This window comes from Massilia sp. Root133, from assembly GCF_001426525.1.
GTDB classification, from domain to species: domain Bacteria; phylum Pseudomonadota; class Gammaproteobacteria; order Burkholderiales; family Burkholderiaceae_D; genus Telluria; species Telluria orientalis.
Genome location: NZ_LMEW01000031.1, coordinates 55,274 through 111,944 on the forward strand (window position 1 = coordinate 55,274; position 56,671 = coordinate 111,944).

Here is a 56,671-nt window from a genome sequence, read left to right on the forward strand (position 1 = left end):
GTCATCGCTTCGTCTTTCAGTGATTGCCGGTGCACGCTAGCCGCCGCCCAGGAGATTATAAATCTGCTGTTGCAACTCGGCCGCCATGTCGACCTCTTTCTGCATCATCTCCTGCCGGAATGCCGGGTCCACGGCGATGCCGCCTTTCTTGTATTCTGTCCAGTCGGCGAACGATTTCGCCCCCTTCGACGTATTCGCCGTTTCGCTCAGGCCGATGAAGTTGCGGGGATTGTTCAGCACCGCGAGCTGATCTTCCTGCGACAGCCGGGCGAATCCCTCCATTTCCGTGATCTGCTTCATCGACACGATATGGTCCGCGTGCAGCGGCTTCGTCACCGTCAGGCCCGGTAGTGCCCGGTCGGGCATCGGCAAGGTCACGCCTTCGTTGACCTGCTTTTGAATCGCGGAACTCGGCGTCTTGGCGCGCAGCCGCGCATACGTCGATGCCGAGACGCGTGCCGGCGGCTCCACCGGCGGCGTGGCCGGCGGCTCGGCGGCCGTCGCAGGCGGGCGCAGCGAGACGCGGACGTTCCCGCCGTTCATGCCCAAGGTGCCCGGTTCGACCGACACCTGGACCCGCTGCGCGAACTCCCACGCCCCCGGCGCCGCCTTCGCCCCCAGATACCCACCCAGGAAACTGCCCGCGATCGCCGACCATTTCTGCCCGTCGCTGCCTTCGCCGAACATCTTGCCGCCGACCCAGCCGCCGCCGATCCCGCCCGCGAACGCGCCGACCAGGCCGCCCACCGCGATCACGGGCCCGGCGAGGACGATCGCCGAGCCGACGCCGACGACCAGCAGCGACGCATGCACCCAGCCCGGCACGAGGTTTTCCGGATTGATCGTGTCGGTCTGCGCCGTGCCGCCGCCGATGTAGACATTGCCCGACCCCTTCGTGATGACGGCGCTGCAGCCCGTCTTGTCGTCCACCCGCGCGGCCGGCATACCGTTGATGTAGACCTGGCCGCTGCCCGTCGCGATCGGTATCGGTCCCGGATGCTTGGAGCACGCGACCATGTCGACGTGGGCGCGGGCCGCAGCCAGGTTGTTGACGAAGACATTGGACGATCCGCTCATCGCGATGGCGCCGGTGACTTCCTTGGCCGCGAAGCTCATCGTGCTCATCGCTTCGCCCAGGCCCGCACCCATGGCCGCGCCGGCGCCGACGACAGCGACCGCCGCGAGGCCGCCCGTGCCCACGATCGCCACCCCGGCCACCGCGATGGCCGCGCCGATGAGCAGGCCTTTCAGGAGCCAGCTCATGGTCGGGCTGTGCCCGATCGGGTCTCCCAGCCGTGCCGCCGCCGGCATCTAGCGCTCCGCCACCTGATCGAGATGCGCGCGCACCTCCGTCAGGCTGTAGAACGGCACGGACGACGAACTGGCCTGGATGTACCGGGCCAGATGCAGCCGTTCCGCCAGCGCCGGTCCCGGTGGTTCCGCCTTGCGTTCCAGCGTGACCGTGCCCGATGGCCGCAGCAGCGACAGGCCGGCGTTCGTACGGGAGACGTTCGCCTGCAGGCGCGTGCCCTCGGCGTCATAGAATTCCCAGTGGTCCTGGTTGACGTCCCGCGCCGACAGTTTGCTGCCCGCCTCGTGCCTGTCCGCGAACACGTGCAAGGTCTTGCGCGGTTCGGACAATGCGAAGATCGTCGGCAGGGCAGGGGACGGCGCCGCGGGCGGCCCGTCCTGGGCCTTCGGCAGCGGGCGGCGCAGCCTGATGCTGTCCACGATGGCGTCGAACGCGGCATTCCACTCGTCGCTGAACTCGCGCAGGCACGTCGCCGCCATCAGCATGGCCTCGATCGTGCCCGGCTTGCTGCCCTGGACCAGCGTGATGACCTGGCGCTGGTGCATGAAGCCCGCCTCGTTGCGCCAGCTGTAGGCCAGTTCCAGCGCCGGCGCGCCGTCCACAAGGCGTTCCGTCATCGCCTTCAGCTGGAAGCGTGGCAAGGCGCGCGTCAGTTCCTTCGTCAGGCGCTCGCCGAACTTGTCCAGTTGTTCCTCGGGTTTGACGTCCGCGTGCGAGACGACGACGTTGAACTCGCTCGGACCATCGTCGCGCAAGGTGAACATGTGCATCGTCTTGTCCTTCAACTGCGCGGGCAGTTCGAAGGTGGCGTGGTTGGCGTGGTACATGGCGCGCTCGCTCATTGGCTCATTCATTTATTCAGGTCGATCCGGCTGCCCATCACCGCGACGTTCACGCCCTGGATCAGGATCGTGCCGTCGGCCTGCAGCACGATCTTGCTGCTGCCGACTTCCAGCGTGATGTCGGTGTTGGCCTTCAGGTGGATGTGCTCCGTCTGCGACGTCAGCTCGATGTTCTGCTTCGCGGTCTGGTGCAGGTGGGCCGTTTGCGCCACGAGTTCGATATTGGTCTTGGCCGTCGCGTGGATGTAGTCGTCTTCGGCGGTGAGCTCGATGTTCGTCTTGGCCGTGTCATGGATGTGGCCCGTCTGCGCCGTCGTCACGATGTACTGCTTGACCGTGTTGGTCTGGTAGCCCGTGCTGACCGTGTTGGTCTGGTGCGGCCCGTTGACGACCGTCGCCTGCGTGTGCTGCACGGTCGTGACCATATCCTTCTGCGAATGGATGTTGATCAGTTCCTTGCCCTTGCTGTCATGGATCACCATCTCGCAGAAGCCGCCGCCGCCCGGCGTGGAGCGGCTCTTGAAACCCATCATGTGGGCGCCATCCGGCAGGCCGTACGGGACCGGCTGGTCCGCATTGAACAGCCGTCCCGTGCAGACGGGGCGGTCGGGGTCGCCCTCGAGGTAGTCGATGATGACTTCCTGCCCGATGCGCGGCACGGAAATCGTGCCCCAGCCGCGCCCGGCCCACGGCTGCGAGACGCGGATCCAGCACGAGCTGCGTTCGTCGCGGCGGCCGTAGCGGTCCCAGTGGAACTGCACCTTGATGCGGCCGTACTGGTCCGTGTGGATCTCCGCGCCCTTGGGGCCGACGACTGTCGCCGTCTGCGGCCCGGGCATGCGCGGCGGCGGGTGCGCGCGGCGCGGGCGGTAGGGGATCTTGCGGCGGATCGCGGTGAACGTGTTGCGGTAGACGTCGCTCTGGCCCCGTTCGAAATAATTGTTGCGGGCGCTGACCTGCACCGACAGCGCGAGGAAATCGTTGTCGCCCTCGGTGGCCGGATCGAACCAGTGGTGGCCCTGCAGCTTGAACGTGCGTCCGGCGACGAGGCCGCGGCAGTCGGACGCACCCGTGAAGACCTTGGCCTGCCACTCCAGTACTTCCAGGCGCTGGCGCGCTTCGCGCTGGCCGTCGTCCTTGTCCTTGTACGAGAAGGCCGGGTTGCCGTCATAGATTTCCATGGCCGGCATGTCGCCCTGCTGCGTCACGGTGGGCAGCTCCACGTACTGCATCGCATTGGGCGCCTTGAAGTCGAACGTGTTCAGGGCGACCTTGGTCGGCTGCAGGTTGCGTTCGGCGGCGAACGCCGTCACGCTGTCGCGGTCGTGCCAGCGGTTGCCGCCGTTGAATTCGACGTCGGCGTGATCCGGCTGCGGCGGGCAGAACGCGCCCGAGCGCGAATCGTCGCTGATCACCATCACGTGGCCGTTAGGCTTGTGGTCGAAATAGTAGAACAGCCCGTATTTCTCCATCAGGCGGCAGACGAAGTGCTCGTCCGTCTCGTCGTATTGCACGATGTAGTTTTCGGGCCGGTAGGTCTGGCTGACGCGGAATTCGTATGCGGCGAGGCCGTTGTAGTCGCCCTTGAAGATCGTGTCCAGCACGTCGAGCACGCTCTGGTCCTGGAAAATGCGCGAGTTGACGCGCTGCTTCAGGTAGCTGAGCCAGGGCACGATCTGCGCGTGATAGAACGCGAAGCCGCCGTCCGCATGGCTGAAGCCGAACGAGTGCACGTAGCCGTTGACGAAGTGTTCGCTGCCGTCCGCGAGCTGCACGCCCACGCTGACGTTCTTGCCCATCAGGTCTTTCAGGTCGATGGCGGCGTTTTCCGAAATCAGGCTGAGGTTGAACACGAACTGGTCGGACATGGCCGACGAGCCGCTCAACGACTCGACCAGCAGGGTCTTGTCGCCTTGCAGCGGCGAATAGAAACGCAGCAGGCGCTTGCCGTCGTTGAACTTCGCCAGCAGGGATGCCACGGCCGATGCGGCGTCGTCCTGTCCGGCGGGATCGATATTCGGCGGCACGTAGTGCGGCTCGTTGCCGGCGAAATCGTTCACGGCCTGGCCCGCCAGGGGGTGTTCTTCGAGCGCGAGGTTTTCCGCCACCGCAGCGCCTTGCGCCAGCGCCGCGGGCTGGTCCGCGCCTGGGCCCGCATGGTCGGCCAGCGCGCCGGCATGCTGCGCCAGCGAGTGCGCCTGCGATGCGACCTGGAGCGCCTGGGCCAGTTGGGGACTCGCGTGCCCGGCCAGACCGGCGGCGCCCGACGCCAGGGCCGCGCCGCCCGAGCCGGCTTTCAGCAGCGTAGCGGTGTCGAGGGCGGTGCCGGCCACGCCGAGCGCCTTGATCCGGTTATCGAGCGAATCTGATGACATATCGCAGCTCCTGCATCGAATGTGTCCTCCGGACGGGGGATTGTTAGATTTATGTTAAATCATGTATATACTATCAGAAATTTCCTGTTCGTTAAATCGGCCATTGGCGCCGTTCACAATTGTTTTCCTGCGAGCACCATGCCTGACTTTTCGAGCAACTGGACCGATCTGACGCGCACCCTCGACACCATGCAGCGCCACTATGCCCAGGCCGGCGCGCAGGCGCGGCTCGACATCGCGCGGCGCGTGCAGCGCTGGTCGAACGAGGCGAGCGCCACGCTCGGCCGCATCGCCGACGCGGGCGCCGACATGGGCGGCGTGCGCAACGCCTTGGCCGTCAAGCAGGCGCTCGATGCATCCCGGCCGCGCTTCGCGGAACTGCTCAGGCAGCAGTTCGCCGGCCTGAACTTCGCGGTGATCGTCGACGTGTTGTACGAGGTCATGAAGCAGATGGCACTGTACCTGGGCGGCGGCGCCGTGCTCGGCGCGGCGGCGGGCGGGGCGTTGGGATCGCTGGCTTTTGGCGTGGGCGCCATCCCGGGCGCGGCCGTGGGCGCGCAGGCGGGCGTCGCGATCGGCGGCGAGATCCTCGCCTGGATGGGTCTCGGGATGCTGGTCATGGACATGAGCAGTACGGTGCCGGACCTGTGCCGGCACGCCGCCCACGGTTTCGCGACCGCCTGGCACGCCGGCGACCTGCCGACGGACGCGACCGCCCGGCGCACGACGATGCTGCGTGAGGCGACGGAATCGTTCGCGCAAGGGCAGATGCTGCTCGTGAAGGCAATCCTGACGGCGCTGGTGCTGTACCTGTCGCGCGGCCAGGTGCAAAGTTCGCTCCTCGTGCGCAACCTGTCGAACAGCAGGCTGGGTCCGAAGTTCGCGGAATGGGTCGGCCAGAACCGCGACAAGCTGATGACGCATCCGAACCTACAGCCCAGGCTCGCGTCGGCGCAAGGCCAGGCCGAAGCCGGCGCCGGCAAGGGCGTCGCGAGGGAACCGGTGGAGGCGCAGAAACCGGCCGAGAAGCCGTCGGAGGTCAAGCGCGGCGTCGCCACCAGCAAGCCGCCGTGCAACCTCGTCGGCCAGCCCGTCAACCCGATCACGGGCGACAAGATCCTCCTCGGCGACCTGGACCTCGACTTCGCGTTACCCGCGCCGCTGCCGCTGGTCTGGCAGCGCACGTACAGCTCGGCGCTGCACCGCGTCGGCTGGCTGGGCCAGGGCTGGGCGCTGCCCGTCAGCGACAGCCTGCAACTCAGCGCCGACGAGGTCGTCGTGCTGGACGCGTTCGACCGCGGCATCACGTTCTCGCTGCCGCGGGTCGGTGACGCGATCTATTCGCCGTCCGAACAGATCACGCTGGCGCGCACGGGAGATACGACGTTCGAGCTGGTCGACAACAATGGCCTGCGCACGCAATTCGCCGTCCTGTACGGCGACGGCGTTGCCCGGCTGACGGGCTGGCAGGACGCCAACGACAACCACATCCGCGTCACCTACGACGCCCGCCGGCTGCCCGCGCGCGTGGACGACAGCGCGGGGCACAGCCTGGCCCTCGAGTTCGGCCGGGTCGCGGGCGGCATGCGCCTGCTGGGCGTGACCTTGATGCCCGCGGAACCGGAAGGCAGCGCGCATACGCTGGTGTCCTACGAGTACGACGGCGCGGGCGACCTGCGGCGCGTGCGCAACCGCGCGGGCGACGTCGTGCGCGAGTTCGGCTACCGTAACCACGTCATGGTGGAGCACGGCCAGCCGGACGGCCTCGTGTCGCGCTATGAATACGACGTCGAGGGGCCGGATGGGAAGGTGCTGCGCAACTGGACCAACACGGGCCAGTGGTGGGCGTTCCGCTATCTCGACAAGGAAACGATCGTCACCGACCAACTGGGCCGCGCGCAGCACTACCGGTTCGACGCGCACGGGCGCCTGGTCGCGCAGGTGGATGCGGCGGGCGGCGTCACGACGCATCGTCTGGACGAGAACGACAACCTGCTCGAACTGACCGACCCGGCCGGCCGCACGGTGCGCTACCGCTACGACGAGCGCAGCCGCATCGTCCGTGTCGAGCGGGGCGGGCGGGGTACGGGCATCGTCTACGACGCGCGCTTCGACAAGCCGGCCCTCATCACCGACGCCCTCGGCGCCACGACGGTACTGCGCTACGATGCGCAGGGCAACCTGACCAGCGTGACGAACGCGCTGGGCCAGCGGACCGCGTACCAGTACGACGACCGCGGCCTGCCGGTGAAAGTCACCGACGCGCGCGGCGGCGTCAAGTCACTTGCCTACAACCGCGCCGGGCAGCTGATCCGCTACACGGACTGCTCGGGCAGCACGAGCAGTTTCGATTACGACGACCAGGGGCGCCTCGTGCGCGCGCTCGACCCGAACGGCGATGCGAGCACCTACGCCTACGACGCGCTCGGCCGCCTGCACGCCGTGACGCATGCCGACCGGACCACGGAGCGCTACGAATACGACCGGCTGGGCCGGCTCGTCGCCCACGTCGACGCCGCGGGCCACCGCACCGCCTACGAACTCGATCGCGACGGCAAGCCGCTGAAACGCATCGACGCGCGCGGCGGCGTGCTGGAATACCGCTACGACACGGCCCGCCGGATCGCGGAGCTGATCAATGAAAACGGCGACGTGCACCGGTTTGTTTACGACACGCTGGACCGCCTCGCCGAAGAAACGAGCTTCGATGCGCGCGTGACGCGTTACCGCTACGACGACAGCGGGCTCATCGTCGGCAAGGAGGAATTGGGCTGCGCACCGCGCACGGAGACCACGCCTATTGCGACGACGTATGTGCGGGATAGCCTGGGCCAGCTGACGGAAAAGGTGATTTCGCGCGTGACGGGTGCGGCGCAGGCGCAGCAAATGCGGTTGCGCTTCGCCTACGACGCGCTGGGGCGCATGACGCAGGCGATCAATGCGGATGCCGTTGTCAGCATGGCGTATGACGCTATCGGTCAGCTGGTGATGGAGCAGACGGATGCCTCGGGTACGTCGACCGTGCTGCGTCATGAATACGACGAGCTGGGCAACCGGGTGCGGACGACGCTACCGGATGGCCGCATCCTGAACAACCTGTACTACGGCTCGGGTCACCTGCACCAGGTCAACCTGGACGGCGAGGTCATTACCGATATCGAGCGCGACCGGGCGCATCGTATGATCGCCCGCACGCAGGGGGCGCTCGTCAGCCAGTTCCGGTACGACCCGGTGGGGCGGCTGTTGTCGCAGACCGCGGGCGAGGGCGCGTCGACCGTCATCGCGCGGCAGTACGAGTACGACGAGGTGGGCAATCTCGTGTCGATCGACGACCAGCGCAATGGTGTGACACGCTACCGCTACGATCCGATCGGACGCATTTTGTCGGCCGTGCAGCCGCAGCTGAGCGAACGGTTTGCATTCGATCCGGCGCATAATCTGCTCGATACGACGGTGGCGCCGGTCGGCCGCGTGGAAGGCAATCGCATTCGCGTGTACGAAGACAAGCGTTACGACTACGATGCGCACGGCAACGTGGTCGAGAAGCTGGTCGGCAAGCATACGCGGATGCGGTTCGAGTGGAATCCGGCGCATCAGCTGGTGCGCAGCGTCGTTTCACGCGGGCCTTCGGATGTGGCGCAGACGGTCAGCTATGCCTATGATCCGTTCGGGCGGCGGATTGCAAAGCGGGATGCGTTTGGCGTCACGCGGTTCGTGTGGGATGGGAACCGGTTGCTGTGCGAGAACCGGGGGAGTCATGCGCGGACGTACGTGTATGGCGAGGATGCGTTCGTGCCGCTGGCGCGGGTGGATACCGTCGCTGATGCGGATGGCGCGGCGCGGGCCGAGGTGCGGCATCTGCATACGGATCATCTCGGGACGCCGCGGGAGATGACCGATGCGGGTGGGCGGGTCGTGTGGGCTGCGCGGTATCGGGCGTGGGGGAATGTACTTGAGGTTGCGCAGCAGGATTCGCCGGAGGTGGTGTCGCCCGATGAGATCGGGGAAGTGCAGCCTGTTCGGTTTCAGGGGCAGTATTTCGACAGCGAAACGGGCTTGCATTACAACCGGTCCCGTTATTATGATCCGGACATTGGGCGATTTGTTTCGATTGATCCCATCGGATTGTCTGGCGGGGCAAACACTTTCGCATACTCTGCCAATCCAACAGCCTCGGTCGATCCGCTCGGTCTAAGTCCATGCAAGACCAGTAACGCGAATGATGCGAATAAAATCGTCTCCGAATTTGCGGGCGGAGCAGATCGACTGCCGAGCGCCGCTTATACTGGTGGCAGGCAAACCCTGTTTCATTACACTGATGAGGCAGGAATGCGGGGAATTATCAGTTCACAAGAACTGCGGGTTTCGACAGGAGTAACACATGCTCGTTACGGCGATGGGCAATACCTCACTGATTTGGCGCCAGAAATGGTTGGGGCACGCACGGTGGGGCAGCTGTCGGCAGAGCAGCTAGGTAATGGAGTCATCTCAGGCGGACAGGCTTCACGATTCCTGTTTAATGATCCTAGAAAGTTGGGGAAACTTACGAATTTTGTTGAGATCGACATTACCGGTCTTCCGGTTAGGCAAGGTCTTAATTCATCCGGCACAGAATTCCGCGAACATGTTCAATTTATACTGAACAAAAACGACATGGATTTGACGGGTCGAATCGTACGGACAGGAAGGACATTTTGATGCGGTACTATTGTTTCTACTCTGAATCGCTTAAGGGTGAAGTGGGGAAGTTCTATTGCGAGGTGTCGCCCGAGAACTTAATCACTCGGCAAATCGATGTGTTTGGTTCCGAAATTTATTGGGCTGAACCTGGATCTCAGTATAGTGAAGATTATCCTTTTACTGATCAGCCAGAATTTGATGAATCGGATCAAGAGGCGGAAGAATTGGATCGAGAAACATTTGAGAGAATTTGGGCTGAAGGAAAAAAGCAGTGACCGTCATATTTTGCAAAGGCGATATATTTGCAGTGAGCTCGCCTCAAGCATTTGCGCACGGTTGTAACTGTGCTGGCGCAATGGGGAAAGGCATTGCCGTTACATTTCGTGAAAAATGGCCATTGATGTACGCACGGTATCGAGAATTATGCAAGACTGGTGCCTTCGTTCTAGGCGATGTCTTTGAGTGGACTGACGGTGCGACCAGAATATACAACTTGGGAACGCAAAGGACCTGGAGGTCAAAGGCTGACGTTTCAGCCATAAAAATTTCGATGGCTCGATTAAAGAAACTTCTAACCGATGCCGAAATTTCTGAAATTTATATGCCGCGCATTGGTGCTGGATTGGGAGGGGGTGACTGGAATGAAATCAAGTCGATCATTGAATGGAGTTTTGGCGAAAGCCCCATCCATGTATATGTGTGCGAAGAATTTGTGCCCGGAGCAGCATTGCAGGTTATGTCATAATCATGCAAGCCGCCGAGCATGCAGCAGGATTTATTGACTAATGAGTGGGCTATTGGAGTTTGTTTTCGAAGACGTTGCGTCCAATAATCTCGCAAAAATGGTTGTCGAATGCGTGCGTGAAAAAAGCAATATCAGCGAAGTTCTGCAGGACGGCGCACGTCTGCGACTGGACTCCATTCTTGCGCATCGTTGCTGAGGCCGTAACAGAAAGACGCCAAGTGTCGAGTCCCGTTTGATCGTAGATGCGTTTGACGAATAGTTCCGGCCGCTTCGTCTGCTATTGCTTGAGTGCCAGGATGGGCGTTTTGACGACGGTCTAATTTTATCGTTCAGGTACTTTTACACATCTAACGAGCCGCTCGCTGCAGAAATAGTTCTTTACGCTCGAAATCATAAGCTGGACGGCAACGTTTGGCGCAAGGTTAAAGTGGTGGTTGGAGACGTCGAGGAGCTCGTTGCAAAAGTTAAGGGAAATCAATTTAATTCCATACCCTCCGGAGTGAAACTGCTTAACTTTGGAGATTTGTGGTGTATTGATATTGACGGCGATTACAGTCTGGCTGGCGATCCGAGCTCCCTGGATGAAGTGCGCGAGGACGGACAGTGCTACGTCATTGGGCGCCAAGTCGAAGCTTGCGAACTCGACGAAGTTGCATGACGACGATAATGGTCTCTTTGGCAGCGGCAGAGGTGGAACAATTAGTTGTTGCCCATCAATCGGTAATTAATTTTGGGTTACCCTCTGATGCGGTCAACGATGAATGGCTTATGAAGGCGGAAGAAAAGCTAAATCGTGAGTTGCCACGATTGTACAAATGGTTTCTCAAACTATGTGCAGAGCGGGGAGATCCGAGGGGTATGGGGCACAACAGATTGTGAGTACACCTTTAACAGCAACGGGAGTTGAGGAATTGATCGCGGTCCATCAGTCGATCATTAATTTTGGATTATCGTCCGATGCGGTTGAGGATGAATGGCTGACAAATGCAGAAAATGCACTAAACCGCAAATTGCCGGAATCATATAAATGGTTTCTCAAACGATATGCAGGCGGTGAAGTCGGAGGGGAAGAGATTTATAGCATTTACGGAATTCCTTTCGAGTCGGCTAATGGGGGAGACATAGTTTTTCACCACTTAATGAATCGTAAGGCTGGCTTGCTTGATGATTCAAAACTTGTCATTAGCGAAACTGATCTTGGCGAAGTTTTCTTCTTTGACTATATGAATTTCAAAGACGGCGAATGTTCGATATATCTCAGGCTTCCGTCGGGAGAGCACATTCTGTATGCAGAGAATTTTTATGAGTTTCTTGGGAAACGAATTGTGGCTCATGATTCATGATGGCTTGATTCAGCGAGCAGTGCGGGACTCATTCGCGGACGTGCGTGTATGGCGAGGATGCGTTTGTGCCGCTGGCGCGGATGGATGCTGTCGCTGGTCGGGAGGGCGCGGCGCGGGCCGAGCTGCGGCATTTGCATACGGACCGTCTGGGGACGCCGCGGGAGATGACCGATGCGGGTGGGCGGGTCGAGTGGGCTGCGCATTATCGGCTTCCGGTAATGTGCTCGAGGTTGTGCAGGAAGAGGACTCGCCGTGGCACCTTCGGGCAAGGGCAGCACAATCACGTGGAAGAGCCGGTTCAAGCGCGACCCGGCGGCCAAGGATGTGGATGACGCCAAGGCAAAGGAAATCGTCGCCGGGATGTACAAGTCGGGATTTGATGGACTGCGCACGGCACTTGGTGAAACCGCCCACTGACCTTCGGCAGTGTTGGCCGCGTTGCGGTCGGCCAACCAGCGGGCGCCGGCGTCGAGAGGCGCTGATCGGCTTCAGTGCGCCACGCCCGCAGCCTCTCGCAACCTGCCCGCATCCCTGCCCGGCGGCACCCCAAACAACCGCGCATAATCCCGGCTGAACTGCGACGGACTCTCATACCCGACGCGGTATCCCGCACTGGCCGCATCCATCCCTTCGGCCACCATCAGCCGCCTCGCCTCCTGCATGCGCAACTGCGTGCGGAATTCGAGAGGACTCATCGCCGTCACCGCCTTGAAATGCGCGTGAAAGGTCGACCGGCTCATGCGCGCCACGTCGGCCATCTCGTCGATGCGGCAGTCGCGCGCGTAGTGCGCGCGCAGCCAGACGATGGCGCGCGCAATCTGGTTCTGGCGGCTGTCGCCCCGCGCCATGCGGCGCACGATGCGGTTGCCGGCGCCCGTCAATAACCGGTACAGGATCTCGCGCGTGACGAGCGGCGCCAGCGCGTCGATGTCGGCCGGCGTGTCGAGCAAGCGCGTCAGGCGCAGCGCCGCGTCGAGCAGGCCGGGCGTCGTCCGGTTCAGCGCCATGCCCATGTCCTCTCCACCATCCTCATCGGCGGGCGGATGCCGCAACGCCAGGTCACCCAGCACCACCATGTCCAGGTCGAGACTCAGGCACAGATACGGCCGCTCCGGCGACGCCTCGATCACGGCGCCCGTCACGGGCAGTTCGACGGAGGCGACGAGGTAGTACGCGGGGTCGTACACGAACGCCGTCGTGCCGAGCACCGCGCGCTTGCGGCCCTGCGCGACGAGGCACAGTGTCCGTTCGTACAGCACGGGCATGGGCATCGTCGGGCTGGACGATCGGATAAGGCGCACGCCCGGGAGAAGCGTGTCGTGAATGCCGTCCACGGGGGCGTGGCGGGCGATGGCGGCGGCAAAGAGGGCGAGCGTATCCATGCCGGCAAGGATAGCAGGGACGATGACGTGCGTGCGCGCCCCCGGACGATCGTGCAAGCATGTGCGACGTTTGCGCTACCGCCGATCGGCTGTGCGGCCCGACACTGTGCCCACTTTCAACCGCACAGGAGATCACCATGACCGCACTCGATCAATACCGCCTGCTGGGCCGCTCCGGCCTGCGCGTCTCGCCGCTGGCGCTCGGCACGATGACCTTCGGCCAGGACTGGGGCTGGGGCGCCGACGAATCCGAGGCCCGGCACATCTTCGATGCCTACGTCGACCGCGGCGGCAACTTCGTCGACACGGCCGTCAACTACACGAACGGCGCGTCCGAGCGCATCCTCGGCAAGCTGATGGAAGGGCGGCGCGACCGGATCGTCCTGTCGACCAAGTTCACGATGGCGCGCGATCCGGGCGATCCGAATTCGGGCGGCAACCACCGCATGAATCTCGTGCGCTCCGTCGAGCAGAGCCTGCGCCAGCTCGGCACCGACCGCATCGAACTGCTGCACCTGCATGCATGGGACGACACGACGCCGCCGGACGAAGTCCTGCGCGCCCTCGACGACCTGGTGCGGGCCGGGAAGGTGCTGTACCTGGGCATCTGCAACACGCCCGCATGGCGCGCGGCGCAGCTGCAGACGATCGCCGACCTGCGCGGCTGGTCGCGGTTCGTCGCGCTGCAGATCGAATACAGCCTCGTCGAGCGCAGCGTCGAACACGAATTGATGCCGATGGCGCGCGCGCTGGGGCTCGGCGTGATGCCGTGGTCGCCGCTGGGCGGCGGTCTCCTGAGCGGCAAGTACGGGACGTCCGACCTCGCCACCAACGACGCGCCCGGCGTGGCGGACACGCGCAAGGGCGTGATCGCATCGACGGGCTTGCTGAACGCGGCATCGCTGCGCATCGCGGAGGAAGTGAAGGCCGTGGCGCGCGAGACCGGCGCCAGCGCGGCGCAAGTGGCGCTCGCGTGGACTCTGCTGAATCCCGCAGTGACGGCACCCGTCATCGGCGCGCGCACGCTCGCGCAGGCCCAGGACAACCTGGGCGCGCTGGACGTGAAACTGGATCCGGACCACGTGGCGCGCCTGGATGCGGCCAGCCGGCCGGCGCCCATCTTCCCGCAACGCTTTACCGAACGGCCCCTCGTGCGGCAGCTCGTGTTCGGCGGCGCGGCGGTGGAACGGCGCGGCCGGTGACGGGCGTCAGGCCTCCGGTTCGGCCGGTTGCATGGCGCCGCGCACGGCCGTGAGGATGGCGTCCGACGCGCTGCGGTCCGAGACGGCGCGCGCGAGCGTCAGCGCGCCGACCATTGCGGCGAGGGCGACGATGCCCTCGTCGCCGGCGGCGGGCGCCAGGCGGCAGTCGGCCAGCAGCGCCGTCATGCGCGCCACCATGGCGTCGGCCGTCGCGCTGGGCTGGCCGCGCAGGCCCAGTTCCGCGGCCAGCGTGGGGAGCGGGCAGCCTTCGCCCGGCTCGTCGCGGTGGTCCGCCGACAGGTAGTGGTCGATGACGGCGCGCGGCGCGGCGTCCGCCGACGGTAGCCAGCGTTCCAGCGTCTGCTGTGCGGCAGCGTCCAGCGATGCCTGCACGAGGGCGTCCTTCGATTCGAAATGGGCGTAGAAACCGCCGTGGGTCAGGCCGAGCGCCTTCATCAGCGGCACGAGGCCCGTGCCTTCGATGCCGTCCTTGCGGAAGCGGCGCGACGCTTCGCCGATGATGCGCTGGCGCGTTTCGGCCTTATGGTTACTCGAGTAACGCATGCTTGTGGGGTTGGTCTGCAATGATCGGATGCGGTCCGTGCGGCCGAGAGCGACGGACCCGTTGAGCGACGGATGCGTCTCATGAATTTAGGCAACGCTCCGTGTCACCATTGTAAGCGTTCGCGTTGGATCCCGCAATTCCGGCCATGGAATTGTGCATCAATGTTGCGCACCGACGTCTATACGATCGGTGTCCGCGGATTTACCGATACAAGAATAATAACGTATTGGTTATTTTGCAAGCGCGGTGTCCGTCGCTGCCGGAACGTGCGGCGCGGCCCCGTGCTTGCGCAGGTACTCGGCGCAGGCGCCGGCGTCGAGCGGCTTGCTGAAGTAATCGCCCTGGATCTGGTCGCAGCCCGCGCTGCGCAGGGCGGCCAGTTGCCCGTCGTTCTCGACACCTTCCGCGATGACTTCCAGCCGCAGCGTGTGTGCCATGGCGATGATCGCCTTCACCATCGCCAGCGATTCCGCGCTCTGGTGCACGTCGAGGACGAAGGAGCGGTCGACCTTCAGCTTGTCGACGGGCAGGCGCTTGAGGTAGCTGAGGCTCGAATAGCCGGTGCCGAAATCGTCGATGCTGAGCGTGGTGCCCAGTTCGCGCAGCTGGCGCATCAGGTCCGCGGTGCGGACCGGGTCGTCCATCGAGATGCTTTCCGTGAGTTCCAGCTCCAGCAGGCGCGGAGGCAGGCCCGATTCACGGAGGACGGCGCCGACGAGCGCCACGACGTCCGTGCCCAGGAACTGCTTGCCGGACAGGTTGACGGCCACGGGCACGTCGGGCACGCCCGCGTCGCTCCACGCGCGGCGCTGGGCCACAGCGGTGCGCAGGATCCATTCGCCGATCGGTACGACGAGGCCGGACTCCTCGGCGATCGGGATGAATTCGGCGGGCGAGATGCTGCCGTGCTCGGGATGCTTCCAGCGCACGAGCACTTCCAGGCCGGCGACGCCGCCGCTGCGCAGGTCCGTCTTGGGTTGATAGTTCAGATAGAGCTCGCCGCGCCCGATCGCATGGCGCAACTGGTTTTCCAGCGTGAGCTTGCGCTGCAACGCCTGGTTCAGTTCTTCCGAATAACGCTGGATCTGGCCGCCGCCCAGCGCCTTGGCGCGGCGCACGGCCATCGTCGCGTTGTTCAGCAGGAGGTCGCCGTCGGTGCCGTCCTCCGGGAAGATCGCATAGCCGATGCTGCACGTGAGTGGGATCGCGCCGCCCGGCGTCTTGAACTCGCGCGTGGCGGCCTGCAGCAGCTGGCGCAGGCGGTCGCGCGCGACGCTGTCGTCGCCGAGGCCCGGCAGCAGCACGACGAATTCGTCGCTCCCGGCGCGCGCCAGCATGTCGCCCGGCCGCAGCAGGTTCTGCAAACTCCACGTGATGGCGACGAGCGCCTTGTCGCCTTCATGGTGGCCCAGCAGCTCGTTGAGGCGCTTGAACTTGTCGATGTTGATCGTCGCGACCAGCGTGTGCAGGCCGTCGCTCTTCCATTTGTCGAGGTTCTGGCCGATCGTCCGCACGAGCACCTGGCGGTTCGCGAGGCCCGTCAGCATGTCGTGCGTGAGCAGGAATTCGACTTGGCCCGCGGCCGCCGCGAGGTCGGGATTCGCATTGTCGACATAGACGTGCGAGTGCAGCGATTGCGCCGCGGTCGCCAGCTGGCGGAAGTGGATCAGCTGTTCCGTCATGCGCGCGAGGTCGCGCAGGATGTCCAGTTCTTCCTCGTTCAGCGTGCGCGGCACGCGGTCCAGTACGCACAGGGTCCCCAGGGGCATGCGGTCGATCGAGTACAGCTGCACGCCCGCATAAAAGCGCACGTGCGGCGGATTGACCACCATCGGGTTGTCGGCGAAGCGCGCATCCTGCGTCGCGTCCGGGACGATCAATGGCTCGTGGTCGAGGATCGCGTGGCCGCAGAACGAGATCTCGCGGCGCGTGCCCGTCATGTCGATGCCGCAGCGCGACTTGAACCACTGGTCTTCCTCGGCGACGAGCGAGACCAGCGCGATCGGCATCTTCAGCAGCCGGCTCGCCATGCGCGTGATGCGGTCGAACGCGTCCTCCGGGGCGCTGTGGAGGAGGCGGGTGGCGTGCAGCGCCGTCAACCGGCGCGCTTCGTCGAGCGGTATCGATGGGGTCTGCATGTCGTGTCATGAGGAGCTTCGTTGAGACACATTTTGCCACGAGCGGCAAAGCAGAGGCACGAGCTTGGCATGGCGTTGCAGCCAGGAATTAATCACGCTGGCGGAATGCGCCGAAATGCTGGCGATAATCGAGCGCGCTGACGCCCAGGTGGCGCAGGAATGCCGCGCGCATCCGCGCCGCCGTGCCGAACCCGCAGCGGTGCGCGACCGTCTTGAGGGGCTGGTCGGCGCGTTCGAGCAGGGCCCTGGCCGCGTCCACGCGCGCCCGCTCGACGAATTCCGCCGGCGTGACCCCGGCCGCGCGCGCGAACTGGCGCGCGAAGTGGCGCTCGCTCAGCGCCGCCACCCGCGCGAGGTCGGCCACGGTCAACGGCGCGTCGAGGTGGGCGAGCACGTGGTCCTGGACGGTGCGCAGCACCGAATCGTCGCCCACGTACGGCGTCAGGTAGGGGCTGAACTGCGACTGTCCGCCGCTGCGCTGGGTGAACACGACGAGCCGCTTGGCCACGTTCAGCGACACGTCCGCGCCGTGGTCTTCGTAGACCAGGTGCAGCGCGAGGTCGATGCCCGCCGTGACGCCGGCCGACGTATAGACGGGACCGTCGCGCACGAAGATGCGGTCCGGCTGGACGGCCACCCGCGGAAAGCGCGCGGCCAGCAGCGCGACGTCGTTCCAGTGCGTCGTCGCGCGGCGGCCGTCCAGCAGGCCCGCGTGCGCGAGCAGGAACGCGCCGTTGCAGACGGACGCGATGCGCGGGCAGCGCGCGGCCATCGTGCGCAGCCACGCGGCCAGCGCGGTGTCGGCCGGCTGGCGCGGCAGGTCGGGGCCGCCGGGGACCAGCAGCAGGTCGGGCGCATCGACTTCTTCGTCGTAGCGCGCATGCGGCTGCAGCAGCATCGCGTTCGAGCACGCGACGGGGCCGTCCACCGTGCCGAGCACGCGCATGCGGTAGTGGTCGCGCGGCGCGAGGAAGCGGTTGGCTTCCGCGAACACGTCGAGCGGTCCGGTGACGTCGAGCGACTGCACGCCGGGGAAGGCGAGGATGGCGATGGTGGACAAGCGCGGGCTCCTGCTGTGAATGCGGACGCCGTCACTATAGCCCCGCGCGCGCGGCGCCGGGAGGGCGTGGCGGGAAATGCGCGCACCGTGGCGGGAAACCGGTGCACGCGGCGGGCGCCGGCGCGCGGCGCGGCGCCAGAATGTCGTCATCCCCAACACACGAAAGGACGACCATGGACAACACCGCTGAACGCGTGGGCCCCGCATTCTCCGTCGACGGCATGCTGCGCGCACGTCTCGAGACCCGCAAGGCAATCGGCGCGATCGCGCAGCGCATCCGGCCCGGCATGGTGGAAGAAGACGCCGTCGCCATGGCGCGCGACGTCATCGCCACGCAGGGCCACACCCTCAGCTGGCACCCGGTGCGCGTGCGCTTCGGCGCCAACACGATCCTGCCGATGAAGCGCGCGTCGACACCCGGCATCGTGCTGGGCGAGCACGATATCTTCTTCATCGACATCGCGCCGCGCGTGGAGCACTGGGAAGGCGACGGCGGCGCCACGTTCACGGTGGGCGACGCGCCGGAGTACGCGCGCTGCGCCGCCGACGCCGAGCGCCTGTTCCATGCCGTGCGCCAGGCGTGGAAGACGCAGGACTGGAGCGGCCGGAAGCTGTACGAGTTCGCGCAGCAGCGTGCGCGCGACATGGGCTGGGACCTCGATCCGGACCTGCCGGGCCACCGCGTCTCCGACTTCCCGCACGCGGCGCTGCACACGGGCGCGCTGGCCGATTACGACCACGCGCCATCGAGCATGCGCTGGATCCTCGAGATCCATCTGCTCGACCCGCAGCGCCGCTTCGGCGCGTTTTTCGAGGACATGCTGCTCGACGACGCCGACTACGTTTGACGGAAGCACTGCACGAGGAAATCCGCGAACACGCGCACGCGGGCCGACAGCTGGCGCGCGTGCGGATACATCACGGAGACGGGGATGGTGGGCGGCGGCATGTCCGCCAGCACCTCGACCAGATGGCCGTCCGCGAGCTGCCCGGCGATGCGGTAGCGCGGCACCTGCACGAGGCCGAGGCCCGCGAGGGCGGCCGCCGTATAGGCTTCCGTGCCGGTGACGGAGACGACGCCGGGCGGCGTGGCCAGCTTCAGGCCAGCGTCCGTCATGAATTCCAGCGGATACGGCCGGCCCGTCGCCGTCGACACGTAGTGCACGGCCTGGTGATGCACGAGGTCCGTCAACGCGGCCGGCGTGCCGAAGCGGTCGAGGTAGGCGGGGCTCGCCACCGTCACCTGCTCGATGTCGGCCGCGCGCCGCGCCACCATCGATGAATCGTGCAGCTGGCCCGCGCGCAGCACGCAGTCGACGCCTTCGCGCACGAGGTCCACGAGGCGGTCGTCCTCGCCCACGTGCAGCTGGATGCGCGGGTAGCGCGCGAGGAAGCCGGACAGCGCGGGAAAGACGAAGTAGCGGGCCAGCGTCGGCTGCAGGTTCACGCGCAGCAGGCCCGCGGGCTCGCTGCCGCGGAACGCGTCTTCCGCTTCGTCGAGGTCGGCCAGCAGGCGCACGCACCGTTCGTAGTAGGCGGCGCCATCCTGCGTGGGCGCGACGGCGCGCGTCGTCCGTTCCAGCAGGCGCGTGCCAAGGCGGTTTTCCAGCCGCTTGATCGCGTTGGTGGCGGTGGCGCGCGGGATCAGGAGGTCCTCGGCGGCCTGCGTGAAGCTGCGGCGCTCCACGATGCGCACGAAAATCTGCATTTCCTGAAACCGGTCCATCTGCGTCGACATGCGCCACCTCCCTCCGCGATTATACGGTCGGCGCGGCCGGCACGAGCAGGTCGGCGATGCCGATGCGGCGCGCGAAGTCCACGCGCACGGCCTCGGATACTTCCAGCACCTCGCGCGCGCCGTCGCCGACGAAGTCGACCACCGTGCGGAACGGCCGCCGGCCGCGCGGCAGGCCGACGATGCGCACCAGTTCATCGGCCACGGCCTGCGGATCGGCCTCCGGCGGCGTCAGCGCGTCGAGGCGTTCGCCCACCTGGTCAAGCACCCCGTCGTAGCGGGCATACGCGGCGATCCGTCCGGCGTCCGCCGGCTTGCCGGCGCTGGGGAAGTGCTCCGTGCCGCGCGTGAACGCGCCGGGGACCATGATCGCCGTCTCGATGCCGAAGCGGGAGACTTCGTACGACAGCGACACCGCGAGCGAATCCATCGCCGCCTTCGCCGCGCCGTAGGGGCCGAGGAAAGGCGGGAAGCCGCCCTTCGTCGTCGTGCTGGAGATCCACAGCAGCAGGCCGGACTCCTGGGTGCGCAGCCGGGGCAGGGCGGCGCGCAGCACGCGCTGGGCGCCGAGGAAGTTCGTGTCCAGCACCTTGGCCACTTCCTCGGCCGTGAAGGCTTCGGTCGGGCCGACGACGAGGTGGCCCGCGTTCTGCACGACGACGTCCAGCCGGCCCTGTTCCGCGACGACCGCCGCGACGGCCGCGTCGCACGAGTCTTGCGACAGCACGTCCAGTTCGAGCGGCCGCAGGTCGGCGCCATGCTGCCGCGCCCAGTCGCGCGCCGCGGCGGCGCGGGCCGCGTTGCGTCCGGCGATGTCGCGCATCGTCGCGTAGACCGTGTGGCCGGCGCGGGCCAGCGCCTGCGCGGAGAGTTTGCCGATGCCGCTGCCGGCGCCCGTAATGAGGATGATGGCCTTGTCCATGGTTGCGATCTCCTCAGGCCATGCCGCCGTTGGCGCGCAGGATCTGGCCGTTGACCCAGCCGCCGTCCGGACCGGCCAGGAAGGACACGACGCCGGCGATGTCGTCGGGCTGGCCCAGGCGCTCCAGCGGCGCCGATTTCGCGATCTGCTGGATCAGCTCATCCGATTTCCCGGTCAGGAACAGCTCCGTCGCGACGGGGCCCGGTGCCACGGCGTTGCACGTGATGCCGCGGCCGCGCAGCTCTTTCGCGAACACGCGGGTCAGCGCTTCGACCGCGCCTTTCGTGGCGACGTACACGCCATAGGTCGGCGGCGCCATGTGCAGCACGCTCGTCGAGAAGTTGACGATGCGGCCGCCGTCGTTCAGGCGCGTCGCGGCCTCGCGCATCGTGTTGAAGGTGCCCGTGACGTTGATGGCCATCGTGCGTTCGAACTGCTCGTCGGTCGTCTCGGCGATCGTCACGTACGGCAGGATGCCGGCGTTGTTGACGAGGATGTCCACGCGGCCGAGCTTTTCTTCGATCGCCGCGAACATCGCCTTCACGTCGTCGACCTTGGCGACGTCGGCGCGCACGGCGATGGCACGGCCGCCTGCGGCTTCGATGGCGGCGACGGTCGCGTTGGCGGCCGCTTCGTTGCCGGCATAGTTGACGGCGACGGCGTACCCGTCGGCGGCGAGACGCTTCGCAACGGCGGCGCCGATGCCGCGCGAGGCGCCGGTGACCAGGGCGACGCGGGCGGTGTGCTTGGCTTGGGTGTTCATGTTTGATCTCCTTCGGTGGTTGACAGTGAGATCATGATGATTGATTTCTAGTCGAAGATAATCACCAGAAAAATCGCTTCAGAATTCGCTTTGGAATAACAATATGGTTTGTTTATCGTGCGATATCACCGGACGACGCATGACTGCTATTCCAACAATAAATTTTTCAACGATGCTGCAGCGCAGTAAATTGGATTCGTAGCAGCGATCCTTTCGAACCCAACCTACTGGAGCTCATCATGATCGGTAAACGTCACGTTGTCGCCATTGCTTCCATGCTCTCCCTGGCCGCCCACGCCGAGCCGGCCGCGCGCCTGAAACCCGCCACCTGCGGCGTTCCCGCCTATACCGCGGACCTCAAGGACGACTATCTGCAGGGCACGGTCCGCCTCGCCGTGCTGGTGGGCGCCGACGGTTCGGTGAAGCAATCCAAGGTCGTCGAGTCCAGCGGCCATCGCGCACTGGACAGGGCCTCGCTGCGCGCCAGTTATACGTGCAAGTTCGGCGTGGCCGCAAAAGACGGCGTCGGTGAGCCGGGCTGGTCCACCGTGCAGTACAAATGGATCAACGATTGATCCCGGCCGGGGCTGCCGGCGTCCGCCGCCGGCAGCGCCAACGATGTTCGAAAAAATCGATAAGAGACTGGCAATTTTCTCGTTTTTTTAAACCCGAGCGGCCGAGCATAATGTCTCCATCGCAGCGAACAACGAAGCGCAAAGCTTCGAAATGTTCGATGCAATATCGAACCCCAACCCGATAATATTGGAGAACATCATGAGCAACGCCAAACTCGAAGTCCTGACCCCGCACAACTCGCAACTGATCATCATCGACCACCAGCCGCAGATGGCATTCGGCGTGCAGTCGATCGACCGCCAGACCCTGAAGAACAACGTGGTCGGCCTGGCCAAGGCGGCCAAGGCGTTCGACATCCCGACCGTGATCACCACCGTCGAAAGCGAGTCGTTCTCCGGCAAGACCTACCCGGAAATCCTGGACGTCTTCCCGGGCAAGGCCATCCTCGAACGGACGTCGATGAATTCCTGGGACGACCAGAAGGTGCGCGATGCCCTGGCCGCCAACGGCCGCAAGAAGATCATCGTCGCCGGCCTGTGGACGGAAGTGTGCAACACGACCTTCGCGCTGTCCGCGATGCTCGAAGGCGACTACGAGATCTACATGGTGGCCGATGCGTCGGGTGGCACGTCGAAGGATGCGCACGACTTCGCGATGCAGCGCATGGTGCAGGCCGGCGTCGTGCCCGTGACGTGGCAGCAGGTGCTGCTCGAATGGCAGCGCGACTGGGCGCACCGCGATACCTACGATGCCGTGATGAAGATCGTCACCGAACACTCGGGCGCATACGGCATGGGCGTCGACTACGCCTACACGATGGTGCACAAGGCACCGGCGCGCAACCAGGGCGACAACCCCGTGCTGGCCCCGGTTGCGGCGCCCGTACGCTGAGTCGTCTGCAGGCCGACGGCGACCGCGTCATCGGCGTGGCGAATCCGGTGCGCGGCGTTCGCGCCGTCAGCGGCGCGTCGCCAGCGCGACGATGGCGGCGCCGGCGGCCACCACCAGCGCGTCCTCGACGAGGCCGCTGCGTGTCTGGCCGACCCGGGCCATCGCGCGCTTGCGGGCCGCGAGCGTCAGGTAGGCCAGGGGCACCGCCGTCGCGACCGCGGCCACCGCGCCCTCCCGTTCGCGTCCCCGCGGCGCCAGCGCCGACCCGGCGATTCCCGCACTCATCGTGCGCGCCAGCAGGCCCAGGAATACCGTCCGGTCGGGCGCCGTCTTCATCTTGTCACCCAACAATTCACCGACACCCATCGCGAGGGCACCGAACTTGAACAGCGGACGGTCCAGCAGGGCGAGCTTGCCGGGCGTGCCGCGGTGGGCGAGGCGGGCGGTCGCGAGGGCGGCCATCGGCGTCATCGAGCGCGCGCTGGCCACGGCGCCGATCAGGATGGAAGAGAGCAGGTTGCGAAGTGCCATGGTCGTCTTTCCGGAAACGGTCGGGATGGCCAGTCTAGCGGCAGTCCGGCCGGGCCCGGCGCACGCCAGCGGACCGGAGGTGTGCTTGCCTTGCCGTAACGCGCGTGGCAGACTTGGTGGGCCATTTACCTGCAAGGCTCCCATGCACATTCGTTCGTCGCTGGCCGTCCTGGCCTGCCTTGGCCTGCTCGTCACGCATGTCGCGCGGGCGGCCGCGGACCCGGACATCGCCGAGCAAAAACACGCGCGCTGTGAAGATGCCGGTCCGATGATCGAGATCACCGCCTGCATGCATCGCGAGCTGGAGGAATCGGATGCGCGCGTCGACCTCGTGTACACGCTGCTCCGGAACGCCCTGGCCAGACCGGACGGACTCGTGAGCGCCCAGCGGGCGTGGCAGGCCTATCGCGACGCGCAATGCACGTTCGAGAACGAAGGACTCGAAGGCGGGTCGGCACAGCCGTTCTCGGCGGACCTCTGCCGCACGCGGCTTGCCGAGCGTCGTATCGTCGAACTCGAACAGGTCATTCCCTGCAACGGGTGTGTCGAATTCAAGCCTGAGTATGACAAGGCCAAGGCCGGCAAGGCGTTCACGCTGCCGCCCCGTGCGCCCGGCCGGCCCGCGCGACGCTGACTCAACCGGTTCCCGCGCAGGCCAGCCGCACGCACTCCGCCAGCTGCTCGGCATCGACGGGCTTGGCGAGAAAACACGCCGCGCCGCCGCGCAGCGCGCGCAGCCGCACGTGGTCGTCCGCGAACGCCGTCATCAGGATCACGGGCGGCGCCGCCGCGATGGCCCGCACCCGTTCCAGCAAGGCCAGGCCGTCCATGCCGGGCATCTGCACGTCGCTGACGACGCACTGGATGTCGTCGAGGCCGTGCGCCAGCAATTGCTGCGCGCCGCCGAACAGGCTCACGCGGTAGCCGCAGGCGCGCAAGAGGCCGCGCAGGCTCGTGCCCACGTCGGGGTCGTCGTCGACGAGCGCGACGTGAGGGGCGGGCAACTGGGTATCCATGCCGCGCAGCATACCGCTCTGGCCCATGCGCATGGAATCATACCTAGGTATGAGTGGCATCCTGGCCGTGTGTGCTCTCATTTTCCGCGCCCAGGGCCTCGGCCATGCGCACGAGGTCCGCGAACGTCTTCGCCTCCATCTTGCGCATCGCGTTGCCGCGGTGGATCTTGACGGTGATTTCGCTCGTGCCCGTTTCGCCCGCGATCTGCTTGTTCATCAGGCCGCGCACGGCCAGCGCCATGACCTGTTTTTCGCGCGGCGTGAGCGCCGCGTAGCGGGCCGCCAGCGCCGCGTGCGCCTGGCGCTTCGCGCGCCGTTCGCGGTCGCGCGCGAGGGCCTGGTGGATTGCGTCCAGCAAGTCCTGCTCGCGGAACGGCTTCGCGAGGAAGTCGACGGCGCCGCCTTTCATCGCGCGCACCGTCATCGGGATGTCGCCGAAACCCGTCATGAACACGACCGGCAGCGGCACGCCGTCGCGGTTCAGCTGGTCCTGCAGATCGAGCCCGCTGGCGCCCTGCAGCCGGACGTCGAGCAACAGGCAGCTGCACACGTCCGGCCGGCGCGCGCGCGCGAAGTCGGCCACGCTGCCGTAGGCGGCCACCTCCATGCCGACGGAGCGCAGCAGCCCGGAGAGGCTGTCGCGCACGCCGGCGTCGTCGTCGACGACATACACGAGTTCACGGGAAGGCGTCGGACTGCTGTTCATGGAGGGGGGCTTCCTGATGGATGGGGAGGTCGAAACTGAACGTGGAGCCGGGCGGTGTGCTGCGCGCGGCGATGCGGCCGCCGTGGCGCGCGATGATCGAGCGGCAGATCGGCAGGCCGAGGCCCATGCCGTCGGCTTTGGTCGAAAAGAACGGCTCGAACAGGCGCGCGCCGTCGGCGTCGGCGATGCCCGGGCCGCTGTCGCGCACGCTCACGCGGGCCATGCCGTCGTCCTGGCGCGTGCGCAGGTCCAGGCGGTTGTCAGGCAAGCCGTCCATCGCCTGCAGCGCGTTCATGACGAGGTTGATCAGGACCTGCTGCAGCTCGATGCGGTCGCCCATGACGGGCGCCAGGCCGGGGGCCAGCTCGACACGCAGTGCCAATGGCCGGCGGTCCAGTTCGCGCTGCAGCAGCTCGACCGTGTCCTGCACGAGCGCGTTCAGGTCCAGCGCCACGTGCTCCGGTTCGGTGCGGCGGGCCAGCGCGCGGATGCGGCGGACGACCTGGCCGGCGCGTTCGCTGGCCTGCACAATGCCGTCCAGCGCGGCGAGGGCTTCGGCGATGTCGGGCTGCGCACGCCCCAGCCAGCGCCGCCCGGCCTGGGCGTTGGCGACGATCGCGGTCAGCGGCTGGTTGACTTCGTGCGCGACGGAGGCCGCGAGTTCGCCCAGCATGCTCACCCGGGCCGCGTGCGCCAGCTGGACGTGCGACGCGTGCAGTTCCTGCTCGGCTTCCACGCGCGCCGTGACGTCCGTGACGGCGCCCAGGTATTCGCAGCGGCCGTCGGCGTCGTACGAGGCCTCGGCCAGCACATGCACGTGGCGGATCGTGCCGTCCGGGAGCAGCAGGCGGTGCGCGACGTCGATGTGGCCTTCGCAAGCCAGCGTCCGGCGCAGGGCGGCGCTGACGAGCGCACGGTCGTCCGGCAGCGTGTGCGCGAGCACGCGCTCCATGTCGGGCGCGGCGTCGCCCGCGTAGCCGAAGATGCGCGCGGCTTCCTCGGACCACACCATCGCGCCGTCCGGCACGCGGATGCCGAAGCTGCCCGTGCGGGACAGGCGCTGGGCGCCGGCGAGGAAGGCCTGGCTGCGGCGCAGGGCCTGTTCGCGCTGGCGCAGCCGGTCGGTGGCCTGCTGGCGCTGGAGCACGAGCCAGGTCGTGATGGCGATGGCCGCGATGCTGACCAGTGCGCGCCCGGCGGGCGAGGGCGCCACGTGCAGCCCGTGCGCGACGACGTAGGCGCCCATCGTCAGCAGTCCGCACGCGGCGCCGAGCGCGAACGTGTACCGGCGCGGCCACACGGGCGATGCGAGCAGCAGCACGACGACATACATCACGGCGATGGCCGTGTCGAGCCGGGTGAAGGCGTCGACCACGAAGATCGCGGCGGTGAGCAGCAGCAGGATGGCGGATTGCACGGGGTGGGTGCGGCGTCGCGGCATGTAAGGACTCCAGTTCAGCCGCGAGGATACAACGGCGCGCGTCCGCGGCCAACTGGCAGAATGGATGGTCTTCAGGCTGGCGCGGCTTCTTCCTCGGTCATCCCGGCCAGCTCGGCGAGCGCCATCGGCCGGGCGAACAGATAGCCCTGGAAGCCGCCGCAGCCGAGCGAGCGCAGTGCGTCCCACTGCGCTTCCTCCTCGACGCCCTCGGCCACGACGTGCAGGCCCAGGTTGCCGGCCAGGTGAACGATCGCCTGGACGATGCTCGCGGCGTGCGGCACGCGCAGCATGTCGCGCACGAACGACTGGTCGATCTTGAGCTGGTCCAGCGGCAGCCGCTGCAGATAGCTCAGCGACGAATAGCCGGTGCCGAAATCGTCGAGCGAGAAGCCGATGCCTTGCTCCTTCAGCGCCGTCATGCGCGCGATGGTGTCCTCGACGTCGGCCAGCAGCACGCTTTCCGTCAGTTCGAGCTTGAGACGGCGCGGATCGGCGCCGCTGTGCGCGAGGATCTCGAGCAGGCGCGGCACGAAGTCCTCCTGGCGGAACTGGCGCGCGCTGACGTTGACGGCGATGGTGAAGTGCTCCGTGGCGGCGTCGCCGCCCCAGCGCGCGAGCTGGCGGCACGCTTCCTGCAGCACCCAGTCGCCGATGCCGACGATCAGTCCGGACTTCTCGGCCTGGGCGATGAACGCACCGGGTCCCGTGAGCCCCTGTTTCGGATGGTGCCAGCGGATCAGCGCCTCGACGCCCACCATCAGGCCCATCGCGTTGACGACGGGCTGGTAGTACAGCTCGAACTCGCGCCGCGCCAGCGCGAAGCGCAGATCGGTCTCCAGGCTCGTGCTGGCGTCGACGGCGGCCTGCATGCTGGGGTCGAAGAAGCGGAACGTGGCGCCGCCGGCCGACTTGGCTTCGTACATCGCCATGTCGGCCTGGCGCAGCAGGTCGTGCACGACGTGGTTGGCGTTGCCGAACAGGGAGACGCCGATGCTGGGCGTGCTGCGCAGCTCGTGGCCGTCCAGCGTGTAGGCGAGGGACAGCGTGGCGAGGATCTTGCCGGCCACCAGCTCGGCATGGGCCGTCGCATCGACGGCCGACGTGCCGAGGTCTTCCAGCAGCAGCACGAATTCGTCGCCGCCCAGGCGGGCCACAGTGTCCGCCTCGCGCGTGACCTGCTGCAGCCGGAACGCGACCATTTCCAGCAGCCGGTCGCCCATGTCGTGGCCGCGCGTGTCGTTCAGCGTCTTGAAGTTGTCCAGGTCGACGAACAGCACGGCGCCGAAGCCGCCGTTGCGCTCGCACTTGGCGACCGCGTGGCCCAGGCGATCCATCAGCAGGCGCCGGTTCGGCAGGTTCGTCAGGCCGTCGTAGAACGCGAGGTGGGCGATGTCGGCCTCGGCCTGCTTGCGCGCGCTGATGTCGGTGCGCGTGCCGACCATGCGGACGGGCTGGCCGTCCGCCGCGCGCTCGACGACCTTGCCGCGCGACTGCACCCACACCCAGTGGCCGTTGCGGTGGCGCATGCGGAACTCCGCCTCGAACGCGGGGACGGCGCCCTGCAGGTGCTGGTCGAGCGCGTGGCGCAGCGGCTCGCGGTCGTCCGGGTGGACGGGGGAGAACATGTCGCGTTCGCCGCCCTGGCGGTTCTGCTCGTCGCGGGTGTAGCCGAGGATGGCGCAGGCGCGGCCGTCCACCGTGCGCCGGCCGGACGGGATGTGCCAGTCCCACAGGCCCAGGCTCGCGCCGTTCAGCGCCAGCTCCACGCGCTCGGCGGCGGCGGCACGTTCGGCTTCGGCGTTGCGCGCCAGGCGTTCCAGCGCGGCGCGGCGGCGCTGGGCGAACAGCAGGGCGGCCGCGCAGGCGGACCAGAACAGGGTCCAGGCCGCGGTCGATACGAGCGCGAGGCGGTGCCAGCCGGCGTCGATGCGGCCGGCGTCGCGCGCGAGGGCGACGACGAGGCCGCGGTCCATGCCCAGGTTTTCCATCCGCATGCTGCGCTGGACGACGAGACGGTCGACGCCGTCGGCCCCCACGCCGCGCCGGACCGAGACCCGTTCGCCGCCGGCGCGGTGCGCGGCCAGCATCGCATCCGGATGCAGCGCGCCCGCGCGCATCGTTTCCGGATCGGGCGGGACGTACAGCAGGCGGTGGCCGTCCAGGTCGGTGATCGTGATCGTCATGTCGGGCGCGTACAGCGCGGAGCGCATCACGGCGTCGAAGTATTCCGGATTCAGGATCGCGGCGACGGCGCCGTGGCCGCAGCCGTCGCCCGCGTCGAGCGACATCGCCGCCTTCAGGTTGAACTGGTTCGGCTGCAGCTCGTACGGATCGGACAGGTACAACGTGCGGCCGTCGCACATGTGCGGCAGCTGGGCGAGGAAGCGCTTGTCGTCGAGGCGGCGGTCGCCCAGGTCGTCGTCGGTGATCTCGATGCGGCCGCCGCGGCCGACGGCCAGCAGCGCGCGCACGCCCGGCATGGCGCGCTTCAGGGATTGCAGCAGCGTGCGGCGGCAGGCCAGGTCGCAGCCGCTGTCCGGCGCCAGCGCGGCGCGCGCGCCGTCCAGCGCCCAGCGGATGCCCTCGAGCTGGCGGTGCAGGGTCTGGTCGATGACGACGGCTTGTGCCCGCATGCGGTCGGCGTCCTCGGACAGCGCCCCGGCGCGCTCTGTCCACACCATCCACACCAGCACGAGGCCGGACGAGACGAGACCCGCGCCCAGGATCAGCCATTCGGTGAGGCGGCGGCGCGCGGCGGTCAAACGGAGCAGGCGATGCAGGGGCATGGGGGTCTCCTTGTCGAAATGCCAGCATCGTAGGCCGGCCGCCGCCGGCGCGCCATCAGACCTTGGTATGGGTCCTCATACGTTCGCTCATACGTTCGTATAGGTGCGCACGATTGGCGCTAGGACGTCCTTGGGTTAACATTTGATTCACCCGCCCCAGGAGATTCCCATGAAAGCAATCGTCACCGGCCACACGAGGGGCCTCGGCGCCGCGCTCGCCGCCAATCTGCTGGCGCGCGGCGTACCCGTCCTCGGCCTGGCGCGCACCCGTTCGGCCGACCTGGCGGACGCGTATCCCGACCTGTTCGAGGAAGTTGAACTGGACCTGGCCGACAGCGTCGCGCTGTCGCGCTGGTTCGCGGACGGCATGCTGGGCGATTACCTGGACGGCACCGGCGCCGTCCTGCTGCTGAATAATGCCGGCATGGTGAGCCCCGTCGGCCCGCTCGACGCGCAGGATCCGCAGGCCGTGCTGCGCGCCGTGCAGTTGAACGTGGCCGCACCGATGGCGCTCGCCGCCGCTGTCGTGCGCGCCAGCGGCGGGGCGCAACGGCGCATCCTGCACATTTCCAGCGGCGCCGGCCGCAATGCCTACCCGGGCTGGAGCGTCTATTGCGCCACCAAGGCGGCCCTCGACCACCACGCGCGCGCCGTCGCCCTCGACTGCGAACGCGGGGTGCGCATCTGCAGCCTGGCGCCCGGCGTCATCGATACGGACATGCAGGCCGAGATCCGCGCCACGACGGAAGACCGCTTCCCGCTGCGCAAACGCTTCGTCAACCTGAAGGAGACGGGCGCGCTCGTCGAGCCGGACGAATGCGCCGAACGGCTGGTCGACTACCTGCTCGGCGCCGGTTTCGGCGCCGAGGTGGTCGCCGACCTGCGCACACTCTCTTAAGGGGCCGGGGCGCGCGGGATCTGCAGCCCTTCGACAACGGCGGGGCGCGCGCGGAACGCTTCCAGCACGCGGCCCACTTCCGGAAAGCGGTCGAAGCCGACGATCTCGCCCGCGTCGTAGAAGCCGACCAGGTTGTTCACCCACGGGAAGCAGGCGACGTCGGCGATCGTGTACTCGTCGCCCATGATCCAGTCGCGGCCTTTCAGGTGGCCGTCCAGCACGCCCAGCAGGCGCTTGGCTTCGTGCACATAGCGGTCGCGCGGACGCTTGTCCTCGTACTCGCGGCCGGCGAATTTATGGAAGAAGCCCAGCTGGCCGAACATCGGGCCGATGCCGCCCATCTGGAACATCAGCCACTGGATCGTCTGGTAGCGCAGCGCCGGATCGGCCGGGATCAGCTTGCCCGTCTTCTCGGCCAGGTACAGCAGGATCGCGCCCGATTCCCACAGCGGCAGCGCCTTGCCGCCCGGGCCGTCGGGGTCGATGATCGCGGGGATCTTGTTGTTCGGGTTCAGCGACATGAATTCCGGCGTCGTTTGTTCGTTCTTGTCGAACGCGATGCGGTGCACCTCGTAGGGCAGGCCGATTTCCTCGAGCATGATCGCCACCTTGACGCCGTTCGGCGTGGGCAGCGAATACAGCTGCAGGCGGTCGGGGTGCTGCGCGGGCCATCTCTGCGTGATGAGGAACTGGTTCAGGTCGGTCACGGCGTTCTCCTTCGGGTTGATTGCATTGATTGTACTCAAGATACGGTTTTCCGCCGGATGGGAGCATGCATCTTGGTCTTGGGCAACGATAGGAAGCCATGGACGACCTGCTGCGCTATTACGAGGAAGAGCTGGGATTGTTCGGCCAGTTCGCGCGCGAGTTCCGCGCCCGCTATCCCAAGCCCGCCGGCGACCTGCACGTGGCCGGCGAGACGTGGGACGATCCCGGCGTCGCCCGGCTCATACAATCCGTCGCGCTGCTGTCCGCCCGCATCAACAAGCGTCTCGACGACGACTACCCCAAGTTCACGGAAGCGCTGCTCGACAGCCTGTACCCGCACTACCTGCGGCCGCTGCCGTCGTATTCGATCGTCCAGGTGGGACAGCGCGGGCCGGCCGAAGTACCGGACACCCCGTCCGTGCTGGCGCGCGGGACGATGCTGCGCTCGAGCGCGGGCACCGACACGCCGTGCCTGTTCCGCACCGTCTACGACGTGCTGCTGGCGCCGCTCACGGTGGAGCGCCTCGCGTTCGTGCCGCTGCTCGACGCGCCGCGCACGGCGCGCGCACCGCGCGGGGCCGGTTGCGGCATCAGCCTGACGATCGCGGCGGCGCGCGGCGACGTCGGCCGCCTTCCGCCGGCGTGGCGCCTGTTCGCCGACGGCGAAGCGTCGACTCGCGCCGCGCTGATCGACGCGCTGTTCCTCCGCTGCGCCGCGGCCTGGGTGCAGCCGGAAGGCGACAAGGGCTGGCTGCCGCTGCCGCGCGTCCCGCTGCGCCTGGCCGGCCTGGCGGACGTGGATGCCATGCTGCCATATTCCGCCCGCTCGCATCCGGCGCCGCGCCTGCTGACCGAGTATTTCTGTTATCCGGAAAAATTCAATTTCGTCGACGTCGACCTCGCGGCGCTGGCCGGCCTGCTGCCGCCGCGCTGCCGCCGTTTCACGCTGCACCTGGCGCTGTCCGGCATCGCGCCCGATTCCGATACGGCCCGCCTGCTGGCCGGCCTGGATGCGCGCAGCCTGCTGCCGGGCTGCACGCCGGTCGTCAACCTGTTCCCGAAGGCCGGCGCGCCCGTGCAGCTCGCGTACACGAGCGCCGACTATCCGCTGCTGGCCGACGGCGCGCACGCGGGTGCTTACGAGATCCACAGCGTGGACGCCGTCCGGCTCGTGCGTGAAGGGACGGGCACGGTCACCCGTTTCGATCCCCTCTACGCGCCGGGCGACGAGGGCAGGGCGGGCGGCGGAGCGTCGCACCGCGCGCACTACTGGATCGCGCGGCGCGATGACGCGACGGCGGCCGTCAGCCCCGGCCACGAGATGCGCATCGCCCTCGTCGACGCCGATTTCCACCCGCTCGACGCCGCCGGCGCCACGCTGTCCACGGAACTGACGTGCAGTAACCGCGACGGGCCGTCGCGCCTGCCGTACGGCCAGCCGCAGGGCGACTTGCGCAGCGACGAGCTGTCGACGCTGGCGCCCATCCGCATGCTGAGGAAACCGACACCAGGCCGGCGCTTCGGCGGCACGCGCGGGTCGCACTGGCGCCTGATCGCCCACCTTGCGCTGAACCACGCGGGCCTCACGATGGCGGGCCTGGCCGATTTCCAGAAAATGCTGGCGCTGTACGATTTGCCGCGGTCCCCGGTCGCCCAGCGCCAGATCGCGGGCATCGTGGGGCTCGAACACGGCACGGTGCGCGCGTGGGTGGGCGCGGCGCCGGTCGCAAGCCTGATGCCGGGCATCGGCATCCGCCTCACCGTCGACGAGGACGCGTTCGCGGGCACGGGACTGTATCCGTTCGTGCAGGTGCTCGACCAGTACTTCGCGCTGAACGGCCACCTGAACTGCTTCACGCGGCTGGAAGTCGTGTCGCAACAGACCGGCCGCGAGATCATCGCCTGCTCTCCGCACACCAGTAGCGGCGGATGGACCTGATCGCCCGCCTGCTGGCCCAGCCCCAGCGCTTCGAATTCGTCCAGGCCGTGCGCCTGCTGCTGCTGGCGCTCGGCGAGCGCGGCATCCCCGAACGGCGCGCGCTGGCCCGCCACCTGCGCTTCGCGAACAGCCTCGCGCTGGCGTTTCCTCCCAGCCAGATCGAGGCCGCGGCGCTGGATGCCGACGGCTACCGTCTGACGCCGAGCTTCATGGGCCTGCTGGGCGCGCACGGGGCGCTGCCGCTGCATGTGACCGAGCGCCTGCTCGCGCTGCCCCAGGACGGGCAGGACGCGCAGGCGGCGCGCGCCTTCCTCGACATGTTCAGCACGCGCATGCTCGCGCTGTGGTACCGCGCGTGGCAGAAATACCGGGTCGAACACCTCGTGGCCGCCCCGCGCGACGCCTTCCTCCCGCTGTTGCTGGCGCTCGCCGGCGTGCCCGGCGGCGGCGTGTTCGCACACGACGGCGTGCCGGACACCGCGCTGGCCGCGTTCGCCGGCCTGCTGCGCCGACGGCCCGTGTCGGGGGCCGTGCTGGGCCGGGTGCTGTCCAGCCATTTCGGCGTGGCCGTGCGCGTGCAGGAGGGCATCGGCCACTGGGACCCGCTGGCCCCGGGCGAGCAGGCCGTCGTCGGCACCAACGCGCTGCTCGGCCGGCGCGCGCTGCTGGGGGAACGCAGCTGGCGGCCGGACCTGCGCGTGCGCGTGCGCCTCGGCCCTCTCGACCGCGCCCGCTACGAGCACTTCCTGCCCGGCGCCCCGGGCGCCCGGGCGCTGCGCACCCTGCTGCGCCTGTTCGCCGTGCCGACCCTCGCCTACGACGTCGTGCTCGTCTTGCGCCAGGCGGACCTGGGGCCGGCGCAGCTGGACGCGTCCGGGCGCCGGCTCGGCCTGGACAGCTACCTGTTGTCGGCACCCGCCGCGGCCGACCGGGCCGACCTCTGCTACGAACTCCGCCCGCTGGATCCGCTGCCCGCTATACAATCCGCTTGACCTTACCATTGTGGGAAGGCATATCCTGTACTGGAAATCACAGGAGGATACCCATGGCGATCGATATCGACATCAGCGGAATGACGTGCGCCTCGTGCGTGGCGCGCGTCGAAAAGGCGCTCAAGGCCGTGCCGGGCGTGCGCGACGCGAGCGTCAACCTGGCCACGGAACGCGCGGCCGTGCAGGGCGAGGGGCTCGACCTGCAGGCCATCCTGGCCGCCGTCGAGCAGGCCGGCTACACGGCGCGGCCGACCGGGACCCCGAAGGCGGAGGCGGCGCAGGGCCTGCCGACGTGGTGGCCCGTGGCGCTGGCCGCGCTGCTGAGCCTTCCCCTCATCGCGCCGATGCTGCTGGCGCCGTTCGGCATCGACTGGATGCTGCCCGGCTGGCTGCAACTGCTGCTGGCGACGCCCGTCCAGTTCTGGCTCGGCGCGCGCTTTTACCGCGCGGGGTGGAAAGCGCTGCGGGCCGGCGCCGGGAACATGGACCTGCTCGTGGCCATCGGCACGTCGGCCGCGTATTTCCTGTCGCTCTGGCAGTTGTTGAATGCGGGCGGCCACGGCCACCTCTATTTCGAATCGGCCGCGGTCGTCATCACGCTCGTGCTGCTCGGTAAATGGCTGGAAGGCCGGGCGAAGCACCAGACCGTCGCGGCGATCCGCGCGCTGGAAGCGCTGCGGCCTTCGGAAGCCATCGTCCGGCGCGCCGGCCAGGACACGGTCATCGCCCTCGACGCCCTGCGCGCCGGCGACCTGATGGTCGTGCGGCCGGGCGAGCGCGTGCCGGCCGACGGCAAGGTCGTGGAAGGCGCGAGCCACCTCGACGAATCCCTGCTGACGGGGGAAAGCCTGCCCGTGGCGAAGGGTGAGGGCGACCGCGTGACGGGCGGCGCCGTCAATGGCGAAGGCCTGCTGCTCGTGGAAGCGACCGCCGTCGGCGCGGACAGCATGCTGGCCCGGATCATCCGCATGGTCGAGGATGCGCAGGCCGCGAAGGCGCCGATCCAGCGCCTCGTCGACAAGGTCAGTGCCGTGTTCGTGCCCGTCGTGCTGCTCATTTCCCTGGTCACGCTGCTGGCCTGGGGCTTCGCCACGGGCGACTGGCAGCAGGCGTTGCTGAACGCCGTCGCCGTGCAGGTCATCGCGTGCCCGTGCGCGCTGGGCCTTGCCACGCCGACGGGCATCATGGTCGGCACGGGCGCCGCCGCGCGCCACGGGATCCTCATCAAGGACGCGGAAGCGCTGGAGACGGCGCACGCCCTGCAGATGGTCGTGTTCGACAAGACGGGCACGCTGACGGAAGGCCGTCCCCGCGTGGTGGCGCTGGAAGGGGACGACCCGCAACGGCTGCTGGCGCTGGCCGCGGCCGTGCAACAGGGCAGCGCGCACCCGCTGGCGCGGGCCGTGACGGACCTGGCGGCCGCGCAGGACGTGGCCGCGCCGGCCGCGACGGAATCGGCCGCATTGCCGGGCCGCGGCGTGCGGGCCCGCGTGGATGGCGCGGCCGTCTGGATCGGCAACCGCCGATTGCTGGACGAAATCGGTGCCGGTGCCCCGGCTGCCGCATTGGTGGCCGCGGCCGAACGCCATGAAGCGGACGGGCGCACCGTGTCGTGGCTCGCGCGTGAAGCGGGCGGCGGCATCGTCGTGGAAGGCGTGCTCGCGTTCGGCGACCGTTTGAAACCGACGAGCCGCGCCGCCATCGCCCGCCTGCGCGACCTCGGCGTCGACAGCATGATGCTCAGCGGCGACAACGAAGGCAGCGCGCGCGCCGTCGCGCAGGCGCTCGGCCTGACGCGCTGGGTCGCGCAGGTGCAGCCGCAGGACAAGGCGGACGTCGTGCGCGGCCTGATGGCAGAAGGCCGTACAGTGGGCATGGTGGGCGACGGCATCAACGACGCGCCGGCGCTGGCGGCGGCCCACGTGGGCATCGCGATGGCCGGCGGCACGGACGTCGCGCTGCACACGGCCGGCGTGACCTTGATGCGCGGCGACCCGCTGCTCGTCGCGGACGCCATCGACATCTCGGACCGCACGTGGCGCAAGATCCGCCAGAACCTCGCGTGGGCGTTCGTCTACAACGTCGTCGGCATCCCCGTCGCGGCCCTGGGCCTGCTGAACCCCGTGCTGGCCGGCGCGGCGATGGCGCTGAGTTCCGTCAGCGTCGTTACGAATGCGCTGCTGCTGCGGCGCTGGCGGCCGGCGCCACGGCCCGCACCCGACATCATTCCAACCCAACCCCAAGGAGCACACAAGATGTATGAACTCACCGTCGAAGACATGAGCTGCGGCCACTGCGTGGGCCGCGTCACGAAGTCCGTGCAGGCCCTCGACAAGGATGCGAAAGTCGAAGTCGACCTGCCCACGAAGAAGGTCAAGGTCGACAGCACCGCGGACCTCGACAGGATCGCCGAGGCGATCGTGGCGGCCGGCTATCCGGTCACCGCGAAAAGCGCTTGACGAGCCCAACGTACACGCGCCGGGCGACGAAGTGGTCGAACCCGGCCTGGTGGAATGCAGGCGTGTCGGTCCGATAGGCACGCAGGCTGCCGTCGAAGATGTCGTTGGCGTTCACGGTCAGGCCGAGTGTCTTGCTCAACGCGTGTTTCCACGTGAGGTTCACGCTGCTCGTCGGCCCGTAGTGGCCCTGCGGCGTGATGCCGGCCGACTGGGCGTGCGCGTCGACGGACACGTCGCCGTACCCGACCCTGACGTTGACATAACCCGCGACGGCGTCCTGGTCGAGCACCACGCGGTAGATGCCGCCGTCCATACCGAACTGCAGCGGTCCGCCGGGCCTCCAGTCCAGCGAGGCCGTGACGCCGGCCGCGCGGGCCTCGCCGCCGTTCCGTTTCGACGTGACCAGCACGTCATGCTCGAACGTGCGTGCGTCGACGACGGTATCGCGGCCCGTGCGGTAAAACGCGCCCAGGCTGCCGGTCACGTGCGGTGTCTCCTTGTTCACGCCGATCTCCCATGACCCCAGGCGTTGCGGTCCGAGCCCCGGATTGCCCCGCCCGAGGTTCTGCGCGTCGACATACGTCGTGAACGGATTCAGGTCGCGCGGATCGGGCATCTGCAGGCTGCGGCGGTAGCTGAGCGTCAGGTCGGTGTCGCCTTGCAGCCCATACTTCACATGCAGGCTCGGATCGAACGCCCGCCAGCGCGCGATGCGTTCGGCCCGGCCGCCCAGCAGCGCTTCCCATTTGCCGATCACGATCCGGTCGGTCACATACGCCGCGGCCGACGTCGTCGTCACGGTGTACGCATTGGTCGTGTTGCGGTCCGGCGTTTCGGCGCCCGTCGCGGGATCGACGGCGGCCTGGACGTTGCCGATCGAGTCGGACTTGTGCTGGATGTCGAGGCCCAGGCCCCACTGGCCACGCGTCCAGTCGACCGTGGCCTGGTCGAGGCGGCGCGCCGTCCTGCCGGCGCCGCGGCTGTAGGCGGTGGCGCGCGCGGGCACGACGAACACGTCGCGGTACGACTTGTCGACCAGGGCATCCGTGGTGCTGTGCTGAATCGACGCCTTCAGCGCGCTGCCGTTCCGCTGATGGCTGTAGCTCAGGCTCGCGCTGTCGTCGGACTGCTCGTTGGGGCCGTACGAGATGCGGTGGTGGATGGTTTCGCCGGCGCCTTCGCGCTCCTCGCCCAGCACGTCGAACAGGGGCCGCGACCGGCGCCCGCTATGCCGCGCCGTCATGCCGATGCTGTCCGAGTCGCCCAGCGCGTAGTCGATACCCAGCGCGGCGCTGTCGACCACGCGGCGCACGAACACCTCCGAGGATTGCACCGTCTGCCCGGCCCGGCCGGTGAGCGGATCATGCCAATCGACGGCCGACCGGCGCACCTTGCGCGTGCCGTCGTGGCGGTGCGCCACGTTGGCGTGCACGCTCAATCGACCCCGCGTCACATCGCCCGACGCACCGGCATTCCACAACGCCTGGTCCGTCGCGCTGCCCTGGACCTGCGCATGCGCGCCGGGCTTGCGGTTGCGCTTCAGGACGATGTTCACGATCGCGCCGCCATTGGCATTCCGTGCGGCGGACGGATTCGTGATGACTTCCACGCTCGCGATGTCGGCGCCGCTCATCGTCTGCAGCGCCACCGCGCGGTCCTCGCTCGATCCGGACAGCAGCGCCGTCGGCTTGCCGTCGACGAGGACCGTGACCTGCGTGTTGCCCCGGACGGCGATCTGGCCGTCGGCCGTCACCGCCAGCTCGGGCGTCGCTTGCAGCACGTCCTGCGCGGACCCGTTGGCCGCGCGCGGCGCGTTCGACACGTCGTGGACGGTCTTGTCGATCTTCCTCACCACCGCCTCCTTCCTGGCGGTGACGGTCACGGTCGGGGCGGGCGGATCTTCCGCGCGGGCCAAAGGCGCGGCGAGGGCGAGCAGGAGGGCGGCGTAATGGGGCTTGATCACGGTGTCCTTTCAATCTGGTGGACCAGATTGTCGGAGACGACCGGCGTCAGCGCGCGACCTGTGTGACCAACGCCCCGATGGGCGTGATGGGACCGTCAGTGGCCCTCGTGCCCACCCCGTTTCGCCGTCCCGATCACCGCCCCGGACGCCGGCGCCGCCGGTGCGCCGACCGGGTCGGGCACGGCGCCCGTCCACTCGCGCGCCACCGTGCCGGCGGGATGCCGGTACCAGCCCGGATCGCGGTAATCGCCCCGCGCGAGTCCCTCGCGCACCTTGATGACGGTGAACATGCCGCCCATCTCGATGTCGCCGAACGGCCCGCGGCCCGCCATCATGGGCAGCGTGTTCTCCGGCAGCGCCATGCGCATGCCGCCCATCGAGCCGCCCTTGTCGCCCATGACCATATAGCCCGGCACGAGGTCGTTGATCTTCTTCGCCACGCCGGCCTGGTCGACGCCGACCAGGTTCGGCATGGCGTGGCTCATCGCGTTCATCGTGTGGTGCGATTTATGGCAGTGGAACGCCCAGTCGCCGGGATTGTCGGCGACGAATTCGATGGCGCGCATCTGGCCCACGCCGATGTCGACCGTCACCTCGGGCCAGCGCGCGGCCGGAGGGATCCAGCCGCCGTCCGTGCCCGTCACCTCGAAGCGGTGGCCGTGGATGTGGAACGGGTGGTTCGTCATCGTCAGGTTGCCCATGCGGATGCGCACCTTGTCGTCCTTGCGCACGACCATCGGGTCGGTGCCGGGGAAGGCGCGGCTGTTGATGGTCCACAGGTTGAAGTCCAGCATCGTGTTCACGTTCGGCGTGTAGTTGCCCGGCTCGATGTCGTACGCGTTCAGCAGGAACACGAAGTCGCGGTCGACGGCGTGCTGGCGCGGGTCCTTCGGGTGCGTGACCCAGAAGCCCATCATGCCCATCGCCATCTGCGTCATCTCGTCGCTGTGCGGGTGGTACATGAAGGTGCCGGCGTAGCGCGCGACGAATTCGTAGACGAACGTCTTGCCGGGCGCGATCGCGGGCTGCACGAGCCCCGCCACGCCGTCCATCCCGCTCGGGAGGATCTGGCCGTGCCAGTGGATCGTCGTCGCCTCCGGCAGTTTATTGGTCACGAAGATGCGCACCCGGTCGCCCTCGACGACCTCGATGGTGGGGCCCGGACTCTGGCCGTTGTAGCCCCACAGGTTCGCCTTCATGCCGGGCGCGATCTCGCGCACGACGGGTTCGGCGACGAGGTGGAATTCCTTGACGCCGTCCTTCATGCGCCACGGCAGGCTCCAGCCGTTCAGGGTGACGACGGGGTTGTACGGGCGGCCGCTCGGCGGATGCAGCGGCGGCTGGGTGGCGGGCGACGACTGGACCGGGGCTTCCGGGATGGCGGCCGCGCCGGCCTTCGACACGAGCGAGGCGCCGACCATGGCGCCGGCCGCGCCGGTGATGAAGTTTCTGCGGCTGGTCATTGGGTTTTTTCCTTGTTCAATCGGGTGCCGAGCGTGGCTTCCAGTTCGGCGTGGGCGGTCCAGAAGGTGTCCAGCGCTTCGATGTAGGCGCCGACCGCTTCGGCCTGCGCGCGCGCATCGGCCAGCAAGTCGTGCGGACTCGCGAGCATGCCGTTGTAGCGCAGCAGGACTTCCTTCCCGATTCTTTTGCGCAGCGGGAGGATCGTGTCGCGGTAATGCTTCGCCACGTCGTATGCGTTGCGGTAGGCGAGATAGCCTTCGCGCGCCTCGCTGCGCGCCGTGACGGCCGTGAGCGCGACCTTGTTCACCGCCTGCATGTAGGTGGCTTCGGCACGGGCGACGCGCGCGCCGCCCCAGTCGAACAGCGGCAGTTCCAGCGACAGCGAGTAACCGCGCCCGGTCGGCTCGCCCGTCTGCGTCTTGTTGGCGACGCCGAGGTCCAGCACGTTGATGAAGCGCGTCGTGCGCGTGAGCCCGAGATCCGCCGCGGTGGCGGCCGCCTCGGCCTGTGCGGCGCGCACGTCCAGGCGCTGGGCCAGCGCGATGCGTTCGACGTCCGCCAGTTCCGCCGGCGCGGCCGGCAGGTCGGGCAGATGGTCGGGCAGGGCGTAGTCCGCCTCCCGGCCCCACAGGCCCAGCGCGCGCGTGAGGCGTTCGCGCGTGCTCGTTGCGCGCTTGTCCGCGCGTGCGGCGTCGCGCGCCGCTTCGGCCAGGAACACCTGTTCGCGCGCCAGTTCGAGCTGGTTCGTGTTGCCGGCCTTCGCCATGCGGCCGGTGAGCTCCGCGCCCGCGTCCGCGGATGCCTGCACGCGGCGCGCGTACTCCAGCGCCTGCCGCGCGGCGACCGCCTCGACCCACGCCGTGCGCGTCTCGAGGGCGTGGCGTTCGATGGCCGCGCCCACGTCGCGTTTCACCTGTTCGAAGCGGCGCGTCTCCATCCGGGCGGCCAGCGGCGTCGTCAGGAGGCCGACGAGGTCGAACGTGATGCCGCGCTCGATCTCGAGGGCGCCGCCGCCGGCGAGCCGCGTGAAGTCGAACGACGGGTTGCGGGGCCGGGCCGCCTGCGCGAGATCCGCCTGGGCGATGCCGACGTTCCAGTACGTGGCCTGCAGGCCCGGGTGGTTGACGAGGGCAATGCGCACGGCCGTGTCCATGTCCAGCGGCCGGCCTTCCCGGAACACGGGCAGGTCGCGCAGCGATGCGGCGAGCGCGCCTTGCCCGGTGGCGTCGCGCGCCAGTTGCGGCGCGGTGCCGATGCGGTTTTGTGTCGTGGCGGCGACGTCGCCGAAGCCGCCGTCCGGCGTGACCGTCGCGCAGCCGGCCAGCAGGGCCAGCGCGGCGGCCGCGCCCGCACGCGGTAAAAGTCGTTGTCGCGGGTTCATTTCATCTCCCCGTGGGCGCCCAGCGCCATGGCCAGCGCGTACGTCTGGATGAGTCGTTTCATGTCGTCCTCGTTGCGAATGCGTGAATGGCACCGCCGCGCACGGGCGCAGGCGGCGACTACAGCGATCAGGCGGCGAGGCGGCGGGGAGGACGTTCGAGCAGGGGCGGGTCGACGCTGGCCAGGTGGCCGGCGCGGAAGGGGATCGCGATGGAAGGCGGCGGAAACGCCGGCGGGACGAGCGGCACGGGCACGAGCGCGACGACGATGCAGCAGTCGCCGCAGACGCTGCGGTGCTGGTGCCGGTGATCGCCGTCGTCCGCCTTGGCCGCGGCCGCGGCCGTGGCGTGGCAGTGCTGCGCGACCGGCGCCGCGTGCGCGACGGCCGGCGCACTCACGGACGGCAGCATGCGTGCCGCGGCCAGGCCCTGGAAGGGCAGGGCGAGCAGCAACAGCCAGGCGATCAGTGAGCGCATTACGGTCTTCATCGGGCGCATTCTAGCACGATGGACTGTTGCATTTCGATGCATCCAGGGCGCAATGCCTGATGCAAAAATGGTCACGCATGCTAGCATATTGCTATTACAACGAGAACAAACGGGAATGGGATGTTGAGGCGCGTGTTCGCGATACGGACCATGCGCAGCCAGCGCCAGGTAGGCGAACGGGCCGCGCAGGTCATCGACCGGGTGATCTTCGACATGGGTGTGGATCGCCTCGTACAAGGCTCGTTCGCGCTGGATCGCCACTTGCGCCCGCACTTTTCCAGCGCGCCCGTCATGCGGGGCCGCGACGGCGTCGCGGTGGCGCTGGCGCAGCTGGCGGAATGCGCCGTGCTGTCCGCCGTGGCGAAGCGCAATCCCGATCCGGCGGTTCTGCGGCTGCACACCGCGGCCGTCGTCGACGGCCTGCTGCGCGAGTTCCGCGCCCGCTCGCCGCGGTTCCGGGCGCTGCCCGTCGTGCGGGCCGATCAGCGCATCGCCGAGCGCAGCGCGCCCGATTCGAAATAGATGTGGCGGATGGCCGGATACACGGCCGCCACCGCCTTTTCCAGGCGCTCGATCGCCGCCTCCACTTCGTCGATGCGCATGCCGCGGTTGAAACGCACGGCCGCCGTCAGCAGGACTTCGTCCGGCCCGAGCTGCATGCTGAGCAGCTTGCCGACGTCCTCGATGGCCGGATCGTCGCGCAGGATCTCGCACACGCGCCGCGTGGCGTCCGTGCCGATGCCTTCGCCGACGAGCAGCGCGCCGGTCTCGCGCGCGAGGGCGAACGCGGCGCCCACGAGCAGGAGGCCGATCAGCACCGACGCGGCCGGATCGAAATACGGGCTGTCGAACACATGGCCGAGCAGGATGCCGGCGGCCGCGATGGCGAGGCCCAGCAGGGCGGCAGTGTCTTCGATGAACACGGTGAACACGGAGGCGTCCTTGCTCGCGTGGACCGTCTGCCACAGCGAGGCGCCCGGCTTGCGCCGCTTGTTCAACGCCTTGCGCGACACGTTCCAGCTATAGCCCTCGAAGCACGCCGACACGCCCAGCACGACGTAGTTCCACATCGGATCCTCGAGCGGCTCCGGATGGCGCAGCGCGCTGATGCCGTGGTAGATGGAGAGTCCGCCGCCCAGGGAAAACACGGACAGCGCGACGAGCAGCGCCCAGAAATACAAGGCCTTGCCGTAGCCGAACGGGTGGCGCTTGTCGGGCGGCTTCTCGCTGTTGCGCTCCCCGACCAGCAACAGGAATTCATTGCCCGTGTCGACCGCGGAGTGGATGCCTTCGGCGAGCATCGCGGCGCTGCCCGTGATGGCGGCGACGATGAACTTGGCGACGGCGATGCCCAGGTTGGCGAGGATCGCCGCGTAGATCACCTTGCGCGAGCCGCCGTCTTTTCCGCTTTCTTCCTTGTTTGTTTCCGTCATGGTGTGTGAGCGCTGATATCATCCTGTCTATGTCGAACCAAGTGTAGCCAATCCGCGTGGTGGGGCTTGCACGGCTGGGAGCGGTGGATGAGCGTACGTAATCTCAAGCAACTGTTTGCCCCGAAATCGGTGGCGCTCGTCGGCGCGTCCGAACGTCCGGGAAGCGTCGGCGCGACCATGCTGCGCAACCTGCGCGAAGGGGGCTTCAAGGGGCAGTTGTACCCCGTGAACCCGAAGTACGAGACGCTGGACGGCCTGGAAGTCTGGCCGGACGTCGCGCGGCTGCCGGCGGCGCCGGACCTGGCGATCATCTGCACGCCGCCGTCCACCATCCCCGGCATCGTGCGCAGCCTCGGCGAGCTGGGGACGCGGGCGGCCATCGTGATGAGCGCCGGCGTGTCGACGGCGCGCGACCTGCGCGGCCGCAGCATCAAGCAGGCGATGCTCGATGCCGCCAACCCGTACTTGCTGCGCATCCTCGGCCCGAACAGTTCCGGACTGCTGGCGCCGGGCATCGGCCTGAACGCGAGCATCGCGATGGGCGGCGCGGCGGCGGGGCGGATCGCGTTCGTGTCCGAATCGGGCGCGCTGATGGCGGGCGTGCTCGATTGGGCACGCACGCGCAATGTCGGCTTTTCCACGATCCTCGCGCTGGGCGAATCGTCCGACGTCGACTTCGGCGACGTGCTCGATTACCTGGCCAGCGATCCCGGCACCTCCGCGATCCTGGTGCATGCGGAAAGCGTGCGCTATGCCCGCAAGTTCATGTCGGCCGCGCGCGCGGCGGCGCGCAGCAAACCGACCTTGATGCTCAAGGCCGGACGCTCGCTGGAAGCGGCGACGGCCGGGGCCTGTCTCTCCGGCGTGCTCGCGCGGCCGGACGACGTCTACGACGCCGCGATCCGCCGCGCCGGCATGCTGCGCGTGTACACGACCGACCAGCTGTTCGCCGCCGTGGAGACGCTCGCCCGTGCGAAACCGCTGTTCGGCGAGCGGCTGGCGCTCCTCGGCAACGGCGCCGGCCCGGTCGTGCTGGCGAGCGACGCGCTACAGTACGGCGGCGGCCACCAGGCCGAACTCGCGCCGGAGACGGTGTCCAGGCTGCGCGACCTCGTGCCCGAATGGAGCGGCACCGGTGAGCTGAACCTGCGCGGCGATGCGCCGCCGGAGCGCTACCGCGACGTCATCGACGTGCTGCTGCACGACCCGCAGGCCAACGCCGTCGTCATGATCCACGCGCCGAACGCCGTCGTCGATCCGGCCGACGTGGCGCGCGCCGTGGCGCCGCTGGCGAAGGCGTCGTCGCGCAACGTGCTCGCGTGCTGGCTCGGGCTGCAGTCCGTGGGCGAGGCGCGCACGATCGCGTACGAAGCGGGCATGCCGGCCTACCGCACGCCGGAAGCGGCCGTGAACGGCTTCCTGCAGATCGTGAACTTCCGCCGCAACCAGCAGTTGCTGATGGAAGTGCCGGCGTCCGTCGGCGACGGCGAACCGGACCGCGAACGGGCGCGCGCCCTCGTGCGCGCCGCGCTGGAACGGGGCCGCCGGACGGGCCGCTACCTGCTGGACGATCCGGACACGAAGGCGATCCTCGACGCCTACGGCATCCCCACCGTCCCCACGCGCGCCGCGGCGACGCCGGACGAGGCGGTGGCGATGGCAGCGGACATCGGCTATCCGGTCGCCGTGAAAATCCTGTCGCCGGACGTGGTGCAGAAGTCGGACGTGGGCGGCGTATCGCTCGACCTGGACACGCCCGACGCCGTGCGCGCGGCGACGGAGCGCATGGCGCGACGCCTCGCGGAACTGAAGCCGGATGCGCGCCTGGATGGCTTCATCGTGCAGGCGATGGCGCGCAATCCGGAAGCGCACGAACTGATCGCGGGCGCGGCGACCGACCCCGTGTTCGGGCCCGTGATCCTGTTCGGCCAGGGCGGCCTCGCGGTGGAAGCGGTGAACGACCACGCAGTCGCGCTGCCGCCGTTGAACACGGTGCTGGCGCGCGACCTCATCGCGCGCACGCGCGTCGCGCGCCAGCTGGCCGGCTACCGCAATCACCCGGCCGCGGACCTGGACGCGATCGCCGCCGTGCTCGTGCAGGTGGCGCGCCTCATCGCCGAGGTGCCGGAGATCGTCGAGCTGGACATCAATCCGCTCCTCGCGGACGCCAACGGCGCCGTCGTGCTGGACGCGCGCATGCGCATCGCGATGGCCGACCGCGCCGGCAACGCGCTCGACCGGCTCGCGATCCGTCCGTATCCGATCGAGCTGGAAGAACTCGTGCCGTGGCAGGGCGGGACGATCCTGCTGCGCCCGATCCGCCCGGAAGACGGCGCCGCCCACGTGGCGTTCTTCAACGCGCTCACGCCGGACGACGTCCGCTACCGCATGTTCGTGCGCGTGCGCGAGCTGCAGCCCGCGCAGCTGGCGCGCTTCACGCAGATCGACTACGACCGCGAGATGGCCTTCATCGCCACGCGCACGGGGCCGGACGGCCATCCCGAGACGCTCGCCGTGGCCCGCGTCGTGGCGGACCCGGACAACATGAGCGCGGAATTCGCCGTGACGGTGCGCTCCGACCTGAAGGGCAAGGGCCTGGGCGTCATGCTGATGAACAAGCTGATCGCGTACTGCCGCGCGCGCGGCACGCGCGAGATCGTGGGCGAGGCGCTGCCGCAGAACGCGCCCGTCATCGGCCTCGTGAAGAAGCTCGGGTTCACCGTCGGGCCGGTGGACGAGGACGAGGGGGTGAGGAAGTTCTGGCTGGAGCTGCGGTGACGTCGCGGTGACAAACCGTGGTTATTTTCCGGCTTGCGTCACGTAAAATCGGTGCGACAAACGAACGGAGGCAAGATCGCTGAACTGATCGTGCGCAGGCGCGCCATCTTGCCTTGCCGGACGTGCGCGATCCGGTCAGCGCCTGAATCGCACGTCTTCCTGCACGACGGGCGCGTCGCGGTCGGTGCCCTTCGGTTTCTTTGGTTTCTTCGGCTTCTTGACGACCTGCCCGGCCGCGTTTGTCTGCGGCACGCGGTGCTCGGGCTCGAAACCGGCTTCCTCCTTGCGCTCCAAGGCCTGCTGCGTCAGCGCCTCGATGGCGGCCAGCTGCTGGACTTCGTCCGCGCACACGAGCGACACCGCGTCGCCGGACGCCCCCGCGCGGCCCGTGCGGCCCGTGCGGTGCACATAGTCTTCCGCCACGATGGGCAGGTCGACGTTGACGACGACCGGCAGTTCCTCGATGTCGAGGCCGCGCGCGGCGACGTCGGTCGCCACCAGCACGCGCACCTCGCCCGCCTTGAAGCGGTCGAGCGCGCGCAGGCGGGCGGGCTGCGGCTTGTCGCCGTGGATCGAGTCGGCCGCGATGCCTTTCGCGTCGAGCAGGTCGACGAGCTGGTCGACGCCCTTGCGGGTCTTCACGAACGCGAGGACCTGCGGCCAGCCGTGGCGCTTCAGCAGGTGCAGGAACAGGTCCGGCTTGCGCTTCTTGTCGACGGGGACGATCCACTGGCGGATCGCCTTCACGGTCGTGTTGCGCGGCGTGGCCTCGATGCTGACCGGATCGACCAGCAGCTTCGTCGCCAGCGCCCGGATCGGGTCGGAGAAGGTGGCGGAGAAGAGCAGGGTCTGGCGGCGCTTGGGCAGCAGCGCGAGCAGGTTGTCGATGTCGCGCGAAAAGCCGAGATCGAGCATGCGGTCCGCCTCGTCCAGCACGAGCGTCTGCACCTGGTTGAAGCGCACCGCGTTCTGGCGCTGCAGGTCGAGCAGGCGGCCCGGCGTGGCGACGAGGACGTCGACGCCTTTACGCAGGCGCATCATCTGCGGATTGATGCTGACGCCGCCGTACGCGACCATCGTGCGCAGCGGCAGTCCGGTCCCGTAGGCGCGCACGCTCTCGTGCACCTGTTCGGCCAGTTCGCGCGTCGGCACGAGGATCAGGGAACGCGCCGAATTGGCCGCCACCTGCGCGCCGTCCATCACGAGCCGCTGCAGCAGGGGCAGGGCGAAGCCGGCCGTCTTGCCGGTACCCGTCTGGGCGGCCGCCATGACGTCGCGCCCGGCCAGCACGGCGGGAATCGCCTGCGCCTGGACGGCGGTGGGCGTGGTGTAGGACAGCGAGGCGAGGGTGCGCGTGATCTGGTCGATCAGGCCGAGCGATGCGAACGACATGGTGGCGGAAGCGGCTATTCTTTTCGAAAGGCGACAGTGTAACCGCTAAGCCTGGAAACCGCCGGTAAATGCGAAGTCGACCTCGGGCTTTCTCCCCGATACGATGTCCGCAATCGCCCGCCCCGACCCGCAGCCCATCGTCCAGCCCAGCGTCCCATGCCCCGTGTTCAGGTACAGGTTCGCGACCCGCGTGCGGCCGATGTACGGGACGTTCGACGGCGTCAGCGGGCGCAGGCCGGCCCAGTAGGTCGGGTTGGCGTAGTCGCAGGCATCCGGGAACAGCGCGCGCACGCGGCGCGTGATCGCGTCGCAGCGCACGGGGTTCAGGTCGCGCGTGTAGCCGTTCAGTTCGCACGTGCCGGCCACGCGCAGGCGGTCGCCGAGGCGCGAGAACACGAGCTTGTGGCCGTCGTCCGTCAGCGAGACCGTGGGCGCCGCATCCGGGTCGAGGATGGGGTAGGTGGCGGAATATCCCTTGCCCGGATAGATCAGCAGCCGGATGCCCAGCGGCGCCAGCAGGCCGACGGAAAAACTGCCCAGGGCGACGACGACGGCGTCCGCATGCAGCACGCGGTGCCGGCCATCCGCGTCGATGATTTCCACGCCGCGGATGCGGTCGCCTTCGGCCAGCAGGCGCGTGACGGTCGTGTTGTAGGTGAAACGGATGCCGGCCGCCGCGCCGCGCGCCGCGAGCTGCGTCGTGAAGCGGTGGACGTCGCCCGATTCGTCGGTGGCCGTGAAGTCGGCGCCGACGAGCTTGCGGCGCACGGTCGCGAGGGCCGGCTCGATCCGCACGGCCTCGTCGGCATCGACCGTCATGCGTGGGCAGCCCAGGTCGCGCATCGCGGTGGCCGCATGGCAGGCCCGCTCGAATTCCCGTGCGTCCGTATAGAAGTGCAGGATGCCGCGCGTGAGGCTGTCGTACTCGATGCCGGTGCGCGCACGCAATGCCTGCAGGTTGCGGCGGCTGTACTCGGCCATGGCGACGATCCGGCGCAGGTTGGCGGCCACGCGGCCGGGCGCGCATTCGCGCACGAATTGCAGGCACCAGCGCCATTGCAGCGGATCGGCCTGCAGGCGGAACAGCAGCGGCGCATCGGCGCGGCCCAGGGACTGCACGACCTTCAGCAGGCCGGCGGGCGTGGCCCACGGTTCGGCGTGCGAGACGGAGATCTGGCAGCCGTTGGCGAAGCTCGTCTCCTGCGCGGCGCCGCTCCGGCGTTCGATGACGGTGACGTCGTGGCCGGCTTCTGCGAGATACCAGGCGGATGCGGTGCCGACGACGCCGGCGCCCAGGACGATCACGTTCATGGACGCGCGACCGGGTCGATATCGGGATGATGCATGCGGCTCCTCGTAAGTGCGACGGGTGGAGCCGGCAAGGGAGTACCGGAGCCGGTGCGCGACCGGAATCCGCATGCTTCCCTTCGCTGGCATTACCCAGATCAGGTTCGGAGGGTGTTTCTCACCCGCAGCCGCGGTGGCGGCTGCAGGACCCCTAGCGTTGCCTTATGGCAGGGAAGATTCTAACACGAGGATGCAACGGGACACCGGCCCGCGGTGGGGCCGGAAGTGGGGAAGGCCGCGCGGCAGGCGCGCGGTCAGGCCGTGACGGCGATGGCGGCCGAGGCCAGCACGACGGTGGGTTTCACCGGTTCGCGCCGGTCCTGGCAGGCCACCAGCATGAGGCAGGCCAGGAGCAGCAGGCTCCAGCGTGCGCGATGGTTCATGATGTGCGCCTCCTTTGGCGGCATCGTAGCGCAACGCCGCGGCGCGCGGCGCGCCGGTCACATCGTCAGAACTGGTAGCCGATGCTCGCGCGCACGACCGGATAGACCTTCAACGCATCGACGTCGTCGCGCAGGCGCAGGCGCTCCGCGGCGACGTCGTTGGCGAGGGTCTTGCAGACCGTGTTCGACACCGTGCAGCCGACGCTGGCCAGCTGGACGTTCGGATTGCCCTGGTAGAAGACGCCGAGATCGATGTTCGTGGTCCAGCGCGACGAGCGGGCCAGCGCGTTGCCCCAGCCGATGCCGAGGTAGGGCGCCGCCTTGCGGTAGTCGATGCGGCCCGTCAGCAGGCCGACGTCGGCGGCCGTGTACGCGTGGCCGTTCAGCGTGAAGCCGCCGAGGCCGTTCGGCTTTGCCTTCGCATTGAACTTGTTGCCGTTGTAGACGAGGCCACCGGTCAGGTGGAAGTTGCTGCCTTCGGTCAGGTACCAGTCGAACAGCACGTCGAACGTCTGCAGCTTGCCCTTGATGTCGTAGTCGACGCCGCCGGACGTCTTGTCGAAGTCGTGGCGGAAGTAGTTGACGCCGAAGCGCCCGTTCAAATAGGTTTCCATCGGCACGACGACGTGGAAGCCCACGCCGGTGGAGCCGACGTCGGCCGTTGCGCCGACCTGCGCGTTGGCGGCGCCCGCCGCCAGCAGGGCGGCCGTGGCCAGCACGGTGTATTTCGCGAACATCGATAGCCTTTCAGTGGTTGAGGCCGCGATTGTAGCTGCGCACTTACCGCAGTGGAATTGTTGCGCTGCGGTTTGTTGTAATCCCGCCCGGAACGACAATGTAAGCAGGTGTTGCAGCGAATTGTGCATATGATTTCGTTTGATAAACTTCATTTAAACATTACAACGAGGTCATCCTATGAAAGCCCTGATCTTCGGCGTGGCGCTGTGCGCCGCCTCCCTCCCGGCCCTGGCGCAGACCAACGTCTCCGTCAGCATCGGCCAGCCCGGCTTCTATGGCCGCATCGACATCGGCGATTACGTGCCGCGTCCCGTCGTGTACGCGCCGCAGCCGGTGATCATCACGCCGGCGCCGCACTACGTCGCGGAGCCCGTGTACCTGCGCGTGCCGCCGGGCCACCGCAAGCACTGGGCCAGGTACTGCGGCCGCTACGGCGCCTGCGGCCGCCCGGTCCTGTTCGTGCGCGACGAGTGGTACACGAACACCTATGTGCCGCGCTACCGCGAGCATGTCGGCTACCGCGGCGACTACCGCGGCGGCCCGCGCGAAGTGCGTGTCGTCGAGCGCGTCGAGTACCGCGACGACCGCGGCCACGGCGACTGGGACCGCGGTCACGGCCACGGCAATGGCCACGGCCACGGCAACGGTCACGGCAAGGGCCACGGACACGGCCACGACTGATCCGTGCCGGGCGGTTTCGCCGCCCCGTAGTAAACTGCCTGCGTGAGCCCGGCGACGGGCGCGACCGACGGAGGCAGGCTTGCAAAGCGATATCGTGATCGTGGGCGGCGGGGCTGGCGGACTGGAGCTGGCCTGCAAACTGGGCCGCAGACTCGGCCCGGACAAGGTGACGCTGGTCGACAGCCGGCTGTACCACGTGTGGAAACCGTCGCTGCACGAGGTGGCGGCCGGCACGCTGGACATCCACCAGGAAGGCCTGTCGTACCAGATGCTCGCGCACGACCGCGGCTTTTCCTTCGTGTACGGCGCCATGACGGCGCTGGACGCGGCCGCGCGCCGCATCACGATCGCCCCCGTCACCGCGGCCGGCGACGGCGAGGAGGTACTGCCCGAACGCACGCTCGGCTACCGCTCGCTCGTGATCGCCGTCGGCAGCACGTCGAATTATTTCGGCGTGCCCGGCGCGCGCGAACACACGATTTCCCTGAATGCCACCGAGGACGCGGAACGGTTCCGCCTGCGCCTGCTGCGCCTGCTCGCCCAGGCCGAGCAGCAGAAGGAGGACGGCGCCGGCGGCTCCGGCCTCGACATCGTCATCATCGGCGGCGGCGCCACGGGCGTCGAACTGGCGGCGGAATTGCGCGAAGCGTCCGGCGTGTATGCCGCGTATGGCTTCCGGCGCCTGCAGGTCAAGCGCGACGTGCGCATCACCCTGCTCGAGGGCGCGCCGCGCATCCTCGCGCCGCTGCCCGAGCGGGTGTCGGCCGCGGCCGCGCGCCTGCTCGACCAGCGCGCCATCCGCGTCGTTACGGATTGCCGCGTGAACGGCATCGGCCCGAAACAGGTCAGCGACAACAAGGGCAATGTCTATCCGGCCGACCTGTGCGTGTGGGCGGCGGGCATCCGCGCGCCGGAATTCCTGGGTTCGCTGGGGCTGCCGGTCGCGAAGGGCGGCCAGATCGAGGTGGACGCGCACCTGCGCGTACAAGGCGTGCCCGACGTGTATGCGCTGGGCGACTGCGCGGCCTGCACGGACGGCAACGGCAAGCCCGTGCCGCCGCGCGCCCAGGCCGCGCACCAGCAGGCCGACTACCTGCTCAAGACGTTCCTGCGCCTCGACAAGGGTGAACAAGCGCAGAAGGATCCCTACGTCTACCGCGATTACGGGTCGCTCGTCTCGATCGGCCGCGAGACGACGGTGGGCAGCCTGATGGGTTCGCTACGGGGCGCCAGCCTGTTCGTGGAAGGGTTCATGGCCCGCATCATGTACATGAGCCTGCACCTGATGCACCACAAGGCCGTGCTGGGGTCGCTGCGCACGGGCCTGATGGCGTTCGCGCGCTTCCTGATCCGGCGGACGACGCCGCTCGTCAAACTGCACTGAGCGTGACGTCGTCTCTCAGTTTCCCTGTTTCGGAAAGACCAGCGTGAGCGCGGTGCCCTTGCCGTCCGGTCCGGCGCCGATGGTCAGGGTGCCGCCCAGCGTGCGGGCCCGTTCGCGCAGCATGCGCAGGCCGTAGCAGCTCGCGGGCGGGGAGGCGGCCGTGCCGGGGCCGACGCCATCGTCGCGCACCGTCAGCATGGCCTGGTCGCCGTCGTCGTCGAGGATCACGTCGACCTTCGCCGCCTGTGCGTGCCTGACGATGTTGCGCAGGCCTTCCTCGGCGCAGCGCAGCAGTGCCACGCCCTGGGCGCGGGTGTAGTCGGGATCTTCGTCCGGCATGCTGGCTTTCGCCTTGATGCCGTGCTCGCGGCCCCATTCCTGCACGAGTTCCGCGATGGCGGCCTTGGGACCGAGGAATTCCAGCTTGTCGTTCCAGAGCGCCAACTGCATCTTGCGGTTGGTCTCGATGATGTTGTTCAGCAGTTGCTTCATCTGCGCGGCGCGGTCGCGCTGCGGCTGGTCCTGCAGGTGCTGCGACAGCAGGCCGAGATGCATCGTCAGCGCCGTCATCGACGAACCGAGGCTGTCGTGCAGCCGGCGGGCCAGCAGGCGTCGTTCTTCGTCCCAGCAGGTCGTCATATGGGCCAGGAGTTCGGCCAGCTCGGCGGCACGCGCCGCATGCTGGCTGTCTTCTCCGGAATCCGGCGGATGAGGTTCCGAAACTTTCATGAAGGCAACCAAATTATGTTTCTCGGGATGATACAACAGCTTGGGCCGGGACGGCGCAGGAATCGTCTTTGTGAGTTCCCGTACAGTCCGATGTTGCAGATCCGGTCATTCTAAGGGCTCTGGCCGAGCGCCGATAACCCCACTGAAGGAGTCAACATGAGCACGAGAACCCAATCCGGCGCACGGGCCGGCACCCAGTCGAACGCCATGGCCGCAGGCCAGGACGTCATCGCCCTCCTGACCGCCGACCACCGCGAAGTGGCCGAGATGTTCGAACAGTTCGAGCAGCTGGGCGACCGCGCCACCACCAGCAAGGAAAAGCTGAAGGACAAGATCTGCAAGGCGCTGATCGCCCACACGACCATCGAAGAGGAAATCTTCTATCCGGCCGTGCGCGCGGCAAACGTCGAGGAGGGCGAGGACATGGTCGACGAGGCGATCGTCGAGCACGCCGCGGCGAAAGACCTCATCAAGCAGCTGCAGGAAATGCAGCCGGACGACGACCTGTACGACGCGAAAGTGAAAGTGCTCAGCGAACAGATCGAGCACCACGTCAAGGAAGAAGAGAAAGAGATGTTCCCGAAGGCGAAGAAGGCGGGCCTCGACCTGCTGGCGCTGGGCCAGGAAATGGCATTGCGCAAGCAGGAACTGATGTCGACGCTGTAATCCTGTCGGTCAGCCGGCGGCCGCCGGCTGGATTTGCGGCCGGCCCGCGTCGTCCGGAGCGGGCGCCGCGGCCGCCAGCTGTTCGAGCAGGGCATTCAGATCCACGGGCTTCACGAGGTGCAGGTCGAAACCCGCCTCCATGACGCGGCGCTGGTCTTCTTCGAGACCGTAACCCGTCACCGCGATCAGCCGGATCGCACGCGCCGCCGGGTCCTGGCGCAAGCGGCGCGCCACTTCGTAGCCATCGATGCCGGGAAGACCGATATCGACGAGGGCCACGTCCGGCGTTTCCGAGCATGCCACGCGTACGCCTTCCAGGCCGTCGCCTGCCTGCAACACCGGATAGCCGAACGAGGCGAGCATCGTCGCCATCATCTCGCGGCCGTCGTCGTTGTCTTCGATCAGCAGGACTTTCGGCTTGCCCGCTTCCTGCGGCCGGGCGCGCGCGGGCGCGTCGGCGGACAGCGCCGCGTCGGTACGCGGCAGACGGATCTCGAACGTGCTGCCGCTGCTGTTGCCGGGGCTGCAGGCGCTCACGGTGCCGCCATGCAGTTCGACGAGGCGGCGCACGAGCGACAGGCCGATCCCGAGGCCGCCCTGCGAGCGGTCGATCGAGATCGCGCCCTGCACGAACACGTCGAACACGTGCGGCAGCAGGTCCGGCGCGATGCCGACGCCGGAATCGCTCACGCGCAGCACGACGTCTTCGCCAATCGGCACCACCGTGATCTCGATGCGGCCGCCGGCCGGCGTGTATTTCAGCGCGTTGTCGATGAGGTTCGTCGCGATCTGTTCCAGCCGCGTCGCGTCGCCGTCGACCCAGGCCGGCGCCAGTTGCGCGTCGATGTCGTAGCCGGTCGTGCGGCCCGTCGCGCGGAACGTGTCGAGGCAGCTGGAGACGAGCGTGGCGATGTCCAGGCGTTTGCGCGACAGGAGGATCTTGCCTGACATGGCGCGCGACAAATCCAATAAATCGTCGACGATGCGCGACAAATGCTGGCTTTGGCGCTGGATGATCACGCGGGCCCGCGTGATCGCATCGCCGCTGACACCCGGCATGCCGAGCAGCGAACCGGCGCTGCTGATGGCGGACAGGGGGTTGCGCAGCTCATGGCCCAGCATGGCGAGGAATTCGTCCTTGGCGCTGCTCTTGCGTTCGGCCGCGCGCCGCTCTTCCATCTCGCGCACGAGACGTTTATTGGTCGCCGTCAGCTCGGTCGTGCGCTGGGACAGCTTTTCCGCCTGGCGCTTCAGTTGCTCGTTCTTGGTCGCCAGCGCCACGAACACCTGCACCTTGGCGCGCAGCACCTGCGGGATCACGGGCGTGAACAGGAAATCGGCGGCGCCGCGCTGATAGGCCTTCAGGCGGTCGATCTCGTCGGCGAGGAAGGCCGTGACGAAGATGATCGGGATGTCGGCGGAGCGGGGACGCAGGTGGATCGCCTCGGCCGTCTCGAATCCGTCCATGCCGGGCATGTTCACGTCGAGCAGGATCACCGCGAAATCGTGACGGAGTACCTGGCGCAGCGCATCCTGGCCGGAGCGCGCGGAAAGGACCTCGTAATTGCTTTCGTCGGCCCATTGCTCCAGCAGGCTCGTCAGTGCAAGCAGGCTGGCGGCGTCGTCGTTGACGACGAGAATCTTCGGTTTTTCGGTAAGGGACACGGCGTTCGAACAGGCTCGGAAACTGTATTCACAAGCTCGGCAGGATAGCAGAGCATGCCGTTTTGCAAAATAAATTGATAAAAACTGTTGCAATTCGTCATGGTAGCACGGGCGCGTCCTTACCCGAAAACCAATCGTGCGCGGTCATCGTTCGGTGCCGCACATACCGTGTCAAGGCCGTATGCGATAGTGGCAACGTGTCAGGGGCCCACTTGAAAGGACAGACATGAATATTCAAATCATCGTAAACGACACCCATCACGACAAATGTTTCCGCGAACTGGTGCACCAGCCCGTGACGGCGCTGCGCGACGTCACCCAGCAGCAGGCGGATGCGTTGCGTGATGCGTTCGGTATCAATACCATCGCCGACCTGGCAGACCTGAAGGTCGTGAAATGGGCCCGTGCGATCCGCACGATGGCCAGCGCCGAAGCCGAGCCGCGCGAAGCCATGGCCAAGGAAACGCTGCTCGACGACGCCGTGGAAATGACGTTCCCGGCCAGCGACCCGGTGTCGGTGGCATCCAGCATCACCCGTATCGAGGTAGCGCCGGAAAAGGTGGATGCAAGCTCGGACCACCAGAACGCGGCCGCCATCGAGGCGCACAACGAGCAGGCGGTCGGTTGCCGGGCGCTGGGCCCGGGCGGGGAAAAGACGGCCGGAGCCGCCTGATCCATTGCGGGCGTGCGCCAGGCGGCGCACGCCCGTTGTTGCTATCGGATCATCAGAAGTTCACGCGGAACTGCGCGCCATAGTTGCGCGGTTCGTTGACGATACCCGTGAGGTTGTCGAAGTCGATCGCCGCCACCACCTGGATACGGTTGGTGATGTTGCGGGCGAATGCGGCAACCTCGTACTTGCCGTTGTCCCACTTGTAGCCGACCCGCAGGCCGCCTTCCAGCAGGGCCTTCGCCTTGTACTCCTTCGCTTCGTACAGGAACATGTTGTACTCGGTGCGGTACGACCAGTCCGTCAGCGCATACAGTTCACCGTCGGCCAGCGGATGCGAGTAGCGCAGCGTGAAGTTCGTCTGCCATTTCGGCGAACGGGGCAGCGGCAGGCCGTTCAGCTTCTGCGTGTACGGGAACGGGCCGGGCGCGCCGGTCGGGGTGCAGCCGTTCACGCCGCCGGTGTTGGGCTGGTTGCCGCAGGTTTGCACGAACAGGTTCGGATCCTTGATCTCGGTGTCGTTGTAGCTCGCGCCGATGCTCGCGCGCCAGTCGTCCGCCAGGATCGCCTGGAAGTCCAGTTCCACGCCCTGGCCCGTGACCTTCTCGGCGTTGATCAGCTGGTTCATGTTGATCGTGCCGCTGCCGGCCGTCAGCTGCTTGTCCTTCACGCGGTACTGGAACGCCGTCGCGGACAGGCGCGCGCGGCGGTCGAGCAGGTCGGCCTTGATGCCCGCTTCATACGACAACGCCTTTTCCGCACCCGCGATCGACGGTTTGTCGCCGAGGCCGTTCAGGCGGCCCTGCATCGATGGTGCGCGGTAGCCGGTCGCCACGCGCGCGAACAAATTCGTGTCCGCATCCAGCGCATACGTCGCCGACGCATCCCAGCTCACGTTGTGCGAATCGCTGTGCAGCGGCAGCGGGCCGCTCGTCTGCGGCGGTTCGAAGCGCTGCGCGACGAAGTCCTTGTTGTCGCTCGTATAGCGCACGCCGCCGCGCAGTTTCAGCTGGTCCGAGACCTTGTAGTTCAGCGTGCCGAACACCGCCCACGAACGGGCGTCCTGCGTCTGCGTCGCGTAGGCGTCGTTCTGCGGATTGCCCGGCGCCAGCGTGTTGAAGCTGATCGAATCGATGCGGATGTGTTCGTTGAAATAGAACACGCCGGCCATCCACTGGAGCGGATCCTTCGTGTTCGATTCGAGGCGGAATTCCTGCGTCGTCTGGTCGTGTTCCGGCAGCAGGTCGGCCGTCTCGACGGTGAACGGGATGAAGGCGTTCTGGCCAGGATAGTTCGGACCCATCGGTGGGGCATACACGGCGCCGAAGCCGCCGTCCACGTCGCCGCGGCTGTAGAAGGATGCGTGCTCGTAACCCGTGATCGAGTGCAAGGTCATGCCGTCCAGGTCCCAGCGCAGGCGCAGGTTGGCGCCGCTGGTGCGCAAGGTCTGGCTGTTGCCGCCGTCGGTGGGGTAGCGGTCGTAGTCGAAGCCGTCGACGAGGT

The 56,671-nt window shown here is 67.7% G+C and carries 51 protein-coding genes and 1 riboswitch (2 of these 52 cut by a window edge); of the genes, 22 read left to right on the forward strand and 29 right to left on the reverse strand.

Annotation, left to right across the window (positions count from 1 at the left end):
• The 4 genes in view from ASD28_RS18375 to ASD28_RS18390 are tightly spaced (at most 31 nt apart) and all read right to left on the reverse strand, a layout consistent with a single transcriptional unit that may run on beyond the window.
• A protein-coding gene (locus ASD28_RS18375) for an SMI1/KNR4 family protein (protein ID WP_156403801.1) crosses the window boundary here: on the reverse strand, positions 1-5 show its 5' portion. Its footprint begins 724 nt before the window's first position; the window shows 5 of its 729 coding nt (coding positions 1-5); it begins with the start codon at positions 3-5; the stop codon falls past the left edge of the window.
• Between the two features lie 31 nt (positions 6-36).
• A complete protein-coding gene (locus ASD28_RS18380) occupies positions 37-1,311 on the reverse strand; it encodes a PAAR domain-containing protein (protein WP_056131250.1) in 1,275 nt (424 codons plus the stop codon).
• Positions 1,312-2,154, reverse strand: a complete 843-nt coding sequence (locus ASD28_RS18385) for a DcrB-related protein (protein ID WP_056131253.1) — start codon at positions 2,152-2,154, stop codon at positions 1,312-1,314. It abuts the gene before it with no gap.
• An 8-nt stretch (positions 2,155-2,162) separates the two neighbouring features.
• Entirely contained in the window at positions 2,163-4,529 is a 2,367-nt protein-coding gene (locus ASD28_RS18390; RefSeq protein WP_056131257.1) for a type VI secretion system Vgr family protein, read from the reverse strand.
• A 138-nt stretch (positions 4,530-4,667) separates the two neighbouring features.
• Here ASD28_RS18390 and ASD28_RS18395 point away from each other — a divergent pair, with 138 nt between their 5' ends.
• The 7 genes from ASD28_RS18395 (at position 4,668) to ASD28_RS31925 (ending at position 11,714) form a co-directional block, all read left to right on the forward strand.
• Positions 4,668-9,227: a DUF6861 domain-containing protein gene (locus ASD28_RS18395; protein ID WP_056131259.1), complete on the forward strand. Its 4,560-nt coding sequence runs from the start codon at positions 4,668-4,670 to the stop codon at positions 9,225-9,227.
• 98 nt (positions 9,228-9,325) lie between these two features.
• A complete protein-coding gene (locus ASD28_RS31920; RefSeq protein ID WP_156403799.1) occupies positions 9,326-9,484 on the forward strand; it encodes a hypothetical protein in 159 nt (52 codons plus the stop codon).
• The gene (locus ASD28_RS31240) at positions 9,481-9,954 is read left to right on the forward strand and encodes a macro domain-containing protein (protein WP_200948866.1); all 474 of its coding nucleotides are present in this window, start codon (positions 9,481-9,483) and stop codon (positions 9,952-9,954) included. Before ASD28_RS31920 ends, ASD28_RS31240 begins: the two co-directional genes overlap by 4 nt.
• Before the next feature lie 654 nt (positions 9,955-10,608).
• Positions 10,609-10,833: an SMI1/KNR4 family protein gene (locus ASD28_RS32305; protein ID WP_162252944.1), complete on the forward strand. Its 225-nt coding sequence runs from the start codon at positions 10,609-10,611 to the stop codon at positions 10,831-10,833.
• A complete protein-coding gene (locus ASD28_RS31245) occupies positions 10,830-11,297 on the forward strand; it encodes an SMI1/KNR4 family protein (RefSeq protein WP_200948862.1) in 468 nt (155 codons plus the stop codon). Before ASD28_RS32305 ends, ASD28_RS31245 begins: the two co-directional genes overlap by 4 nt.
• A gap of 80 nt (positions 11,298-11,377) precedes the next feature.
• On the forward strand, positions 11,378-11,629 hold the full coding sequence (locus ASD28_RS33355) for an RHS domain-containing protein (RefSeq protein WP_082577297.1): 252 nt from the start codon (positions 11,378-11,380) through the stop codon (positions 11,627-11,629).
• Positions 11,550-11,714 carry an SRPBCC family protein gene (locus tag ASD28_RS31925; RefSeq protein ID WP_156403797.1) on the forward strand — a complete coding sequence of 55 codons (165 nt, stop codon included), beginning with the start codon at positions 11,550-11,552 and terminating at the stop codon, positions 11,712-11,714. The genes ASD28_RS33355 and ASD28_RS31925 overlap by 80 nt, the downstream gene beginning before the upstream one ends.
• Positions 11,715-11,785: 71 nt before the next feature.
• On the opposite strand, the gene ASD28_RS18400 is transcribed toward ASD28_RS31925, so the two are convergent.
• The gene (locus ASD28_RS18400; RefSeq protein ID WP_229412139.1) at positions 11,786-12,736 is read right to left on the reverse strand and encodes an AraC family transcriptional regulator; all 951 of its coding nucleotides are present in this window, start codon (positions 12,734-12,736) and stop codon (positions 11,786-11,788) included.
• Between the two features lie 80 nt (positions 12,737-12,816).
• On the opposite strand from ASD28_RS18400, the gene ASD28_RS18405 reads away from it, so the two are divergent.
• A complete protein-coding gene (locus ASD28_RS18405) occupies positions 12,817-13,881 on the forward strand; it encodes an aldo/keto reductase (RefSeq protein ID WP_056131265.1) in 1,065 nt (354 codons plus the stop codon).
• Positions 13,882-13,887: 6 nt separating this feature from the next.
• On the opposite strand, the gene ASD28_RS18410 is transcribed toward ASD28_RS18405, so the two are convergent.
• The 3 genes from ASD28_RS18410 to ASD28_RS18420 form a co-directional block, all read right to left on the reverse strand.
• Positions 13,888-14,445 carry a TetR/AcrR family transcriptional regulator gene (locus ASD28_RS18410; RefSeq protein WP_056131269.1) on the reverse strand — a complete coding sequence of 186 codons (558 nt, stop codon included), beginning with the start codon at positions 14,443-14,445 and terminating at the stop codon, positions 13,888-13,890.
• 231 nt (positions 14,446-14,676) lie between these two features.
• Complete coding sequence (locus ASD28_RS18415) at positions 14,677-16,584, reverse strand: bifunctional diguanylate cyclase/phosphodiesterase (protein ID WP_056131272.1); 1,908 nt, start codon at positions 16,582-16,584, stop codon at positions 14,677-14,679.
• An 88-nt stretch (positions 16,585-16,672) separates the two neighbouring features.
• Positions 16,673-17,644, reverse strand: a complete 972-nt coding sequence (locus ASD28_RS18420; RefSeq protein WP_056131275.1) for a GlxA family transcriptional regulator — start codon at positions 17,642-17,644, stop codon at positions 16,673-16,675.
• Positions 17,645-17,817: 173 nt separating this feature from the next.
• On the opposite strand from ASD28_RS18420, the gene ASD28_RS18425 reads away from it, so the two are divergent.
• Positions 17,818-18,492, forward strand: a complete 675-nt coding sequence (locus ASD28_RS18425; RefSeq protein ID WP_056131278.1) for a M24 family metallopeptidase — start codon at positions 17,818-17,820, stop codon at positions 18,490-18,492.
• Here the strand turns inward: ASD28_RS18425 and ASD28_RS18430 are convergent.
• Genes ASD28_RS18430 through ASD28_RS18440 form a run of 3 tightly spaced genes read right to left on the reverse strand, consistent with a single transcriptional unit; the run spans position 18,483 to position 21,064 of the window.
• Positions 18,483-19,370 (reverse strand): LysR family transcriptional regulator, encoded by an 888-nt coding sequence (locus tag ASD28_RS18430; RefSeq protein ID WP_056132447.1) that lies wholly within the window; start codon positions 19,368-19,370, stop codon positions 18,483-18,485. The two genes, ASD28_RS18425 and ASD28_RS18430, sit on opposite strands and share 10 nt — an antisense overlap.
• A gap of 31 nt (positions 19,371-19,401) precedes the next feature.
• Complete coding sequence (locus tag ASD28_RS18435; RefSeq protein WP_056131281.1) at positions 19,402-20,301, reverse strand: SDR family NAD(P)-dependent oxidoreductase; 900 nt, start codon at positions 20,299-20,301, stop codon at positions 19,402-19,404.
• A gap of 13 nt (positions 20,302-20,314) precedes the next feature.
• Complete coding sequence (locus tag ASD28_RS18440) at positions 20,315-21,064, reverse strand: SDR family oxidoreductase (RefSeq protein WP_056131285.1); 750 nt, start codon at positions 21,062-21,064, stop codon at positions 20,315-20,317.
• A gap of 239 nt (positions 21,065-21,303) precedes the next feature.
• Between ASD28_RS18440 and ASD28_RS18445 the strand changes: the two genes are divergently transcribed.
• Positions 21,304-21,639, forward strand: a complete 336-nt coding sequence (locus tag ASD28_RS18445) for an energy transducer TonB (RefSeq protein WP_082577295.1) — start codon at positions 21,304-21,306, stop codon at positions 21,637-21,639.
• Positions 21,640-21,838: 199 nt separating this feature from the next.
• The gene (locus tag ASD28_RS18450; protein ID WP_056131291.1) at positions 21,839-22,531 is read left to right on the forward strand and encodes a hydrolase; all 693 of its coding nucleotides are present in this window, start codon (positions 21,839-21,841) and stop codon (positions 22,529-22,531) included.
• Between the two features lie 66 nt (positions 22,532-22,597).
• Here ASD28_RS18450 and ASD28_RS18455 read toward each other — a convergent pair whose 3' ends face one another.
• The gene (locus tag ASD28_RS18455) at positions 22,598-23,062 is read right to left on the reverse strand and encodes a hypothetical protein (protein WP_056131294.1); all 465 of its coding nucleotides are present in this window, start codon (positions 23,060-23,062) and stop codon (positions 22,598-22,600) included.
• Positions 23,063-23,204: 142 nt separating this feature from the next.
• Here ASD28_RS18455 and ASD28_RS18460 point away from each other — a divergent pair, with 142 nt between their 5' ends.
• Complete coding sequence (locus ASD28_RS18460) at positions 23,205-23,696, forward strand: lysozyme inhibitor LprI family protein (protein WP_056131297.1); 492 nt, start codon at positions 23,205-23,207, stop codon at positions 23,694-23,696.
• 1 nt (position 23,697) lies between these two features.
• Here the strand turns inward: ASD28_RS18460 and ASD28_RS18465 are convergent, their stop codons facing one another.
• From ASD28_RS18465 to ASD28_RS18480, 4 genes are all read right to left on the reverse strand, one after another.
• Positions 23,698-24,105, reverse strand: a complete 408-nt coding sequence (locus ASD28_RS18465; protein ID WP_200948861.1) for a response regulator — start codon at positions 24,103-24,105, stop codon at positions 23,698-23,700.
• Between the two features lie 16 nt (positions 24,106-24,121).
• Complete coding sequence (locus ASD28_RS18470) at positions 24,122-24,784, reverse strand: response regulator transcription factor (protein ID WP_056131304.1); 663 nt, start codon at positions 24,782-24,784, stop codon at positions 24,122-24,124.
• Positions 24,756-26,225 carry a sensor histidine kinase gene (locus tag ASD28_RS18475; protein ID WP_056131306.1) on the reverse strand — a complete coding sequence of 490 codons (1,470 nt, stop codon included), beginning with the start codon at positions 26,223-26,225 and terminating at the stop codon, positions 24,756-24,758. The genes ASD28_RS18470 and ASD28_RS18475 overlap by 29 nt, the downstream gene beginning before the upstream one ends.
• A 71-nt stretch (positions 26,226-26,296) precedes the next feature.
• Complete coding sequence (locus tag ASD28_RS18480; protein ID WP_056131309.1) at positions 26,297-29,011, reverse strand: bifunctional diguanylate cyclase/phosphodiesterase; 2,715 nt, start codon at positions 29,009-29,011, stop codon at positions 26,297-26,299.
• 169 nt (positions 29,012-29,180) lie between these two features.
• On the opposite strand from ASD28_RS18480, the gene ASD28_RS18485 reads away from it, so the two are divergent.
• Complete coding sequence (locus ASD28_RS18485) at positions 29,181-29,909, forward strand: SDR family oxidoreductase (RefSeq protein ID WP_056131314.1); 729 nt, start codon at positions 29,181-29,183, stop codon at positions 29,907-29,909.
• On the opposite strand, the gene ASD28_RS18490 is transcribed toward ASD28_RS18485, so the two are convergent.
• Positions 29,906-30,616, reverse strand: a complete 711-nt coding sequence (locus tag ASD28_RS18490; RefSeq protein WP_056131317.1) for a glutathione S-transferase family protein — start codon at positions 30,614-30,616, stop codon at positions 29,906-29,908. The two genes, ASD28_RS18485 and ASD28_RS18490, sit on opposite strands and share 4 nt — an antisense overlap.
• A 98-nt stretch (positions 30,617-30,714) precedes the next feature.
• On the opposite strand from ASD28_RS18490, the gene tssF reads away from it, so the two are divergent.
• From tssF to ASD28_RS18505, 3 genes are read left to right on the forward strand one after another with little or no spacing between them, the layout of a single operon-like run.
• Positions 30,715-32,556: a type VI secretion system baseplate subunit TssF gene (tssF, locus tag ASD28_RS18495; RefSeq protein ID WP_229412138.1), complete on the forward strand. Its 1,842-nt coding sequence runs from the start codon at positions 30,715-30,717 to the stop codon at positions 32,554-32,556.
• Positions 32,547-33,548 (forward strand): type VI secretion system baseplate subunit TssG, encoded by a 1,002-nt coding sequence (gene tssG, locus ASD28_RS18500; protein ID WP_056131320.1) that lies wholly within the window; start codon positions 32,547-32,549, stop codon positions 33,546-33,548. Before tssF ends, tssG begins: the two co-directional genes overlap by 10 nt.
• A gap of 53 nt (positions 33,549-33,601) precedes the next feature.
• Positions 33,602-36,007 carry a heavy metal translocating P-type ATPase gene (locus ASD28_RS18505; RefSeq protein WP_056131323.1) on the forward strand — a complete coding sequence of 802 codons (2,406 nt, stop codon included), beginning with the start codon at positions 33,602-33,604 and terminating at the stop codon, positions 36,005-36,007.
• Here the strand turns inward: ASD28_RS18505 and ASD28_RS18510 are convergent.
• The 4 genes from ASD28_RS18510 to ASD28_RS18525 form a co-directional block, all read right to left on the reverse strand.
• On the reverse strand, positions 35,988-37,970 hold the full coding sequence (locus ASD28_RS18510) for a TonB-dependent receptor (RefSeq protein WP_056131326.1): 1,983 nt from the start codon (positions 37,968-37,970) through the stop codon (positions 35,988-35,990). The genes ASD28_RS18505 and ASD28_RS18510 overlap by 20 nt on opposite strands.
• 95 nt (positions 37,971-38,065) lie before the next feature.
• Entirely contained in the window at positions 38,066-39,433 is a 1,368-nt protein-coding gene (locus ASD28_RS18515) for a multicopper oxidase family protein (RefSeq protein ID WP_056131329.1), read from the reverse strand.
• Positions 39,430-40,815 carry a TolC family protein gene (locus ASD28_RS18520; protein WP_056131331.1) on the reverse strand — a complete coding sequence of 462 codons (1,386 nt, stop codon included), beginning with the start codon at positions 40,813-40,815 and terminating at the stop codon, positions 39,430-39,432. The genes ASD28_RS18515 and ASD28_RS18520 overlap by 4 nt, the downstream gene beginning before the upstream one ends.
• Before the next feature lie 127 nt (positions 40,816-40,942).
• Positions 40,943-41,290 (reverse strand): hypothetical protein, encoded by a 348-nt coding sequence (locus ASD28_RS18525; protein WP_156403796.1) that lies wholly within the window; start codon positions 41,288-41,290, stop codon positions 40,943-40,945.
• 144 nt (positions 41,291-41,434) lie between these two features.
• Between ASD28_RS18525 and ASD28_RS18530 the strand changes: the two genes are divergently transcribed.
• The gene (locus tag ASD28_RS18530; RefSeq protein ID WP_156403795.1) at positions 41,435-41,824 is read left to right on the forward strand and encodes a hypothetical protein; all 390 of its coding nucleotides are present in this window, start codon (positions 41,435-41,437) and stop codon (positions 41,822-41,824) included.
• On the opposite strand, the gene ASD28_RS18535 is transcribed toward ASD28_RS18530, so the two are convergent.
• A complete protein-coding gene (locus ASD28_RS18535; RefSeq protein WP_056131341.1) occupies positions 41,785-42,735 on the reverse strand; it encodes a cation diffusion facilitator family transporter in 951 nt (316 codons plus the stop codon). The two genes, ASD28_RS18530 and ASD28_RS18535, sit on opposite strands and share 40 nt — an antisense overlap.
• Before the next feature lie 87 nt (positions 42,736-42,822).
• Between ASD28_RS18535 and ASD28_RS18540 the strand changes: the two genes are divergently transcribed.
• Complete coding sequence (locus ASD28_RS18540) at positions 42,823-45,513, forward strand: GNAT family N-acetyltransferase (RefSeq protein WP_056131343.1); 2,691 nt, start codon at positions 42,823-42,825, stop codon at positions 45,511-45,513.
• A gap of 135 nt (positions 45,514-45,648) precedes the next feature.
• Here ASD28_RS18540 and ASD28_RS18545 read toward each other — a convergent pair whose 3' ends face one another.
• The 4 genes from ASD28_RS18545 to ASD28_RS18555 form a co-directional block, all read right to left on the reverse strand.
• Entirely contained in the window at positions 45,649-46,905 is a 1,257-nt protein-coding gene (locus ASD28_RS18545; RefSeq protein ID WP_056131346.1) for a DEAD/DEAH box helicase, read from the reverse strand.
• A gap of 45 nt (positions 46,906-46,950) precedes the next feature.
• Positions 46,951-48,216, reverse strand: a complete 1,266-nt coding sequence (locus tag ASD28_RS18550) for a D-amino acid dehydrogenase (protein ID WP_056131349.1) — start codon at positions 48,214-48,216, stop codon at positions 46,951-46,953.
• Positions 48,217-48,310: 94 nt separating this feature from the next.
• Positions 48,311-48,415: riboswitch (TPP riboswitch) on the reverse strand.
• Between the two features lie 91 nt (positions 48,416-48,506).
• The gene (locus tag ASD28_RS33100) at positions 48,507-48,635 is read right to left on the reverse strand and encodes a hypothetical protein (RefSeq protein ID WP_267873850.1); all 129 of its coding nucleotides are present in this window, start codon (positions 48,633-48,635) and stop codon (positions 48,507-48,509) included.
• 65 nt (positions 48,636-48,700) lie between these two features.
• Positions 48,701-49,372 carry a hypothetical protein gene (locus tag ASD28_RS18555; RefSeq protein WP_056131351.1) on the reverse strand — a complete coding sequence of 224 codons (672 nt, stop codon included), beginning with the start codon at positions 49,370-49,372 and terminating at the stop codon, positions 48,701-48,703.
• A 178-nt stretch (positions 49,373-49,550) separates the two neighbouring features.
• On the opposite strand from ASD28_RS18555, the gene ASD28_RS18560 reads away from it, so the two are divergent.
• Together ASD28_RS18560 and ASD28_RS18565 are read left to right on the forward strand one after the other, a co-directional pair.
• Positions 49,551-50,054 (forward strand): hypothetical protein, encoded by a 504-nt coding sequence (locus ASD28_RS18560; RefSeq protein WP_056131354.1) that lies wholly within the window; start codon positions 49,551-49,553, stop codon positions 50,052-50,054.
• 79 nt (positions 50,055-50,133) lie between these two features.
• A complete protein-coding gene (locus tag ASD28_RS18565) occupies positions 50,134-51,438 on the forward strand; it encodes an NAD(P)/FAD-dependent oxidoreductase (protein ID WP_056131357.1) in 1,305 nt (434 codons plus the stop codon).
• 15 nt (positions 51,439-51,453) lie between these two features.
• On the opposite strand, the gene ASD28_RS18570 is transcribed toward ASD28_RS18565, so the two are convergent.
• Complete coding sequence (locus ASD28_RS18570) at positions 51,454-52,167, reverse strand: sensor histidine kinase (RefSeq protein WP_056131360.1); 714 nt, start codon at positions 52,165-52,167, stop codon at positions 51,454-51,456.
• 156 nt (positions 52,168-52,323) lie between these two features.
• Here ASD28_RS18570 and ASD28_RS18575 point away from each other — a divergent pair, with 156 nt between their 5' ends.
• On the forward strand, positions 52,324-52,833 hold the full coding sequence (locus ASD28_RS18575) for a hemerythrin domain-containing protein (RefSeq protein WP_156403794.1): 510 nt from the start codon (positions 52,324-52,326) through the stop codon (positions 52,831-52,833).
• Between the two features lie 9 nt (positions 52,834-52,842).
• On the opposite strand, the gene ASD28_RS18580 is transcribed toward ASD28_RS18575, so the two are convergent.
• Positions 52,843-54,498 (reverse strand): response regulator, encoded by a 1,656-nt coding sequence (locus ASD28_RS18580; protein ID WP_056131363.1) that lies wholly within the window; start codon positions 54,496-54,498, stop codon positions 52,843-52,845.
• A 226-nt stretch (positions 54,499-54,724) separates the two neighbouring features.
• Between ASD28_RS18580 and ASD28_RS18585 the strand changes: the two genes are divergently transcribed.
• The gene (locus ASD28_RS18585; protein ID WP_229412137.1) at positions 54,725-55,171 is read left to right on the forward strand and encodes a hypothetical protein; all 447 of its coding nucleotides are present in this window, start codon (positions 54,725-54,727) and stop codon (positions 55,169-55,171) included.
• Between the two features lie 52 nt (positions 55,172-55,223).
• On the opposite strand, the gene ASD28_RS18590 is transcribed toward ASD28_RS18585, so the two are convergent.
• Positions 55,224-56,671, reverse strand: the 3' portion of a protein-coding gene (locus ASD28_RS18590; RefSeq protein WP_056131366.1) for a TonB-dependent receptor. It continues 871 nt past the right edge of the window; the window shows 1,448 of its 2,319 coding nt (coding positions 872-2,319); its start codon lies beyond the right edge, outside the window — the gene reads right to left on this strand; the stop codon is at positions 55,224-55,226.

Excerpts from the sequence above, each read along its gene's own strand:
- ASD28_RS18440 (WP_056131285.1), bottom strand. The coding sequence starts at position 21,064 with ATGAACACCCAAGCCAAGCACACCGCCCGCGTCGCCCTGGTCACCGGC.
- ASD28_RS18535 (WP_056131341.1), bottom strand. The coding sequence starts at position 42,735 with ATGACGGAAACAAACAAGGAAGAAAGCGGAAAAGACGGCGGCTCGCGC.
- ASD28_RS18390 (WP_056131257.1), bottom strand. The coding sequence starts at position 4,529 with ATGTCATCAGATTCGCTCGATAACCGGATCAAGGCGCTCGGCGTGGCC.
- ASD28_RS18525 (WP_156403796.1), bottom strand. The coding sequence starts at position 41,290 with ATGCGCTCACTGATCGCCTGGCTGTTGCTGCTCGCCCTGCCCTTCCAG.
- ASD28_RS18395 (WP_056131259.1), top strand. The coding sequence starts at position 4,668 with ATGCCTGACTTTTCGAGCAACTGGACCGATCTGACGCGCACCCTCGAC.
- ASD28_RS33100 (WP_267873850.1), bottom strand. The coding sequence starts at position 48,635 with ATGAACCATCGCGCACGCTGGAGCCTGCTGCTCCTGGCCTGCCTCATG.
- ASD28_RS18450 (WP_056131291.1), top strand. The coding sequence starts at position 21,839 with ATGAGCAACGCCAAACTCGAAGTCCTGACCCCGCACAACTCGCAACTG.
- tssG (WP_056131320.1), top strand. The coding sequence starts at position 32,547 with ATGGACCTGATCGCCCGCCTGCTGGCCCAGCCCCAGCGCTTCGAATTC.
- ASD28_RS18430 (WP_056132447.1), bottom strand. The coding sequence starts at position 19,370 with ATGGACCGGTTTCAGGAAATGCAGATTTTCGTGCGCATCGTGGAGCGC.
- ASD28_RS18555 (WP_056131351.1), bottom strand. The coding sequence starts at position 49,372 with ATGTTCGCGAAATACACCGTGCTGGCCACGGCCGCCCTGCTGGCGGCG.
- ASD28_RS18540 (WP_056131343.1), top strand. The coding sequence starts at position 42,823 with ATGAGCGTACGTAATCTCAAGCAACTGTTTGCCCCGAAATCGGTGGCG.
- ASD28_RS18505 (WP_056131323.1), top strand. The coding sequence starts at position 33,602 with ATGGCGATCGATATCGACATCAGCGGAATGACGTGCGCCTCGTGCGTG.
- ASD28_RS18560 (WP_056131354.1), top strand. The coding sequence starts at position 49,551 with ATGAAAGCCCTGATCTTCGGCGTGGCGCTGTGCGCCGCCTCCCTCCCG.
- ASD28_RS18460 (WP_056131297.1), top strand. The coding sequence starts at position 23,205 with ATGCACATTCGTTCGTCGCTGGCCGTCCTGGCCTGCCTTGGCCTGCTC.
- ASD28_RS18405 (WP_056131265.1), top strand. The coding sequence starts at position 12,817 with ATGACCGCACTCGATCAATACCGCCTGCTGGGCCGCTCCGGCCTGCGC.
- ASD28_RS18445 (WP_082577295.1), top strand. The coding sequence starts at position 21,304 with ATGATCGGTAAACGTCACGTTGTCGCCATTGCTTCCATGCTCTCCCTG.
- ASD28_RS18570 (WP_056131360.1), bottom strand. The coding sequence starts at position 52,167 with ATGAAAGTTTCGGAACCTCATCCGCCGGATTCCGGAGAAGACAGCCAG.
- ASD28_RS18410 (WP_056131269.1), bottom strand. The coding sequence starts at position 14,445 with ATGCGTTACTCGAGTAACCATAAGGCCGAAACGCGCCAGCGCATCATC.
- ASD28_RS18380 (WP_056131250.1), bottom strand. The coding sequence starts at position 1,311 with ATGCCGGCGGCGGCACGGCTGGGAGACCCGATCGGGCACAGCCCGACC.
- ASD28_RS18520 (WP_056131331.1), bottom strand. The coding sequence starts at position 40,815 with ATGAACCCGCGACAACGACTTTTACCGCGTGCGGGCGCGGCCGCCGCG.
- ASD28_RS33355 (WP_082577297.1), top strand. The coding sequence starts at position 11,378 with ATGGATGCTGTCGCTGGTCGGGAGGGCGCGGCGCGGGCCGAGCTGCGG.
- ASD28_RS18415 (WP_056131272.1), bottom strand. The coding sequence starts at position 16,584 with ATGCAGACCCCATCGATACCGCTCGACGAAGCGCGCCGGTTGACGGCG.
- ASD28_RS18385 (WP_056131253.1), bottom strand. The coding sequence starts at position 2,154 with ATGAGCGAGCGCGCCATGTACCACGCCAACCACGCCACCTTCGAACTG.
- ASD28_RS18545 (WP_056131346.1), bottom strand. The coding sequence starts at position 46,905 with ATGTCGTTCGCATCGCTCGGCCTGATCGACCAGATCACGCGCACCCTC.
- ASD28_RS18435 (WP_056131281.1), bottom strand. The coding sequence starts at position 20,301 with ATGGACAAGGCCATCATCCTCATTACGGGCGCCGGCAGCGGCATCGGC.
- ASD28_RS18470 (WP_056131304.1), bottom strand. The coding sequence starts at position 24,784 with ATGAACAGCAGTCCGACGCCTTCCCGTGAACTCGTGTATGTCGTCGAC.
- ASD28_RS18455 (WP_056131294.1), bottom strand. The coding sequence starts at position 23,062 with ATGGCACTTCGCAACCTGCTCTCTTCCATCCTGATCGGCGCCGTGGCC.
- ASD28_RS18475 (WP_056131306.1), bottom strand. The coding sequence starts at position 26,225 with ATGCCGCGACGCCGCACCCACCCCGTGCAATCCGCCATCCTGCTGCTG.
- ASD28_RS18575 (WP_156403794.1), top strand. The coding sequence starts at position 52,324 with ATGAGCACGAGAACCCAATCCGGCGCACGGGCCGGCACCCAGTCGAAC.
- ASD28_RS18485 (WP_056131314.1), top strand. The coding sequence starts at position 29,181 with ATGAAAGCAATCGTCACCGGCCACACGAGGGGCCTCGGCGCCGCGCTC.
- tssF (WP_229412138.1), top strand. The coding sequence starts at position 30,715 with ATGGACGACCTGCTGCGCTATTACGAGGAAGAGCTGGGATTGTTCGGC.
- ASD28_RS18585 (WP_229412137.1), top strand. The coding sequence starts at position 54,725 with ATGAATATTCAAATCATCGTAAACGACACCCATCACGACAAATGTTTC.
- ASD28_RS18550 (WP_056131349.1), bottom strand. The coding sequence starts at position 48,216 with ATGAACGTGATCGTCCTGGGCGCCGGCGTCGTCGGCACCGCATCCGCC.
- ASD28_RS32305 (WP_162252944.1), top strand. The coding sequence starts at position 10,609 with ATGACGACGATAATGGTCTCTTTGGCAGCGGCAGAGGTGGAACAATTA.
- ASD28_RS18465 (WP_200948861.1), bottom strand. The coding sequence starts at position 24,105 with ATGGGCCAGAGCGGTATGCTGCGCGGCATGGATACCCAGTTGCCCGCC.
- ASD28_RS18515 (WP_056131329.1), bottom strand. The coding sequence starts at position 39,433 with ATGACCAGCCGCAGAAACTTCATCACCGGCGCGGCCGGCGCCATGGTC.
- ASD28_RS18425 (WP_056131278.1), top strand. The coding sequence starts at position 17,818 with ATGGACAACACCGCTGAACGCGTGGGCCCCGCATTCTCCGTCGACGGC.
- ASD28_RS18480 (WP_056131309.1), bottom strand. The coding sequence starts at position 29,011 with ATGCCCCTGCATCGCCTGCTCCGTTTGACCGCCGCGCGCCGCCGCCTC.